A 56403-nucleotide genomic window follows, 5' to 3' on the forward strand; every position below is an offset into this window, starting at 1 on the left:
TCCCGGGTGCTGCTGCTCGGCGTCACCTACAAGCCGGACGTCGCCGACCAGCGGGAGGCGCCGGCGGTGCCGGTGGCCCGGCTGCTGCGGGAGCGGGAGGCCGAGATCGCCTTCCACGACCCGTTCGTGCCCGCCTGGTTCGTGGACGGCGAGGCCGTGCCGCGGGTCACCGACGTCACGGCCGCCGCACGCTCGCACGACCTGACGATCCTGCTCCAGGACCACTCCGCCTACGACCTGCCGGCCCTCGGCGACGAGGCCCGCCTGCTCTTCGACACCCGGGGGCGGATCTTCCGGCCCGGTGTCGAGGTGCTCTAGGCGATCTCTGCGGCAACTCCCCTTCCGCCGCCCGGAGTCGGCAGGCTCCGGGCGGCGGAGTCGAAAGGCGCTCAGATGCGGATACTCGTCGTCACCGTTGTCCACCACCCCGAGGACGCACGCATCCTGCACCGGCAGATCGGTGCGCTGCGGGACCGCGGGCACCGGGTCGTGTACGCGGCGCCGTTCTCGGCCCGTGCGGTACGCCCCCGCCCCGACCTCGAAGGGATCGACCTGCCCCGGGCGACCGGCCGCAGCCGGCGTACGGCGGTGGGCGCGGCCCGCGCCCTGCTGGCCCGGCGCGGCCACGAGGCGGACCTGATCCTCCTCCACGACCCGGAACTGCTCCTGGCCCTGCCCGGCACCCTGCGCCGCTGGCGGCGGTCCGGGACGGGGCCGGTGGTCGTGTGGGACGTCCACGAGGACACCGCGGCGGCGCTCACCATGAAACGCTGGGTGCCGCGGGCGCTCAGACCGCCGCTGCGCCTCGGCGTACGGGCGGCCGAGCGGCTGGCCGAACGCCATCTGCGGCTGCTGCTGGCCGAGGACGCCTACCAGGAGCGCTTTAGCCGCACCCACCCGGTGGTGCCGAACTTCACGACCGCGCCCGTCCAGGCGCCCGAACCGCCGGGCACCGGACACGTCGTCTACGTCGGCCATCTGTCGCGGGCCCGCGGTGCCCTGGACCTGATCGAGACCGCCCGGCACCTGGGGCCCGGCATACGCATCGAGGTGGCCGGAGCGGCCGACCCCGACGTCCGGGAGGCACTCACCACGGCCGACCGGGACGGCGTCCTGCGCTGGCACGGCTTCCTGCCCAACGACCGCGCGCTCGCCCTGTTCCCCGGCGCCCTGGCCGGGCTCTCCCTCCTCCACGACCAGCCCAACTACCGGCACTCACGGCCCACCAAGATCGTCGAGTACATGGCCCACGGCGTCCCGGTCGTCACCACGCCCACCCCGCTGGCGGCCGACATGGTGGAGCGGCACGGCTGCGGTCTCGTCGTCCCGTACGAGGATCCACGCGCGGCGGCGGAGGCGGTACGACGGCTGAGCGCCGACGCGATCCTGCGTCACACCGCCGCCCAGCGCGGCCGCGAAGCAGCCCTCGCCCACTTCAACTGGCCTGACAGAGCAGCCGAGTTCACGCACTGCCTGGAGGCCTGGGTGCGAGAGGAGACCGGTGTCAGGCGCGCTCGTGACGTGGCTCGTACAAGGCGACCTCGCCTCCGCCCGGCAACCGGAGGCCCGTCACCCGGCCCCACGCCGCGACCTGGACGGGTCGGCTGAACACCACGCCTTTTGCGGTGAGTTCGGCGACCGTCGCATCCAGGTCGTCGCACATCAGCATCAGTTCGTGCGACGGCTCGCCGTCGGCCGGATGACAGGCCACCTCGGCCGGCGGCAGCCGGAAGATGAGCCAGCCGTGTCCGGCGTCGATGTGCGGCCAGCCCAGCACGTCCCGGAGGAAAGCACGGTCCGCCTCTGCGTCACGCGTGTAGATCACCACATGTGCCCCATTGATCACGCGCGGAGGCTAGCCCCGGGAGAGCGCGGCGGCAAGCACCGGGCGCTACGCGTTGGACCAGCCGCGCTCGCAGAGCACGAGCCGGTATCCGTCCGGGTCCTCGACGGTGACGCCCCACCGGTTCCAGTACGGGTTGGGCGACGGCACCCGCCTGCCGCCGTGCTCCTCCAGCCGGGCGACCAGTTCCTCCGGCACCGGACCGTCGAGATAGACGACCAGCAGGTCCTCCTCGGTGGGCCGGGGCTCGACGGGCCGGGCGGGCTCGTGGACCAGTTCCAGATGCCAGCCGGCGTCCGGCCGGCCCACCATCAACAGGTCGTGCTCCCCGGGTTCCGCCCCGCCCTCGGCCCGCCACACCACACCGAGCCCGAGCCCCTGCACCCAGAACCGCTCGGCCGCCGCCAGGTCCCGGGAGGGCCGGGCGATCCGGATGTGACTACGACCGTCGACGGACATCACGACCTCTTCCTGAGCTGCCGTTTCCTGCTCAGCAGCCTAGGCATCCGGCGATCGCGCGGCCATCGGCCGATCGCCCTGGACCGCAGGCCCTAGGCCGGGTCCGCACGGCGGCGGTGCAGCGCCCCGGCGTCCCGGTGCGCCGCGTTGCCACCTCGCCGCGCTGCCGCGTTCAATGGCGAAATTCGCCCGGAAGAGAGCCGGTTGCGGGGGCGCTTGCTGTCCACGCGCCCGGGCCGGGAACCGTCGTCGTGCGGAGTCACGTCCACGGACAGAAACCGGTTGACGGGAAGAAGTGGACGTTCTTCGGCGACGGCACCGTACGCAGCCTCGGCAAGTGCATGACCGTCGCCGGGGGCTCGCGGGAGGACGGCGCGGCGATCCGCCTCGTCGGCTGCGACGGTTCCGGGGCACAGCGGTTCCGGCTCACCGCGGCGAACTACCTGGTCAACGTCCAGGCCGACAAGTGTGTCGACGTCACCGACGTGGCGACCGACAACGGCGCCCAGCTGCAACTGTGGGGCTGCTCCGGCGCGGGCAACCAGAAGCGGAGCATCTACTGACACCACTCCGCGCACCCGACCGGGGCCCGTACGCCTCGGGCCTACGCGCGCGGAATGCCGTACGCCCGCTCGACGCGGAGCCGCAGCACCAGCCGCCGGTCGCGGACCATCGCGGCGCGGTAGTCGTCCCAGTCGGGGTGCTCACCCTGGACGTCACGGTAGAGGCGGACGAGTTCCTCGACGGTCTCGTCGTACGGGTCCTGGGCAACCGGTGACAGTTCGGCGGTGCCCTCGGCGACCGTGTAGGCCCAGCGGTCGGGGCTGGTGACGTGGTAGGAGGCGCGGGGGTCGCGGCGCAGGTTGCGGGTCTTCGCGCGGTCGTCGGTGATCGAGACGCGCACGGTCCGCTCGTCGGGGTAGTAGGCGTGGTTGACATTGGACAGCTGGGGGCGGCCGTCGCTCTTGAGGGTGACCAGCACCCCGGCGTGGCCTTCGGCGAGCAGCTTCAGAAGAGTGTCCTGGGTCATACAGGGGAGAACCCCGCCGCGGCCGTCCGGCATTCCCTTCCGGGCAAGGCGGTAGACACTGTCTACCGCCGGCTGGTAGACAGCGTCCATGGCAGAATCCGACACAGGTCTGCGGGACCGGCTGGTCGACGTCGGCGTGGCGTTGGTGGCCGCCGAGGGCGCCCAGGCGCTGACCCTGCGGGAGATCGCCCGCCGCGCGGGGGTCTCGCACGGGGCGCCGCGCCGCTACTTCCCCACCCATCTCGAACTGCTCTCGGCCATCGCACGCCGGGGCTTCACCGAGCTGGCCGTGCGCTCGGAGGCGGCGCTGGGCGACGGCGAGGCGGCACCGGGCGCGAAAGTCGCCGCACTGGCACGGGTGTACCTGGAGTTCGCGCGGGACAACACGGGCATGTACGAGTTGATGTTCCGTCACGACCTGCTGGAGAGCGGTCGCTTGCTGCTGCGGGAGACCAGCCTGCCGTTGTTCGGGCTGCTCGCCGACCTGGTCGGCCGGGCCCGGCCCGGCGTGGACGCGCGGCTGGTCGCGGGCGCCCTGTGGGCGAACCTGCACGGCATCGCCCAGCTGTGGAACTGGGGCAGTCTCCAACTCGCCACCGGCTCCGATGACTTCGGGCCACTGTTGCGGGCCGCGCTGGACGCGCATCTCGGGCCGGAGGCCGGACGGTGAACCGGCGGCTGACGCTGGCGAGCAGTGTGGCGGGCGCCGTGGTCGTCGCGCTGGACGGGACCGTCCTCACGGTCGCGCAGCCCACCCTGCAGAGGGAGTTGGGTGCCTCCTTCGCCGAGGTGCAGTGGACCAGTACCGCCTATCTCATCGCGGTGGCGAGCCTGCTGGTGTTCGCCGGGCGGCTCGGCGACCGGTACGGGCAGCGGCGGATGTTCGGGCTCGGAATGCTCGGCTTCGGTGCCGCCTCCGCGGGCATCGGCCTCGCGCCGGGCGTCGGCTGGGTGATCGGACTGCGGGTGGTGCAGGGGGTGTTCGGGGCGCTGCTGCAACCGGCCACGCTCGGCATGCTCCGGACCGCGTATCCGCCGGACGGGCTCGCCAGGCCGCTGGCCCTGCGGACCGCGGCCGTCGGACTGGCGGCCGCCGCGGGGCCGTTGCTCGGCGGGGCGTTGGTGACGGGGCTGGGCTGGCGGGCGGTCTTCTTCCTCCATGTGCTGCCGACGGCGCTCTTCGGGATGCTCGCGCTGGCCGGTCGGGAGGAGGAACGGGAGCCGGTGGTCCGGACGCCGCTGGACGTGCCGGGGGCGGTGCTGCTCGCGGTGACGCTGGCCGGGCTGGTGCACGGGCTGGTCACCGGTGCGCCGGTGAGCCTCGGGGTGGCCGTGGTCGCCGGGGTGGCGTTCGTACGGCACGAGCGGCGGACGCCGAGCCCGCTGCTGCCGCCCGGGTTGATCACGGTCCCGGCGGTCGGGGCGGCCCTGGGCATCCTGGTCGCCGCGTCGGCGGCCCTGTTCGGCACGCTCTTCGTCGGCGTGTACGTCCTCCAGCGCACCCTCGGCCTCGACCCGTTCGCCAGCGCGCTGCGCAGTCTGCCGCTGGCGGTGCTGATGGTGGCGTCCGCCGCCGGGTGCCCCGTACTCCTGCGCCGCCTCGGCCCGCGCCGTACCGTCGCCTCGGCGATGGCGCTCCTCGCGCTCGGCGTCCTGCTGCTGACCCGGCCCTCGGCCGGCCCCGCCCTGTACGGCGGATTCGCGCTGCTGGGCGCCGGGTTCGGGACGGTGATGGTGGCGGCGACCCATGTCGTCGTACGGCAGGCGGACGCCGGGTCGGCCGGAGTGGCGGGCGGGTCGCAGCAGACCGCGCTGAACGTCGGTCCCGCGCTCGGGGTGGCCGTGGCGGGCGCGCTGCTGGGCTCCGGGACCGTGGTACCGCTGCTCGTGCTGGCCGCTTTGGCCGTGTTCGGCGTGGCGCTCGCACGTTCGCTGCCCGGCGCCTCTTCTATAGCGTCCGTCACACCACACACGGATGAGCGGGACCGTTCCCCTATTCCTGCGCGACGATGAGGTCCGAGGTCGGACCGCACCGCGGACGACACGACCGGAGGAGAGCGATGGCACACCTGCGACAGGAAGTCGACCCCAGTGAGGTCGGGCTGGACGTGAAGGCGCTGGACCGCCTCGACCAGCACTTCGCCCACTACGTCGACGAAGGGCGCCTGCCCGGCTACCTGGTGGCCGTGGCGCGCGGCGGCCGGGTCGCCCACCTCACCTCCCACGGCCACCGCGACCGCGCGGCGGGGCTGCCGGTCGAGCCGGACACCATCTGGCGCGTCTACTCCATGACCAAGCCGGTCACCGCGGTGGCGATACTGCTGCTGGCCGAGGACGGCCTGCTGTCGCTGGACGACCCGGTCGACCGCTTCCTCCCGGAGTTCGCCAGTCCCCGGGTGTATGTGTCGGGTTCGGGCGCCGACACCGTGACCAGGCCGGCCGACGGCCCGATCCTGATCCGTCATCTGCTCACCCACACCGCCGGGTTGACCTTCGCCTTCTACCACACGCACCCCGTGGACGCCCTCTACCGGGAGGCGGGCCTGGAGTTCTCGGTGCCGTCCGGCGCGGACCTCGCCGAGACGATGGCGGTGTACGCGCGCATGCCCCTCCAGTTCGAGCCGGGCACCCGGTGGAACTACTCCGTCGGCTTCAACGTGCTCAGCCGGGTCATCGAGGTGGTCTCCGGGCAGAGGCTCGACGAGTTCTTCGCGGACCGGATCTTCCGCCCGCTCGGCATGCCGGACGCGGGCCTGCACATCGTCCCCGAACAGGCCGACCGGCTTTCGGAGTTGTACGGCGAGACGGAGGGCGGCGCCATCGAGGCGATCCCCGGGCTGCCGTTGCGCGGCCGCCCCCGCTTCCTGTCCGGCAGCGGCGGCCTCGCCGCGACGGCGTACGACTACCACCGTTTCATGGAGATGCTGCGCCGGGGCGGCGAGCTGGACGGCGTCCGGCTCCTCTCCCCCGCCTCGGTCGGCCTGCTGTCCAGCAACCATCTGCCCGGCGGTACCGACCTGCGTGCCTTCGGCGCCCCCGCCCACCAGGAGCCCGGCAACGACGGCCTCGGCTTCGGCCTGGGCGTCTCCGTGGTGATCGACCCGGCCCGTACCCTCGCGCCGAGCAGTGCCGGCGCCTACGGCTGGACCGGGGCCGCCACCACCGCGTTCTGGGTCGATCCCGCCCACGACCTGACCGTGCAGTTCCACACCCAGGTGCGGCCCAAGACCCTGAAGGTCTTCCCGGACCTGCGCCGGCTGGTCCACGAGACGATCCAGGACTGAGCCGCCGGCCTCAGACCAGATTGCCCTCCGGGCGTGGGGCGTCGGCCGCGAACCGGCCGGCGCTCAGGGGACGGACGTCCAGGAAGGGGGCGCGGTCCAGGTACAGATCGCGGATCACCTCGCCGACGGCCGGGCCCTGGAGGAAGCCGTGTCCGGAGAACCCGGTGGCGTACAGGAACCGGGAGACCGAAGCGGCCTCGCCGATCAGGGCGTTGTGGTCGGGAGTGTTCTCGTACAGACCGGCCCAGCCGCCGGTGCGGCGCAGATCGAGCAGGGCGGGGGCGCGTCGCTGCATCGCCTCGTACAGGCGGGGGATCCAGCGGTCGTGGGTGTCGGTGGCGAAGCCCGGCCGCTCGTCGGGGTCGGACATGCCGAGCAGCAGGCCCGGGCCCTCGGCGTGGAAGTAGAGGCTGGTGGTGAAGTCGATGGTCATGGGGAGCGTCGGCGGCAGTCCCGGGACCGGTTCGGTGACCGCGATCTGGCGGCGTAGCGGCTGCACCGGTAAGTCGACGCCGGCCATCGCACCGACCGCCCTCGACCAGGGCCCGGCCGCGCAGACCACCGTCTCGGTGGCGATCCGGCCGAGGGTGGTGTGCACGGCGGTGACATAGGGGCCGTCCCGCTCGATGCCGGTGACCTCGGTGCGGCGCAGCACGCGGGCGCCGTGGGCGCGGGCGGCGGCCGCGTAGCCGTGCACGACGGACTCCGGAGTGCAGTGGCCGTCGTCCGGGGAGTACGCGGCGGCCAGCAGTCCTTCGGTGGCGATCAACGGGGAGAGCCGGGCCGCCTCTTGGGGGGTGAGCATCCGGCTGGGCACGCCGAGGTGGTTCTGCAGCCGGATCCCCGCCTCGAAGGAGGCGACCTCCTCGGGGGTGGAGAGCAGGAAGAGGTAGCCGACGCGGCGCAGCCCGATGTCGTACCCGATCTCCTGCCCGAAGCGGGCGAAGGCCTCTAAGCTGCGCGCGCCCAGCTGGATGTTGAGCTCGTCGGAGAACTGGGCGCGCACTCCGCCCGCGGCCTTCGAGGTGGATCCGGCGGCGAGCTCGTCGCGTTCGACGAGGACGACGTCGCGGACGCCCGCGCTCGCGAGGTGGTAGGCGATGCTGGTACCCATCACCCCGCCGCCGATGATCACGACCTGGGCCCGAAGATTCACGCGTGTACCTCCTGTCGGTCTCCCCCGATCCTTCCCCGGGGAGCCGCCCGGTACCTCACGACCAGTGCGCCACCGCGTCCAGGTGGGGCAGCACATGGTCCAGGCGCTCGCGCTTGGTCCGCAGGTAGGTGATGTTGTTCTCGCACGGCTCGATCAGCAGCGGGACCGTTTCGGCAACCTCTATGCCGTGCTGTACCAGGGACTCGCGCTTGCGCGGGTTGTTGGACATCAGGCGTACCGAACTCACCCCGAGGTCGCGCAGGATGCCGGCGGCGACCCCGTAGTCGCGGGCGTCGACGGGCAGTCCGAGCGCGAGGTTCGCCTCGACCGTGTCCAGTCCCTCCGCCTGCAGGGCCATCGCGCGCAGCTTGGCGAGCAGTCCGATGCCGCGGCCCTCGTGGCCGCGCAGGTAGACGACGATGCCGCTGCCTTCGGCGACGACCGCGCGCAGCGCCGCGGCCAGCTGGTCGCCGCACTCGCAGTGCTGGGAGCCGAACGCGTCCCCGGTCAGGCACTCCGAGTGCAGCCGGGTCAGCACCCCGTCGCTGTCGATGTCCCCGTAGACGAGGGCCACTTGCTCGTCGCCGCGGTCGTGGTCCAGGTAGCCGATCGCCTGGAATTTCCCGTACACGGTGGGCAGCGGTGCATTCACGACGCGTTCCACGCCCGAACGCCGTGCGGACTTCGTGCCGAGTACGCCGATGTTTTCTGTCATGATCTGATTCCTAAGCAGAGACGAAAGGCCGTGAAAAGATGAGTGGTTCGGGCGCGCGTACGGCGGCATACGGTCTGTTGCCGACGGACACTACGGAAGAGGTACGGACCAGGGGGGCGGGCGTTTCAACACAGGTCGCCGTCCTTCCCGTCGGGAGCTTCGAACAGCACGGCCCCTACCTTCCGCTCGCGACGGACACCCTTGTCGCCTGCGCCGTCGCCCGGGAGATCGCCGCCGCGTTCCCGGTGCAGCTCCTGCCGCCGGTGACGATGTCCTGCTCGCACGAGCACGCGGCCTGGCCGGGGACCGTCAGCATCTCGTCGGTGACCCTGCACGCGGTGGTGAACGACATCGCCGACTCGCTGCGCCGCTCGGGCGTCGAGGCGCTGGTCGTGGTCAACGGCCACGGCGGCAACTACGTGCTCGGCAACGTCGTGCAGGAGGCGTCCGCGCGCGGCGAGCGGCTGGCGCTGTACCCGGCCGCGGAGGACTGGGAGACGGCGCTGGAGCGGGCCGGGGTGGAGACCTCCGCACTCACGGACATGCATGCCGGAGAAATCGAGACCTCCATTCTGCTGCACGCTCATCCCGAATTGGTCCGCCCTGGTCACGAGTCCGCCGATTTCACCGCTGACGACCGTCGTCATCTCCTCACCCTGGGAATGTCCGCCTATACCGAGTCGGGCGTCATCGGTCGCCCTTCCCTGGGTTCGGCGGAAAAGGGGAAGGAACTCCTCGCCGCCCTCGCCGATTCCTTCGGCGCGGTTTTCGAACTGCTCACCGCCGAGCGGGAGTAGCGCAGTCCGGCATACCAGCGCACGACCAGGACCACCAGACCGGGCAGGGCCGCCACGAAGCTGAGGACGCCGTAGACGACGGCGGTGGCGAGCCCGGTGTCCGCGCCGAGGCCCGCCGCGGCGAACGCCCAGGCGGTGACGCCCTCGCGAGGGCCCCAGCCGCCGACGTTCAGCGGCAGGCCCATCGCGACCAGGGCCAGGACCGCGATCGGCGTCAGCGCCGCCACCGACGCGGCGGAGCCGGCGACCCGGGCGGAGACCACGAACATGCCGACGTGCCCGGCGAGGATGACCCCCGAGGACAGGGCGACACCCGGCCCGTTCTCCCGCGACAGCAGCGCACGGCGGGCCTCGGCGAGGGTCGAGCGCAGGGCCCCGCCGCGCTTGCCCGGGGCCTTGTTCATCCGCACGGCGACCAGGACCGCGCAGGGGCCCGCCACACCGGCGGCCACCAGCGGGGCGAAGCTGCGCACGTCGGCGCGGACCGGCGAGGGCAGGATCAGCAGCGCGCTCACCCCGAACACCGTCAACGCGATCTGCCCCGCTGTCCGTTCGAGGACGACCGCGCGGACCCCGCGGCCGACGTCGCCCTCGCTCTGCCCGTGCCGCACCGCCCGGTGCACATCGCCGAGCACCCCGCCGGGCAGCGCCGCGTTGAGGAACAGCGCCCGGTAGTAGTCGCCGACGGCGGGCCCGAGGGGCAGCCGCAGGTTGAGACCCCGGGCCACCAACTGCCAGCGCCAGGCGCTCAGTACGGTCGTGATCGCGCCGATCACCAGGCCGAGCACCAGGGTCGGGGTGTCGATGCGGCGCAGTCCGTCGAGGAAGACGCCGGTGCCGAGCCGCCACAGCAGCACACCGATGATGGCGGCTCCGGCGACCGTGCCCAGGTGGGTGCGGACGGCGCGGAAGCCGAGACGCCGGGGCACGCTCACCGGGGCGACCGCCGGGGTCTCCCGGACCAGGGTGGGGGTGGTCACGAGGAGCCTCCGGTGGGCCGGGCGAGCGCCAGCAGGTCGCTGTGGTGCAGGAGGACCCGCAGTTCGCCGGCCTCGTTGGCGGCGAGCCGCTCCGCCAGGTAGGCCTCGGCACGCTCGGCCAGTTCGGGACGCTCCTCGACGGCGGCGCCGACCCAGCCCCGCAGCCACTGCTCGGTGAGCGCCTTCTCGTCGGGGCCGAGCCGCCAGGGGCTGGGGTGCACCTTCACGGTGGCGCCCCGGTCGGAGAACGCCTCGCAGGCGGCGGTGATCGCGTCCGGGCCGAGCATCCCGCCGCGCCGCTGGTGGGCGTTGAACGCCTCGGTGATCTCCTTGTCCAGCGGGTGGGCCGGGGTGAGGTCGACGCGGCCGGCGACGGACAGGGTGAGCAGCGCGGGGCAGCCGGCCCCGGCGCAGGCCTCGGCGAGGGTGTCGACCTCCTCCTGAGTGAGCACGTCGAGGAGGGCGGAGGCGGTCACCAGCGAGGCGCCTATGAGCGCGTCGGGGGTGAGCCGGGCGACGTCACCGCGCCGGGTCTCCACCGTGACCCGGCTGCCGTCGGCGGCGGCGCGGGGCGAGGCGACGGCGGCGAAGTGCAGCAGGTAGGGGTCGCGGTCGTGCAGGATCCAGTGCTGGGCGCCGTCCAGCCGGGGGGCCAGCCAGCGGCCCATGGAGCCGGTACCGCAGCCGAGGTCGTGCACGACCAGACCGCCCGCCTTGCCTGGCAGGTTGGCGAGCCGGATCCGCAGCGGGTCCAGCAGATCGTTCGCGCGGGCGGTCGCGTCCGCGCTCTCGCGCAGCTCCAGCCACTCGGGGGCGTAGCGGGGCGGCTCCTCGGGTCCGGACTCGCGCAGCCGCACGGTGGCCCGCTCGCCCGCACGTACGACGGGACCGGCCCCGGGGATCACCTCGGAAGGCATGTGTTCGCGTTCTCGTCCCACTCCTGCATCCGTAACATCCCTCGGCCCCGGCTGCGCGGGGACCGCGCCGACCGGAGTAGCGGTCGTAGTGGTCGTCGCCTCGCTGGTCATGCCGCCCTCCTGGGTTCGTCGGGGAGCCGCAGCAGGACTCCGGCCAGACTGCGGGCGGTGGCCGCCCAGCCGTCGAGCGCCGCCCGCCGGCCGCGCGCGGCGGCCTTGAGGCGACGGCGTACGTCCGCCTCGCCGAACCAGCCCCGCAGTTCGACGGCGAGCGCGGCGGGGTTCTCCGGCGGGACGAGGATGCCGGGCACCCCGCCGTCGGGGGCGCGGCCGAGCGCCTCGGGCAGTCCGCCGACGTCGGTGGCGAGCACCGGGATGCCCCGGGCGAGGGCCTCGGTGACCGCCATGCCGTAGGTCTCGGCGTACGAGGTGAGGACCATCAGGTCGGCGGCCGCGTAGCTGGCGTCGAGTTCGGCGCCGGAGCGGGGACCCGCGAGGTGCAGCCGGTCGGTCAGCCCGTGCTTCGCGATGAGCGACCGCAGATGGGCGACGTACTCGGGGTCCTGGCCGAGCCCGCCGACGCAGGTGCAGGTCCACGGCAGGTCCCGGACCGCGGCGAGGGCCTCGACCAGCCGGTGCTGGCCCTTGCGCGGGGTGACGGCGGCGACGCACACCAGGTGCGAGACCCCGTCGGTGCCGCTGGCCAGCGGGGCGATGTCGGCGCCGGGGGCGGCGACATGGACCCGGTCGGGGGCGAGGCCGTGGTGCGAGACCAGCCGTCGTACCGCCCAGTCGCTGGTCGCGATCACGGCGGGCACGGCGCGCAGCACCGCGCGCTCGCGGGCGTCCAGGTCGGCGGCCACCGCCGCGTCGAGCCCGGTCTCGTCGCCGAGCGGGAGGTGCACGAGGACCGCGAGCCGCAGCCGTTCGGCCTCCGGTACGACGATCTCGGGGACCCCGCAGGCGACCAGGCCGTCCAGCAGGACGACCGCGCCGTCGGGCAGTTCCCGCAGGGTCCGGGCGAGGGTGTCGCGGGCGGCCTGCTCGGGGCGCGGCCAGGAGCCGGCCACGATGTGCCGGGTGACCTGCCAGCCGAAGCCGGGCAGGTCCAGGCAGACCCGCCGGTCGTAGGCGTTGCCGCCGCTCGGCTGGGCCGGGTCGTCGACACCGCCCGGCATGACGAAGTGCACGTTGCGCAGGGACATGGGGAGGATCCCGATGTTCGCCGGGGCTTCGGTGTCGGCGGTGGCCGCGCGCTGCGCGGGCACGAAGGTGAGGGCGGCCGGTTTCCGGTCGATGGCCATGTCGGTCACAGGGCACGCTCGTAACTCGCCCAGGCGACATGCGACTCGTGGAGGGTGACGGTCAGTCCGGCGAGGCCCCTGGCGCCCTCGCCCAGGGCGCCCTTCTCGATCCGCTCGGCGAGCCGGTCCGCGATGACCTTGGCGAGGAACTCCGTGGACGTGTTGATCCCGGCGAAGTCGGGCTCGTTGTCCAGGTTTCGGTAGTTCAGCTCGCTGACCACGGCGCCGAGTTCCTGGGTGGCGAGGCCGATGTCGACGACGATGTTGTCGTCGTCCAGCTGCTCACGGCGGAAGGTGGCGTCCACGAGGAACGTGGCGCCGTGCAGTCGCTGCGCGGGCCCGAACACCTCGCCGCGGAAACTGTGGGCGATCATGATGTGATCGCGGACGGTGATGCTGAACAACGGACGACCCTCCAGGTGCGGCGCGTCTGGTCCCTCGGCTGATCCCTGCCGGGGGATGCCCTTAATACGGCTCTTGGCTTCCCCGTGTTCAGTCCACTCTCACTCTTTTCTCAGGTCAGGACCTCTTGGCGGCCCGCATTGGACGTCGCGTCAGCCGATGTGCCCGTAGCGGACCCGGTGACAGAGGGCGGGGATCTCCCCGGAGGCGAGTTTCGGGAGCACCTCAGGCAGCTCTTCGAACGCGCTCTCCCCGGTGATGAGGGCGTCCATCGCGGGATCGGCGAGCAGGTCCAGGGCCAGGGCGAGCCGGTCGGCGTAGCTGCGGCCGGCCCGCGCGGCCGGGGAGACGGTGCCGACCTGGCTGCTGCGCACGGTGAGGCGGCGGGAGTGGAAGGCCTCGCCGAGCGGGAGGGCGATGCGCCGGTCGCCGTACCAGCTCAGTTCGAGGACGGTGCCCTCGGGCGCGAGGAGTTCCAGGGCGCGGGTGAGGCCCTGTTCGGTGGCGCTGGCGTGGACGACCAGGTCGCAGTCGCCGAGGGCGTCCTCGGGGGCCGCGAAGCCGATACCGAGGGCCTCGGCGGTCTTTGCGCGGGCCGGGTCGGCGTCGACCAGCTGGAGCCGTACGCCGGGGAAGCGGGCGAGGAGGGCGGCGACCGAGCAGCCGACCATGCCGCCGCCGATCACCGCGATCCGGTCGCCGACCAGGGGCGCGGCGTCCCAGAGGGCGTTCACGGCGGTCTCCACGGTGCCCGCGAGTACCGCGCGCGCCGGGGGTACGCGCTCCGGTACCACCGTCACCGCGTTCACCGGAACGACGTAACGCGTCTGATGCGGATAGAGACAGAAGACCGTACGCCCGATCAGCGCATCGGGGCCGTCCTCCACGACGCCGACGTTGAGGTAGCCGTACTTCACCGGTCCGGGGAACTCGCCCTCCTGGAACGGCGCCCGCATCACGGCGTGTTGGCTCTCCGGTACCCCGCCGCGGAACACCAGTGTCTCGGTGCCCCTGCTGACTCCCGAGTAGAGCGAGCGCACCAGGACCTCGCCCTCGCCGGGTCCCGTGAGGGTGACGTCACGCAGCTCTCCGTGGCCCGGGGAGCGGAGCCAGAACGCGCGGGCCGAGGAGTTCATCGGCATCCTCCTGAACGATCGGGAAGTGGTTCACGTACGGAGATGTGCACAGCGAGAAGTGCACAGGCCGCGCACAGTACGCGGCGTTGATCGACTCTGTCACTCGGCCGGAGGACGTGCGGTGGCCCTGAACAACACTTACGAAGCCAGGCTGGTCCAGCAGGAGACCGCTGTGGGAGCGGGCGTACAGATCCTGTTGCTGGCCCTGCTGGGCTCGGCGATCGGCATGGGGCCGGCCGGCTGGCTGACGGGTCTCGCGTTCGCGATAGCCACCTGGGCGGTGCTCTCCCGGGCCCTGCACCGCACCCGCCCCCGCTCCTTCGGCCCCGCCAACCGGGTCACCCTCGGCCGCGCGATCCTGGTCGGCGGTGTGACGGCCCTGGTCGCCGACTCCTTCGAGAGCTCCCCGCCGGTCACCCTGCTGGTCGGCCTGACGGCCGTGGCCCTGATCCTCGACGGTGTCGACGGCAAGGTGGCCCGCCGCACGGGTACGTCGACCGCGCTGGGCGCCCGCTTCGACATGGAGGTCGACGCGTTCCTGATCCTGGTGCTGAGCGTGTACGTGTCGATGCAGCTCGGCCCGTGGGTGCTGCTGATCGGCGGGATGCGCTACGCGTTCGTCGCGGCCGCGAAGGCCGCACCCTGGCTGAACGCCCAGCTGCCGCACTCCATGGCCCGCAAGACGGTCGCCGCGATGCAGGGCGTCTGCCTGTTGCTGGCGGGCTCGGACCTGCTGCCGTACCTGGCCAACCTGGGCGTGGTGCTGCTGGCGCTGGGCTCGCTGCTGTGGTCGTTCGGGCGGGACGTGGTGTGGCTGTGGTGCAACTCGCGGGTGGCTGCACCGGAGGCAGCGCAGGCGGAGCATGTGCAGCTTCCCGTCGAGGAGCTGGAGATGCTGGAGCTGGCGGTGCGCTGAGCCGAGGACGCCGAGGACAGCCGAAGGGGGCCCGGACCGAGGAATCGGTCCGGGCCCCCTTCGGTTTGCCCGCGGGCGCCTGTCTACGACCGGGCGCCTCGCGTCCGTACGAAGGCGAACGCGGCCGCGGCCAGGCCCAGGGCGCCGACGACCAGGCCCGCGATGCCGAGGCCCCGGGCGGTGGAGTCGCTGGTGCCGGCGGAGGCGGTCGCCGCCTTCTCACTGCTCTTCGCCGCCGGCGCGGCCGACGCGGCGGACGCGTCGCCCGCCGTCAGCTTGAGCGTCGGCGCCGGGTCCTCCGGCTCGTCGCCGCCGCTCTGGGGCTCCTCGATCCAGCGGACGACCTTGCCGTCGGAGTAGGTCTGCAGGGTCTTGAAGGTCAGCTGGTCGGTGTCCTCCGGGAGTTGCCCGAAGGCGATGTTGAAGTCCTCGTACTGGCCGGCGCCGATCTTGCCGCCGGTCCAGGTGACCTCGGAGACGGCCTCGGTGATCGTGCCGTCGTCGGTCTTCACGGGCGTCTTGAGCTTGGTGGTGGTCACCTTGGCGGTCCAGCCGTCCTGCGGGGTGACGAGGACGCCCAGGACCGGGTGGTCGGTGGGCAGGTAGACCTGGACCTTGGTGGTCGAGGCGGTGTCCTCCTCGTTGGGCACGCGGAAGGTGAGCACACCGTCGGTGGCGCCCTTGGCGTAGCTCTCGGGGTGGACGGTGACATGCGCGGCGGCGACACCGGCGGCGACGAGGACGGACACGGCGGTGAGCGCGGTGACGGTGCCGGCACGGCGCAGGGTGAGGCGAGTCACAGACATGAGTGAGCGGATCTCCGTACGAAAGAAGTGAGTGAGAGGCTGTTACGGGTGTTGGACCCTGTACGGGATCGAGCTCGGGGGGCCACGCCGGCTCACCGCATGGCGCAGGGCGAGCAGCCGGGGGCGGACGGGGCGGGCCGGCGCGGTGAGGCGGCTGCCGGCCGTCGCGGGCAGCGGGGCGTCGCGCCACCAGGCCGCCAGTCCGGGGACGAGGGCGGCCGCGCGACGCAGCAGCGACCACAGCGCGGCCTCACCGCACCGCAGCCACCAGGAGGCGACCAGGGCGGCGAGGACGTGGGCGACGGTGGCGTGCGCGGTCATGGTGTGCGACTGCTGAGCCATACCGGCCATGCCCTGACCGTGCATCCGCATGTGGGTCATGCTCATGGAGTACGCCGGAGTGGGCGAGACCGCACGCGCCGCGTCGAAGCCGAAGTGCAGACCGGCCTGGGTGAGCAGCATCCCGGCGCCGATCTCCGGCAGCCCCCGCTCACGCCCCGCGAGGGCGCGCCCCAGGGCGAACACGGCGACGAACCCCGCCGCATCGGCCCACAGCGGCGGCATGTCCCCCATGGCGAGGCCGTGGCCGGCGGCAGCCAGCAGCACACACACCGCGGCGAACACCGCGGCGCGCAGGCTCCGTACCGCCGGTGACGCACTCATGGTGAGCGATCCTCCCACGGTGGGGGGATACGCGGAGCACGGACGCCCCGTTCACTCATGGCTGGGGTTTTCCCGTGCGACGGTTGCGGTTCGCTGTGAGACGAGGACGGGTGGAGCCCGTCTCCGCTTGCCCGCACGAATCCAAACGACTCACGAATCCAAACGACTCACATCGCCACGGAGCTCCCGAACCAGAATCCATCACCCGAACGCGTGAACGTCCTGGCGGTCACGCGGACCGGCCTGGAAACGGGCTCACAGCCCGGGTGACCGGCCCCCGCCTGCGCGACGCGCCGACCTCACGGGTGCCGCGAGGATCAGGCCCCGGCCACGAACGCCACGAACTCCGTCCAGCCGTCCCGGCACACGGCGAAGTGCGGTCGGGACACGTCCTTGGAGTCCCGTACGCAGACGGCCTGCTCGGTGACAGCGACCTCGATACAGCTGTCCCCCTGGCTACCGCTGTGGCTGGACTTGAACCAGGCGAGTTCCGTCGTGCTCATAGTTCTCCTCGCAGTCGCTCCAACAGGCCCTGCGATTCTTTGGGGTTGAGGGCCTGCGAGCGCAGTGTGTCATAGCGCTGCTGGAGAAGGCTCACCTCTTTCACATCACCGATCAGCCGCCCGTTCTGCTGCCCTTCGGAGTAGGCGAAGCGCCGCCCCTCCGGCGTCTCCAAGAGCTGCACCGGTCCGTCCAGACACGCGTGCAACCCCGCCTCCAACGGCACGATCTGCAGCGTCACGTTGCGCAGAGCGGCCCGCTCCAGCACATGGTCGTACATCTCGCGCATCCGCTCCGAGCCCCCGAACCGCCGCAGGAACACGTGTTCCTCGACGATGAAGCTGAACGGCACCGTCGGCCGCTCGTACAGGATGCGCTGCCGCTTCATCCGTACGTCGAGCAGGTTCTCCAGCCCCTCGTCGGTGACCACCGGAATGGTGCCGTCGAACACGGCCCGCGCGTATCCGTCCGACTGCAGCAGGCCCGGCACCAGCCTGCACTCGTACGTGCACAGGCTGACCGCGATCCGCTCCAGCCGGGCCCACCGCCGGAACCAGACGGCCAACCCCTTGTCGCCCCGGGTCAGGAACTGAGCCGCCTTCCGTAACGCCCCGGTGTTGCCCAGCACTTCCTCGGCCCGCTCCACCAACGCCCGGTCCGGCATCCGCCTCCCCAGCTCCACGGAGGCGACCGTGTGTTTGGAGTACCGCACCAGATCGGCGAACTCGGCCCTGCTGTACCCGGCGTGCTCCCGCAGGGCATGGACGACGGCCCCGAAGGTCCGCAGGCTGTCGGAGGGATCGGGCTCGCGCTCCGCCTCGCAGCCCGTCAGGTCGTCGCCGTCACTCTCGTCCACACCGTTCGTCATCCGCGGCCACCTCCAGGTACGTGCGCACTCCACTCCCCGCGCTCAACTGACCCAGAGTGACGGCAGGATCCACGTACCGTCCACATATCGCCCTCGTACGCTGACGCAGCGTACGCACCGCGCACCTGGAACGGTGCGTGTCGTCGCTCGTACGTACGACGGTCGAAGGTGCGGTGGGCGCGGCACTCCCCTGGTCCGCGCCCACCGCGGTCCGTGTCAGGCCGCCCGGCGGGCCTGCCCCCGGTGGTCGCGGATGATGTCCGCGTACCGGCGGCCGCTGCCCTTGATGGTGCGGACCTGGGTGCGGTAGTCGACGTGGACCAGGCCGAAGCGCTTCTCGTAGCCGTACGCCCACTCGAAGTTGTCCAGCAGCGACCAGGCGAAGTAGCCGGCCAGCGGGGCGCCCTTGCGGGCCGCCGAGGCGCAGGCGGCGAGATGCCCGGCCAGGTACTCCTGGCGCTCGGGGTCGTCGATCGTGCCGTCGGGGCGGACCACGTCGGGGTAGGCGGAGCCGTTCTCGGTGACGTAGAGCTTGCGGGCTCCGTACTCGTTCGTGAGGCGCAGCAGCAGTGTCTCGATGCCGCTCGCGTCGATCTCCCAGTCCATGCCGGTACGCGGGACGCCGGAGCGGTAGACGGAACGGGCGTAGGGCGCGGGGCCGTTCGGGTCGTCCTCGATGTACGCCGGGAAGTAGTAGTTCAGACCCAGCCAGTCCAGCGGGGTGGCGATGGTCTCCAGGTCGCCCGGGTGCTCTGGGAGTTCGACGCCGTACGTCTCGACCATGTCGGCCGGGAAGCCGCGACCGTGCACCGGGTCCAGCCACCAGCGGTTGACGTGCCCGTCATGGCGGTGGGCGGCGGCCGCGTCCTCGGGACGGTCCGTCGCGGCGAAGACGGTGGAGAGGTTGTTGACGATGCCGACCTGGGCGCCGGGCGCGGCGGCGCGGATCGCCTGGGCGGCGAGACCGTGGCCGAGGAGCAGGTGGTAGGAGGCGCGGACGGCGGCCGTGAGGTCGGTCCAGCCGGGCGCCATCTTGCCCTCCAGGTGGCCGATCCAGGCCGAGCAGGAGGGCTCGTTGAGGGTGGTCCAGTGGTGGACGCGGTCGCCGAGGCGCTCGGCGACGACGGAGGCGTACGAGGCGAAGTGCTCGGCGGTCGCCCGCTCGGGCCAGCCGCCCCGGTCCTGGAGGGCCTGGGGCAGGTCCCAGTGGTAGAGGGTGACCGACGGGGTGATGCCGGCCGCCAGCAGGCCGTCGATCAACTCGTCGTAGAAGTCGAGGCCCTTGGCGTTGACCGGGCCGTCGCCGCCGGGCAGCACCCGCGGCCAGGCGATCGACAACCGGTAGGCGCTGGCGCCGAGTTGGCGCATCAGGTCGATGTCCTCGCGCCAGCGGTGGTAGTGGTCGCAGGCGACGTCGCCGTTGTCGTCGTTCGCGATCTTCCCCCGGGTGTGCGAGAAGGTGTCCCAGATGGAGGGTGAGCGGCCGTCCTCGGCGACGGCTCCCTCGATCTGGTACGCCGCAGTTGCCGTGCCCCACAGGAAGTCGTGCGGGAGTGCGGCGAGGTCGATGGTCACGTAGGTCCCTTCGGAACGGGCTTCGCAAAAGCCTTCGGACGCGGGCGGGTTCACTTGACGGCGCCCGCCGTCAGTCCGGTGACGAGATAGCGCTGGAGGAGCAGGAACCCGGCCACCACGGGGACGCTCACCACCAGCGAGGCAGCCATGATCTGGTTCCAGTACACGTCGTTGAGCGTGGAGTAGCCCTGGAGGCCGACGGCGAGGGTGCGGGTGGTGTCGTTGGTCATGACGGAGGCGAAGAGGACCTCGCCCCAGGCGGTCATGAAGGCGTAGACGGCGACCGCGACGATGCCGGGGATCGCGGCCGGGACCACGATCCTGAACAGTGCGCCGAGCGGTCCGCAGCCGTCCACCAGCGCCGCCTCGTCCAGGTCCCGCGGCACGGAGTCCAGATACCCGATCAGCATCCAGATCGAGAACGGCAGCGAGAACGTCAGGTAGGTGAGGATCAGGCCGCCGCGGGAGCCGAACAGGGCGATACCGGTGGCGTTGCCGATGTTGACGTAGAGGAGGAAGAGCGGGAGCAGGAAGAGGATGCCCGGGAACATCTGCGTGGACAGCACGGTGACCGTGAAGACCCGCTTGCCGCGGAAGTCGTAGCGGCTGACCGCGTAGGCGGCGAAGACCGCGACGACCACCGAGCAGACGGTCGCCGAGACTGACACGATCAGCGAGTTCACGAAGTACTTCGCGAGCGGGACCGTCGACCAGATGTCGATGTACGGGCGGACGGTCAGCCCGCTCGGCAGCCAGCGGAACTTGCCGGTGACGTCCGCGAGGGGCTTGAGCGAGCTGGAGACCATCACGTACACGGGGATCAGCACGAACCCGGTGAGCAGCGTGAGGAAGATCCGCCGGGACCAGAGGAAGGACCGCGGCGGGGCCATCGGCGAACTGGACGGGCTAGACATCCGCAGTCCTCCGTCCGCGCGAGGTGAACACCAGGTACACGCCGGTCACCACCAGCAGGAAGAGCAGCAGGAGCACGGACATGGCCGAGCCGGTGCCGAAGTTCCAGGTGACGAACGAGGCCTGGTAGATGTGGACCGAGATGAGGTCGGCGGCCTCCGGGGCGGACTTGCCGAACAGCACGTACGGCGTGTTGAAGTCGTTGAACGTCCAGAGGAACAGGACCAGGATCAGCACCTGGTTGACCGGGCGCAGCGACGGCAGGGTGATCCGGCGGATCTGCTGCCACAGGCCGGCGCCGTCCAGGGCGGCCGCCTCGTACAACTCCCTCGGGATGTTCTGGAGTCCGGCCATCACGATGAGGAAGGCGAAGGGCCAGCCCTTCCACACGGACACGATGAGCAGCGCCCAGAAGCTGTTGTCGCCGATCAGCCAGAAGGACGGTTTGTCGGTGAGGTGCAACTGGTCGTGCAGGACGTGGTTCACCAGGCCGTTGTCGTGCTGGAACATGAACACCCAGGTGATGACGGCCGCGTAGACCGGCAGCGCGTACGGCACCAGGAACAGGGCGCGCAGCAGGCCGCGGCCGCGGAAGTTGTCCTGCATGAACACCGCGGCCGCGGTGCCGATCAGCCAGCACAGGCCGACGGACAGCAGGGTGAAGCCGACGGTGACGAAGAAGGAGTGCAACAGGGCTTTGCCGACCGGGGCGTCGAAGTCGACCGACACCTTGTAGTTGTCGAAACCGGACCACGGGGCGGTGCCCCAGTCGCGGATGTAGAACTGGGTGAGCTCCTTGAAGCTCATCACGACGCCGATGACCATCGGCACGAGATGGACGAGGAGTTCGAGCAGCAGGGCGGGCAGGAGCAGCAGGTAGGGCAGTCCGACACGGCGGATCCGCCCGGGGCGGCGGCCCGAGCCGCCCGCCGCCCCGGGGGAGTTCACCCGCGCCGGTTCTTGCACAGCGGTGGTGGTGGTCGTCATCTCGTTCAGGCCGCCGGCATCTGCTGCTGGGCCTTCTCCAGCTCGGCCTTCACGGAGTCGGTGGTGATGGCGTGTCCGGCGGCCACATCGGCGAACAGGTTCTTCACGGCCGTACCGACGGTCGTCTCGAACTGGGACTCGGAGGCCACCTGGGGCAGGGCCGCGGCGCTGGTGGCGAGGGTGTTCTTCAGGACGGAGTTGGCGGGGGTGTTGAAGGCCGCGTCCCCCTGGGCGGTCTTGACCGGCGGGATGGAGCTGTAGGCGGTGTTGAGGATCTTCTGCTCGTCGTCGCTGGTCATGAACTTCACGAACTTGGTGGCGCCGTCGAGGTTCTTGGTGTTCTTGAAGACCGCCAGGTTGATGCCGGCGACCATCGAGTTGACCTGGGTGCCGGTGCCGGGGGTGCCGGACTGCACGGGCACCGGGGCGATGCCGTAGTCGCTGTCGCTCATGCCCTGCGACTTGAGGTTGGCGGACGCCGACTGCCACAGCAGCATGGCCTGCTTGCCCTTGGCGAAGTCGCTCACCGACTGGTTCTGCGCGTACTCGGCGTCGCCGGTCGGGATGACCTTGTCCTTGGCCATCAGGTCGACGTACTGCTTGACCCCGGCGACGACCTTGTCGTTGGTGAAGTCCGGCTTGCCGTCGGCGGTGAAGAAGTCGCCGCCGTTCTGCTTGGCGAAGACGAAAGTGTGGTGGATGTTCTCCGAGACGTTGCCGCCCTCGGCGCCGAGCACCGACTTGCCCTTCGCCGATATCTTCTTGCCGTCGGCGATCAACTCGGCCCAGGTGGCCGGGGGCTGCGAGATACCGGCGTCGGCGAAGATCTTCTTGTTGTAGTAGAGCGCGTACGCCATCGAGTACAGCGGTACGGCCGTCGGGTCCTTGCCCTCGGCGCCCGTGGAGCCGAGCGCGGAGTCGACGAACCGGTCCTTGCCGCCGATCTTGGCGAAGTTCTTGGCGTCCCAGGGCAGCAGCGCGCCCGTCGCCTGCAGCGAGGCGCTCCAGGTGTTGCCGATGTTCAGCACGTCGGGGCCCTGGCCCGAAGTGGTCGCGGTCAGGATCCGGTTGAGCAGGTCCGACCAGGGCACGACCTCCAGCTTGACCTTGATACCGGTCTGCTTCTGGAACTTCTCGAGTTCCGGCTGGAGCACCTTCTTGTCGACCTCGATGCTGGCGCCCTGGTTGGAGGCCCAGTAGGTGAGCGTCTTCGGGGAGTCGTTGGACCCGCCGCCGGTGGACGAACCGCCACCGCAGGCCGTGGCCGCGAGGGCGAGAGACATGGTGACGGCGCCTACGGCCGCGGCTCGGATGCTGCGCATGGCTCCAGCTGTGCCTTTCCGGGAGTCGAGAACCCCGAGAGGGCTTCGCGAAGGCCGCCGGCCCCGCGCTGGCGAAGACCGGACCGCCGTTCGGCTCCCGAAGCCCCTCATGGCTTAATTTAGGACGTGAGTTAATCCTCCGAACAGTGGCTCGTCAAGGGATCCGGCACGGGTATCCGTGCAGGCGGGCGCAGGAGCGACCGGTTCCGGGACGACGGTACGGCCGCGCCCGGCGGCGTGACCTGGGCCGGAGCCGGGTGACCTGGCCAAAGCGGGGCGGAGCGCCGTTCCACAACGGTTGCGTTTCGACGGTCCGTCGGCAGCCGGGGCGGGCGGGTCGCCGCGTACGGCGAGGGGGCGAGCCGCTCCGCACGGCGGCGTCACCGGCGGTGGTGAGCGGGCTGCTCCCCACGACGGCGGCGGGCCGTACTGACCACACCAGACGGACCATCACCCACGCCCACGAGCAGCCTGCCCGCCACAGCGGTCGGCTAGACGCGACCCACGGCGCCGGGCAGGTCGGCCCCGTAGGTCACGGGGGCCGGGGAGTTGTCCCCGGCCCCCGGTCCCCGTCCCCGGCACCACCGCCGTCCCGCTCCGCTCCGGTGTCAGCTCGCGGTCGCCGCCTGCGGTGCCGGGGCGTAGCCGGACGGGCGGGTGGTGAAGGTGCCGCGGCCCTGGGTGCGGCCGCGCAGCCGGGTCGCGTAGCCGAAGAGTTCGGCCAGCGGCACGGTGGCGGTCAGGACCGCGGCCCCGCCCCGGCTGGCGGAGCCGGTGACCCGGCCGCGCCGGGCGGCCAGGTCGCCGAGCACGCCGCCCACCGCGTCCTCGGGCACGGTGACCGTGACCTCGGCGACCGGCTCCAGGAGGACCGTCGCGCAGGCGCGCAGGGCTTCGCGGAGTCCGAGCTTCCCGGCCGTGCGGAACGCCGTGTCCGAGGAGTCCTTCACATGCGTCGACCCGTCCGTGAGGGTGACCCGCAGCCCGGTGACCGGGTGCCCGCCGAGGGGGCCCTCGGTGAGGGCGTCCCGGCAGCCGGCCTCGACCGCGCGGACGTACTCCTGCGGCACACGGCCGCCGACGACGGCCGACCGGAACTCGAAGCCGGCCTCGTGCCCCAGGGGTTCGACGTCCAGGACGACATGCGCGAACTGCCCCGCGCCGCCGGTCTGGTGGACATGCCGGTGGACGAACCCCGTGACCCCGCGGACCACGGTCTCCCGCAGGGCGACGCGCGGCCGGCCCACCGTGAGCTCGGGACCGCCGTCCCGGCGGACCTTCTCCACCGCGACCTCCAGATGCAGTTCACCCATCCCGGACAGCACCGTCTGCCCGGTCTCGGCGTCGGTGCGCACCACCAGCGAGGGGTCCTCCTCGACGAGCCGGGCCAGCGCCTGGGCGAGCCGGTCGGTGTCGGTACGGCGACGGGCCTCGACGGCGACGGACACCACCGGGTCCGGGGCGACGGGCGGTTCCAGGAGCAACGGGGCGCCCGGAGCGCACAGCGTGGCGCCGGGACGCGCCGACTTCAGTCCCACCACCGCGACGATGTCACCGGCCACCGCCCGGTCGAGAGGTTCGTGCCGGTCGGCCATGACGCGGAGGATGCGGGCGACGCGCTCGGTGCGCCGGGTGGCCGGGTCCCACACGGTGTCTCCCTTCTCGATCGTGCCCGAGTAGACGCGGACATGGGTGAGGCGTCCGGTGGCGGTCGCGGTCACTTTGAACGCGAGGGCCGCGAACGGCCCTTCGGGGTCGGCGGTCCGCCGCTCCTCGGCGCCCTGGTGGGTGCCGCGTACGGCGGGCACGTCGAGCGGCGAGGGCAGATAGGCCACCACCGCGTCGAGGAGCGGCTCGACGCCCCGGTTGCGGTACGCGGAGCCGCACAGGACGACGACGCCGTCGCCGGTCAGGGTGAGCTCGCGCAGAGCGGTGACCAGTGTGCCGGTGGACAGCCTGCCGGGTGGCGCACAGAACTCCTCCAGCGCGGCCGGGTGCAGCCCGGCCACCGTCTCCTCCAGCGCGTGCCGCCGGCGTTCCGCCTCCTCCCTGAGGGAAGCGGGCACCGGCCCCGCCACCGCCGTACCACCGCCGTCCGGCCAGACCAGGGCACGCATGCGCACGAGGTCCACGACGCCGGTGAAGCCGTCCTCCGTGCCGATGGGCAACTGGACGACGAGCGGGGCCGGGTGCAGCCGGGTGCGGATCGACTCGACGGCTCTGTCGAGGTCGGCGCCCGCGCGGTCCAGCTTGTTCACGAAGGCGATCCTGGGCACGCCGTGCCGGTCGGCCTGCCGCCACACCGACTCGCTCTGCGGCTCCACGCCGGCGACCGCGTCGAACACGGCGATCGCGCCGTCGAGGACGCGCAGGGAGCGTTCGACCTCGTCGGCGAAGTCGACGTGGCCGGGGGTGTCGATGAGGTTGACGCGGTGGCCGTCCCAGGCGCAGCTGACGGCCGCGGCGAAGATGGTGATGCCGCGGTCGCGTTCCTGGGAGTCGAAATCCGTGACGGTGGTGCCGTCGTGGACCTCGCCGCGTTTGTGGATGGTGCCGGTGGCGAAGAGGATGCGTTCGGTGACGGTGGTCTTTCCGGCGTCGACGTGGGCGAGGATGCCCAGGTTACGAACGACGGCAAGGGGGTTGACGGAGTTCGGGTGGAGTTCGGTGCGCATGGCCCGATGCCTTTCGATTGCGGTTCCCGGACGGTTCCGGAATGGGCAGCGCAATTCCCCGTGCGGCGAAGTTCGCCGGACGCGACTGACGGCACGTCAAAAGGCTGGCATATGCCGGGAGTTGTTGAGGCCGTCGCGTGTCACGGAGTCCGGTACCGGCCGCGCAGCGGGCACCGGAGGGCCGAGGACACGAGGATCACCTCGTAGCGGGAGCACGGGGAGACGACAGCGGCACGGTCACGCACAGCCCTCTCCCCTCATTCGTCCGAACTCGTCACGACAAAGCACCGGAACCGCGTTCCACGGCTACGGTGCGTGATACCTGGCGAGTGTAGACAGCAGGCCGGGGGCCCGGCACCCGGTTTTCCGACCAGGTGACACACCCTTCCCTGAGATGCCGGTTCGTTCCCTTTTCTCCGCCCCTCGGGGAATACGACGGCACGTTGTCCCGACATTTTCCGGACATTCATCCGGCCGGCCCCGATAACTCCACGGGCCCTGAACGCGCTTTCCGGATCGACGGCCGGAGAGGGGGCAGTTCACCGGTCGAGACCGCCGCAACTCCAGCGATTGGCCGAAAAACACGCTTTACGGCTCCCAGCCGGACATCGGGGCGCCCATCTCCTTCACCGGGACCCCCGCCCCGGGAATGGACGTCCGGTACGCCCCGGATGCACATCTTCCCGGGTGAAGCATGGAGTGCGTCTTCTCATCACAGCGCAGCCGGAGTTACTGTGGAACATACGTGGACATTCCGTGAAGTGCTGCTCATGGCTGAGAAATTAGGATCCCGCCTCGGGTTCCGGCGGGGCGCGCAATGGCCGGGATGCGGTACTTCCCGGTGGCCGATGGACGCTCTGCCACTTCACCAGCAGGCCTAATCTGATGCGCGGGCAGGCCGAATGGGACCGGCAGGCGGACGGATTGGACTCGATTGGACACGCAAAGGACGCGGAGAGCGCCGTTCGCCGCGCTGCGCCGGGGTGCCGCGATGCCGGTCGCCGCGCAGGTGCTCATCGCGGGGACGATCTTCTCCCGTCTCGGTGACACCCTCGCCTCTCTGGGGCTGGTGCTGCACGCGGCGGACGGGAACATCCGCTTCGGGGTGACCGAGGTACTGCTCGCCGAGCTCATCCCGACGGTGCTAGCGGCGCCGTTGATCGGTTCCGTGGTGGACCGGTTCAGCGCTCGCGCGGTGTGCCTGTGGGCGCTGCTGGTCCAGTCACTGTCCCTGGGCGCGGCCACCGCGGCCGACGGATTCCATGCGAAGGTGGCGCTGATCGCGCTGTCGGCCCTGGCCGGAGTGGCCTCGGTGGCCGCCGGGTTCAAGATGCTGCCCGTCGTCGCCGGGGAGCAGCACACCGGACGGGCCAACAGTCTGCTGACGGCGGGCCTGTCCGTCGCGGGACTGGTCGGGCCGCCCCTGGCCGGTTTCCTGAACTCCCTGTGGGGCACCGCCGCACTGCTGGCCGCCGACGCCGTCTCCTTCCTGGTGCTCGCCGGCTGCACGATGCTGGCGGTGCCGCGCAGTGTGGACGTGGCGATCGGCCGTCGCCCCGCCACGAAGCTCGCGGACGGTTACCGTGCGCTGCGCGACGCCCCGGTCGTGGGCACGCTGATGCCGGCGCTGGCGGCGGCGATGCTGGCCACCAGCATCGAGGGCGTCGCGGGCGTCTACTACCTGCGAGGCGTGGCCGACGGCAACGACACCGTCTTCGGCCTCTTCCTGGCGACCTGGGCCCTGGGATCCATTCCGGGCGCGCTGCTCGCGGGCCGTGCGGGGTGGAGCGACCGGCACACCGCGCTGATCCTCGGCGGTGTCTCGGGCATCGGCCTCGGTCTGCTCCTCGCCGGCCTCGTCCCGGTCGCCGCGGTGATGTTCCCGCTGTTCCTCATGGGAGGCTTCGGCAACGGCGCCTGCAACGTCGGCCTGCGCAACGCGGTGCACGCGCACGTACCGGCCGAGGTGCACGGCAGCGCCTGGGCCTGTTTCCAGGCACTGTCCCGCAGTTGTATCGGCCTCGGCTATCTGCTGGGCACCCCGAACAGTCTGATCTCCAGCCGGGGGCAGGTGATCATCTCGGGTGCCATCCCCCTGGTGGCGATCGTGTGGGCGGCCGTGGCCACCCTCCGCCGGGGCGAGTCCACCGTGACGGAACCTTCCGCCTGAGGCACCGACCGACTGGTCGGAAAGTAGCGGACGCCCGTGCGGCCCGGCTCAAGTCGTGGCCGTCGGCCGCGGTGAACGACCCTCGCCCCAGGAAGCCGCACGGCGAGGGCGCTCCGGTCGTCGACAACCCGGACCGCCGCCCATGCGCGGGGAGTTGGCCACGACGACCCGTTCGGATCCAGTTGGTCTAGTCCTCTTGACGGAGAAGGCTCACGGCGCTTTGGTATGTACCAACCGCACCGGCCCCCCCTGATGGGCATCCCGAAAGGGCCAATGTCATGCACCTGGCGAGATTCGCGGCTTCCGCGTGTGCCCTCGCGCTCACGGCCACCGGCGTCGCCGTCGCGCTGGCCCCCGACGGCAGCGCCGCGGCGGGCAGCGTCTACTCCGTGGCTCCCTACGTCGACATGTCGAACAGTCAGGAAGGACTGCTCGACACCGCCGTCACCGGACACGGGCTCAAGGCCTACACCGCGGCCTTCGTGCTCGGCGAGGGCTGCACCCAGATCTGGGGCGACACGCTCCCCATCGGCAACGACTCCTACACCGACCCCGAGATCGCCAAGGCGAAGTCCGAGGGCGCGTCCGTCATCGTCTCCTCCGGCGGAGCCAGCGGCGAGCCGCTCGCCTGGACGTGCTCCACCCAGAGCAGCATCGACGCCGGATACCAGGCCATCATCAACGACTACGGCGTCACCCGGCTCGACTTCGACGTCGAGGGCGCCGCGATCGCGGACACCGCGGCCGCGGCCCGTCAGATGCAGGCGATGAAGGACCTCAAGGCGTCCAACCCGAACCTGCAGTTCTCCATGACCCTGCCGGTGCTGACGAGCGGGCTGACCGGCGACGGTGTCAACATCCTCAAGGCCGCGAAGAACGCGGGCATCAAGATCGACGTGGTCAACATCATGACCATGGACTACTACGCCGGCACCGGCACCGAGATGGGCCAGGCCGCCCTCTCCGCGGCCCGGGCCACGCTCGCGCAGATGCAGTCCGTCGACTCCGGCTACACCTACGCCAACCTCGGGATCACCCCGATGATCGGCAAGAACGACGACGGCTCCACCTTCACGCTCGCGGACGCCCAGACGGTGGAGAGCTTCGCCGCGCAGAACGGCGTCGGGCGGCTGGCATTCTGGTCGGCCAACCGGGACCAGCCGTGCAGCGGCAGCGCCAACTCGCTGTCCACCTGCAGTGAGATCAGCCAGAACAGTCTCGCGTTCACCGACGCCTTCGTGCCCTACGAGGGCAGTTCGGGCGGCGGCGGAGGCACCACCACCGACTTCTCCCTCGCCCTGTCCCCGGGCAGCGCCTCGGCGGCCCAGGGCGGTTCGGCGACAGCGACCGTCTCCACCGCCGTCACCGCCGGCAGCGCGGAATCCGTCAGCCTCTCCGCCTCCGGCGCGCCCTCCGGTGTGAGCGTCTCCTTCAGCCCCACCTCCGTGACGTCCGGCGGCAGTTCGACACTGACCGCGACCGTCGGCACGTCCGTGGCCGCGGGCAGCTATCCGATCACCGTCACCGGCACCGCATCGAGCGGCAGCCACAGCGCGACCTACACGCTCACCGTCACCACCAGCGGCAGCGGAGGCGGCGGGGGTTCGCTGACCAACGCAGGCTTCGAGACCGGCAGTCCGAGCCCTTGGACCTGCACGGGCGGCAGCTCGGTGGTGTCCAGCCCGGTCCACAGCGGCAGCCACAGCCTTCAGGTCACCCCGAGCTCCAGCAGCACCGGAGAATGCGACCAGACCGTCACCCTGTCCCCCAATCACACCTACACACTGAGCGGTTGGGTGCAGGGACCGTACGCGTACATCGGAGTCTCGGGCGGCGCCAGTGCGAGCACCTGGTCGAACAACACGAGCTGGAACCAGCTGACGGTGAGCTTCACCACCGGCAGCAGCGGAACGGTCACCGTCTTCGTCCACGGCTGGTACGGCCAGTCCGACGTCCACGCCGACGACTTCAGCCTGAGCTGAGGTACCGCATCGGCACGGAGCAGGGCCGGTTCCCGGGCGTGCACCCGGGAACCGGCCCTGCTCATCCGTCCGTTACTGACCGAAGCCGTAGGCGAACAGGTGGTCGGTACCCGACGAACCGGTCACCGGCAGCGTGACCGAGGCCACCTGCTTGGACGGGTCCAGCGGGACCTTCGTGGCGAAGACGTAGGTCTTCACGCCGTCACGGCCCCCGCTGCCCGTGTTCCGGTAGGCCGTGGTGACGGCCGTCGTGTCACCCGCCATCGGCTGCCTGGAGCCGCCGTTGAGCGTCCAGTCCGAGAAGCCGACCGTCGCCTTCGAGGTGGTGCCGTCGGTGTAGGTGACGGTCACCGTGCCCGAGACCCCGCTGCCGTCGGTCGGCGCGTTGGCCGCCGCGCCCAGCAGACCCAGCGACGCGCCCGAGGTGCCGGCCGGCATCGGGATGGTCTGGCCGGCCATCTCCAGGTTGTCCGGCTGACCGGACGTCACCGTCGGCCAGGGGTAGGAGATGCCGTCGACCGTGAGGGTGGAGCCGCTGGTGACGCCGGCCGCCGACAGCGCGCTCTGCGAGTACGCCCAGCCGCCGTCGTCGAAGCCGCCCGAGAAGCCGGTGCCGTCGGGGTAGATGCCCTCGTTGGTGTCGTACGGCCACAGTGCGCCGGCCTTGGCGACGGCCACGCGGAGGGTCGCCCCGGGCAGTGCCGCACCGGTGCTGTGGTCGGTCAGGGCGAAGGTGACCGGGAAGCTCCCCTCGTCCGTGCCGGCCGTGACGTGGACCTTCGCCTCGGCGCTGCCCGAGGCGGGGACGGTCAGCGAGCCGGACGTCGTGTCCAGTGTGACGCCGGAGGGCGCCGTCGCCTTCCAGTCGACCGTGACGGCCGCACTGCCGAGGTTGGTCAGGTCGAGGGTGGCGTCACCGGCCGCGCCGGGCTGGAGGACCAGACCGTCGCCGGAGGGACCGGTCGCGGCCAGCACCCGGCCGCCGCCCGTGGTGTCCGACGGCGGCACCGCCGACGGGCCGGAGGCCCAGGAGGTGTTCGGCTGGGTGCCGAGCGTGTAGTCGAGCGTGCCCGCTCCCTTGAACTGCTGGTACGTCAGCCAGGAGGTGTTCCACGCCTTGCCCTTGACGTTCAGCGACTGCACGTACGGCGCGTCGGGCGCGGCCTGCGGCGCGTTGATCCGCACCGCCTTGCCGCCGTCGAGGCTCACCTGGGCCACCGGGAACGCCGGGCTGCCGAGCACCAGGGTGTCCGTGCCCGGGGTCTCCGGGTACATGCCGAGCTCGGACCAGACGTACCAGGAGCTCATGGCACCGAGGTCGTCGTTGCCGAACGAGCCGACCGGGGCGTTGAAGTACAGGTCCTGCTGGGCCGCGCGGACGGCCGCCTGGGTCTTCCAGGGCTGGCCGGTGTAGTCGTACTCCCAGGGGATCTCCACGCTGGGTTCGTTGCTCAGGTCGGCGTCGGTGCTGCCGGGACGGGTGATGTCGTCGAGCAGGCTGTCCAGGTAGGACGAGTACGCCTTGGCACCGCCGCGTGCCTGGATGAGCTGCTTCAGGTTGAACGGGACCATGGGGGTGTACTGGGCGGAGGTGCCCTCCACGAACCCGTTGGAGGTGCCGGGGGCGAAACCGCCCACGAACTGGCCGTCCTTGTTCTTGCCGTGCATGTAACCGGTCTGCGGGTCGAAGACGTTCATCCAGTCCTGGGCGCGGGTGGCGAACTTCTCGTAGACGGCCGTCTTCCCCAGGGACTTGGCGAAGGCTGCGACGGCGTAGTCGGCGGAGTCGTACTCCAGCTGGGTGGAGACCGGGCCGTAGAAGTTGCAGCAGCCGTAGTCGTTCTCGTCCAGCGGGAGATAGCCCTTGGCGTCCCGCACGGACTCGCCCGGGCGGTCGTTGTTCGGGACGGTCGCCTCGTGCTGGAGGGCCGCGAGGGCCTTGCCCGTGTCGAAGCCTCGCGCGCCGAAGGCGTAGGCGTCGGTGATGATGCCGGCGGCCGGGTCACCGACCATCACATAGCTCTCGCCGTTGTTCGAGGCCCACTTGGGAAGCAGGCCCGTCTGGTCGTAGCCGTTGAGCATCGAGGTGACGACGTCGCTCGCGACCTTGGGCTCGGCCATCGCCATCAGCTGGGTCTGGGAGCGGTAGGTGTCCCAGCCGGAGTAGTTGGCGTACTGGGCCTGCTGGCCCTTGGCCAGTTTGTGGACCTGGTTGTCCATGCCCATGTACTGGCCGTTGTCGTCCGAGAAGACGTTCGGGTGCAGCAGCGCGTGGTAGAGCGCGGTGTAGAACTGCGTCTGCTGGTCCGCGGAGCCGCCGCCCACCTGGATTTTCTTCAGTACGGCGTTCCAGGCGTCGTGGTTCGCCTGCTCGACGGCGCCGATGTTCCAGTTCCTGATCTCGGCGTTGAGGTTGCCCGCCGCGTTGGCGTCACTCGTGTACGAGATACCGACCTTGGCCGTCACCTTGGGGTCGGCGGAGGTGTCGAAGGTCAGGTACATGCCGTTCGCACCGGTGGTGGGAGGCTGGGCGGCCGTGGCGCTCGGTGCGGACGAGGACGTGCCGGAGGCCTTGGCTCCACTCCCGTGGATCGTCGGGGACGGCTTCGCCGGGACGGTGAAGTGCTGTTCCTTCAGCGGCGCCGACCCGGACTTCTGCGGAGCCGGCCGGACCTTTCCCGCCTTCAGTGACGTCGCGTCGGGGTTGATGGTGCTGCCGACCCAGGTGCCGCTCGCCGTGAACGGCCGGTCGAACTTGATGTCGAAGTGCAGTGTGTACCTGTTGCTCGCGCCGCAGAAGTGACCGCTGTCGATCGCGCCGCTGATCTCCTTGCTGTTCACCACCTGGACGCGGGTGCCGTCCACCTGGGTGGCGCCCCCGCTGAGCTTGAACAGCAGGTTCGCCTGCTGACCGGCGGGGAAGGTGAAGGTGCCCAGCCCGGCGCGGGTGGTGTCGGTCAGTTCGGTCCTGACCCCGTTCGCGTCGGTGACCTTGTACGCGCCGATACCGGCCTGCTCGTCGGCGTGGCTGAAGCCGACGGACGTGGTGCCGAGGTCGCCCGACAGGGCGCCGGTCACGGGCAGGACGGGCAGGTCGCCCGCGACGGGGCAGCCGGGTCCGGACACGTGGGTGAGGCTGAAGCCGGAGACCTTCTTGTCGTTGTACTCGTAGCCGCCGCCGTCGGGACGGTCGGGCGTCGTGTCGGGCCCCCACTGCACCATGCCGGCCGGCATGTCGGGGCCGGGGAAGGTGTCCACCGCACCGGAGGTGCCGATGAGGGGGTTGACGACGGACGCGGGGTCCTTCACCAGGGGCGGCGTCGCGGTGCTCGCGGCCTGGGCGCTTCCGATCGCCGGAAGCGGAAGGACTGCCATGCCCAGGACGCAGATCACGGCGAGGCGTCGGCGGAATCTCGCGCGGTCGGGTGGTGCGGCTGAACGTCGGGGTCTCACCATCGGTTGCCTCCGCAGCAGTTCGTGCTTCGCACATCAGGTGTCGGCGCGCCGAAAAACACCGGAATGCCGGCGACAGGCAACGGTTCCGGTCGCTTCCACGGCCTGACAACGTTGCCATGCACGAGTGTTGAGTGAAACGTGTGTGCTTGCGACATGTCAACGAGGCCCACAGGACTTTTTGATTGCGAAGTTCACGGACGGATGCCGACCCCGGCCGGACACAGTGCTCAACCGCGGGATTCCTTGCGGAAGTTACGGCGCCTCGGCAACATGTCCTGCCACACTGTCACCGCAGGCGTCCCAACCGCCCTCCTGCGGCCCCCGAGTGACGACGCCGAGCGCGTCGGCGAGCTGTTCACGGTGCCGGCGCAGCGCTTCGGGGGTGATGCCCTGCCCGGCCACCGCCTGGGCGAAATCATCGGTCGCCACCTTGAGTACGGCGCTCATGGCGGCAGCCTGCACACGGACGTCGAGCGCGTCGACGGGTCTGCCCGTGCGTTCGGCGAGCACTTCGGTGAACGTCTCCTCCGCGCGCTCCCGGAGCATCAGATAGGCGGCTCGCAGCCCGGGTTCGTCCTGCGTCATCCGGATCACGGCGAGCACTGCCTCGGTGTCCCCGCCGGACGGCGAGGCGAGTGCGGGCCGGTATGAGGCGCGCAGGTGCTCTGTCAGGCCGACTTCGGGCGGCCAGGCGTACAGGACCGCCCGGAAGGCACCGATCGACTCGGTGAGCAGCGGCTCCACGCAGCTCTCCTTGGTGGAGAAGCAGCGCCACAGCGTGCGTTCCGAGACTCCGGCCGCCCGCGCGATCTGCGCACCGGAGGTGGCGGCCACGCCCTGCTCGGCGAACAGCCGGACCGCATGGCGGGAGATGTCGAGGCGCTGCCGTTGCCGTTGCCGGTCACTCACCGGGGGCCGCCCACGGCGGGGGGCTATCGGACCGCTTTCCACCGTCACGTCCTCCATCGGGCGATCCAAGCATGCCTGCGCCGGGCGACTGGCCGAAATCATTATTGGCAGTCACTGACAATAAAGTGCTACGGTCGAACTGCCGGAAGATCGCGTTCCGAGGTCCAGGAGGAGGACCATGAACGTTGCCGCCGAGCCTTCACAACTACCTTTCGCACGACCGAACGTGCTCGATCTCGCGCCTCTGTACGAGGTGCTGCGCCGCGAGGCGCCGATCACGCCGGTCACCACACCGGCCGGGGACCCGGCCTGGCTGGTCACCCGTTTCGAGGAGGTGCGCGACCTCCTCAGCGACAAACGGTTCGGCCGCTCCCATCCCGAGCCGGAACGGGCGTCCCGCATCACGACCGCCGCGGTGCAGGAGGGCCCCTCGGGCAACTACGCCACGGAGGAGGCCGACCACACACGAATGCGCCGACTACTGACCCCGGCCTTCTCGGCCAGGCGCATGATGATGCTCTCCGATCACGTGCGGCATCTGGTGGACGGCTGTATCGACCAGATGCTCGCCGAACGGGCCGCCGCGCCCGACGGGGTGGTCGACCTGTATACCGGACTGGCCTTCCCGGTGCCGGTCGCCGTCATCTGCCGACTGCTCGGAGCACCCGAGAGCGACCGCGAACACTTCGCCTCGCTGTCGGAGCGCATGGCGAATCACGCCATCGGCGACGCGGCAGCCCACCGGGCGCGGGACGAGTTCAACGACTACATGATCGGTCTCGCCGAGGCCAAACGCTCCCGGCCGGGCGAGGACGTCATCTCCGACCTCGCACGCGCCCAGGAAGCCGACGAGGACTTCGACTACGCCGAGATGATCCGGCTCTGCGTCGGGCTGCTGTTCGCCGGGCACGAGACCACCGTCAACCGCATCGGCCTGGGCACGCTCTTCCTGCTCACCCGCCCCGACCAGTGGCGGGCAATGACCGCCGACCCCGCAGGCCGGGTCAACGCCACCGTCGAAGAGATCATGCGCCTGGGCGCGCCCGGTGACCTCGGTCTGCTGCGCTACGCCCACACCGACGTCGTCGTCGACGGAGTCACCGTCCGGCGCGGCGACGCCGTGATCCTTTCGATCAACTCGGCCAACCGCGACGCGTCCGTCTACACCCACGCCGAGACCTTCGACCCCGACCGTCCGGAGCGGAACCATCTCGGATTCGGCCACGGCGCGCACTTCTGCATCGGAGCCAGCCTGGCCCGCACGGAACTGCGCATCGTGTTCGCCACCCTGGCCGGCCGGCTGCCCGGTCTGCGACTCGCGAAGGAGGTCGGCGAACTCAAGCTGCGCACCACCCTCACCGGTGGCGTCAGCGAGCTTCCCGTGACCTGGTGAAGGCTGCTGGGGCTCACGCCACTTCTACGAGTGGAACGGGCTTCTCTGGGGTTTTGATGGCTGTCTGTATTGCCCTCCCCGCTGACCGGCTGGCTCGTCGACCGGTACGGCCGTACACCGATAGCCGCAGCCTCCGGCCTCACCCTCCCCGCTGACCGGCTGGCTCGTCGACCGGTACGGCCGTACACCGATAGCCGCAGCCTCCGGCCTCACCCTCCTCGCCGCCGGAATCAAATCACCGCTGCCGCGGCTGGGGTGGAACCTGGGCCTCGTCTCCGGCACCGCGATGATCATCGATGCCGTGCTGCTGGCCACCCGCGCCGAGAACCAGGGCATGGCCGACGTCTCCATCGCCATCGCCGGCGCCACCGGGGGCTTCAGCTCCGGCCTTGTCGTCTCCGCCTCCGGCTACCCCGTCCTCGCCCTCACCGGCGGCATCCTCGCTCTCGCCGTCCTCCCCGCGATCGCCACCAGTGCGAGCAGCCGGTGACCCGGCCGGCCCCGTCGGGGGGAAGCCGGCCGCCCTCACCGTCGACGGCACCGGGCACCGTCGTCCACGTCTTCGCCAGAACCTCATCTGCCCGATGCTGAACTCGACAGAGACCGCCAACCCGTCCTCGGCGGCCTCCAGCCAATGGAGGCGGTGCGGTGGATCAGCTGCGGTGCCACGCCGGTGCGGTCACTTCCAGTCGCTGTTCGATGGCGCCGTCGCTGTTGGCTCCGTTTCTTGGGCGGCCGCTTGCTTGTGCTCGATGAGGGCCGTGGTACCGGCTACCACCGCAGAAAGAGCCACGGCGGCGGACAGCATGGCCGAGGTACGGCTGACGTCGCGCCGCAGGCCCGCAGCCAGGAAAGCGGCGGCATCGACCGAGTCCATGACGATGTTCACCGCAAGAAACTGCTGCTGTTGGGGCCGGGTGAAACTGTCCATCCGTTGCAGTCCAAGCCCGAGAGCTGCGTTGCGGATCGCGAACATCCGCGAATAAGGGATCGCGGGGGTACCGCTGGCCGTGAGCTGGAAAGCCCGCGTGGCCAGCCGCGGGGTGAACAAGTGGGTGGCCGCGACGATGAAGCGCCCGGTCGTCAGTGCTCTGCGGGAAGGAACCAGGTGGAGGGGGAATTTGGGCATGGGGAATCCTTTCAATCCGGAACGGGCCGGTCAGTTGTTCAGGAGGTGGCGGGTCAGGAATTCGACCTGGTCCGCAACGACGGCGTCGAACGCCGGCAGGCCGCTCATCCTGGGACGCTTCAGCGCGAGTCGGGGCGGGCGAGGCCCGAAGCGGCGTCGAGGCTGTCGATGGCGGTTCGGGCCTCGGACACCGGGGCGGCGATCGCGGCGGCGGCCAACAGAGTCACCGCATTGGCCCTAGGCCGAATCGGCTGCTTGCCTTCGGCTTCGCGGGAGACGGGAGCCCACTCGGCCCACTCGGTGAGGTGTTGCCGGGGGAAGGATTTCTCTGGGGTCAGAGCCCGGCGACGACGCGTCGTAGTGTGCCCGGCGCGATGCGCAGCATGGCGGGCATGACTTTCGTCTGGCCGGGGAATGCCATGTTCCGCCGTCCCCGAAGAGCCTTCATCGTGACCGCCGCTACCTGTGCGGGAGTCAGTTTCTTCCCCGTGGCTTCGGCGTTCATGGGTGTGTCCGTGGACGGTGGGAGGACCTCGAGGACATGGGTGCCCTGCGGGGCGAGTTGACGGCGCAAGCCGTCCGCAAAGCCGTGCAGGCCGGCCTTCACCGCGCCGTGGGTAGGCGCGCGAGTGGGCGAGACCAGAGCGAACCCCGAGGTGATGAATACGATCGCGTCTGGCTCTGGCCACCGCTCGAGCACTTCACCCGTCAAGTGGATGGGGGCGGTGAGGTTCAGCGCCACCTCGGCATCGAGAGTCGCATTGGGGTTCTTGCCGGCTGCATAGTCTCGTTCCTCGAACGTACCGGCGTTGTTGACCAACACGTCCAGACGCCCAAAGCGATCAGCGACTGCTTGCAGCAACGCTGCCCGGTCAGCTGCGTCCGTCACATCGGCTCGCACGGCCAGCGCCTGCGGGTGTGCCTGCGCGAATCGGTCAAGTGCAGCCTGCGAACGTCCGCACACGACGACAGACGCCCCGAGCTCCACGAAGGATTGCGCGAGGCTCAAGCCGATGCCTGAGGTTCCGCCAGTGATGAGTACGGTCTGTGACACGGTTCCACCTCTCTGTATAGCGTACTGATCGGTACGAAACACCGTAGCACATCCGTACCGATCGGTACCGAAGGAGTAGGATGAAGAAATGACCTCGCCAAAACCGGTCCCTCCTGGCAGGCCTCGCGCGTTCGACATCGACGAGGCACTCGATCGTGCAGTCCTGGTGTTCTGGTCAAAGGGTTTCGAGGGCGCCAGCCTTGACGACCTCACCGAAGGGATGGGTATCAGCCGCCCCAGCCTGTACAGGGCGTTCGGCAGCAAAGAAGACCTCTTCTACAAGGCGCTGGAGCGGTACACCGAGGGCTTGACCGCCTACTTCGCTCGAGCTCTGGCAGAGCCCACGAGCGCAGCAGTGGCTACTGCTGTGCTCCACGGGACGGTCGAGGCGGCAACCATGCCGGGATTGCCCACGGGCTGTCTTGGCGTGCACGGCGCGTTGGCTACCGGGGATGAGAGCCGCCCAGTCCGAGACGCGCTCATCGCATGGCGCGAGGAGGGGATAGCCCACTTGACGCGCCGGTTTCAACAGGCGGTGGACGCCGGTGACCTTCCGCCTTCCACAGATCCTCATCTCCTTGCGCTCTACCTGAGAACAGTCGCCAATGGGATTGCCGTCCAGGCTGCGAGTGGTAGTTCCCGCCCTGAGCTGCTGCAGGTCGCGAACCTCGCGTTGGGCAGCTGGCCAAAGCTGTAGTCAGCCAGTCAGCCCGGGATCTGCGCACGTACTTCGGTTTTCCGTGGTTCGCGCGAGGCCGGTGTGACTGGCGCGACGGACGGAGGAGCTGCGGGTGCGGCGGTAGCGGGCGGTTCCGAGGGTGCGCGGGATGCCGACGCTTCGACGGGGGCTGGCGAGACAGCGCGTGCCGGGGCCGAGGCACGCAGTCAACTACCGATGATCAACTGTTCATCAAGCCGTGCGTGCCGACGGCATCCCGGCTCTCGCCCTTGTCGCGTCGGTGCCCCAGCTGGCCAGCAGTCGTAGTGCCTCCGCGGAGGGGGAACCGGGTTCGGCGTGGTAGGTCGCCAGTGTCTGTTCGTGGTCGTCGGCCAGGTGGAACGACTCGAGGCGGAGGTCGAGTTCGCCGACGAGCGGGTGGTGCAGGCGCTGGATGCCGTGGCACTTGTCCTTGACGTCGTGGGCGGCCCACAGTCGCCTGAACTCCTCGCTCTTCACGGAGAGTTCGCCCACGAGCGCGGACAGCCGGGGGTCGCCTGGATGGGAGCCGGCGTCCATGCGCAGCTGAGAGACGACGTCGTTCGCTTTTTGCTCCCAGTCCACGAACAGGTCGCGGTACTCGGGCCTGAGGAACACCAGTCGTGCCCAGTTCCGCTCGTGCGCGGGCAGCTCGGCCCAGTCGCCGAAGACCGCCGCGGCCATCCGGTTCCAGGCGAGTATGTCCGAGCGCCGTCCCACGAGGATCGCCGGGCCGCCTTCCATGGTGTCCAGCAGCGTCCGCAGGGGGCCCCGCACCTGCTGGGTGCGGCCGGCCGGCTTCTTCTTGTGCTGTTTCGGCTTCGCCAGGTGTGTGAGGTGGGCGTGCTCGGCGTCGCTCAGCCTGAGCGCGCGGGCGATGGCGTCGAGGACCTCCGCCGACACGTGCCGCCCGTTGCCCTGCTCCAGGCGGGTGTAGTACCCCACCGACACCCCGGCCAGTTGCGCCAGCTCCTCGCGGCGCAGCCCCGGCACCCGCCGGTGCCGCCCGAAGTCCGGCAGGCCCACGTCCTCCGGCTTCAGCCGGGCCCGCCGGGTGCGCAAGAACTCACTGAGCTCGGCACGCGGGTCCAGAGCGCCGTCGGCGGGCTCGTGCACCGGTTCGGGGTATTCGTCCATGCCTCGAGTATCCCCGGTCGGACGCACACCAGCCTGCACCAGTCAGTGGTAGGCACAGCGGATGTACACAAAGCCGTGACCTGGGTGAATACCGGATCGTCCAGCACGCTGGCCACTGTGCCCGGCTGGAAGGCAGCCGGGGCGTGGCTTGCATCAAGAACGGAGCACACCCCATGACCGCAACACAGGGGACCGAGTCGAGGACCCACCAGACGGAAACGGTTGCGGAGGTGGTCGGCCGTCTTCGTACGACGTTCAACACCGGCGTCACCCGCCCACTGGACTGGCGCGTCGACCAGCTGCGGCGGCTGCGGGCCCTGCTGGTGGAGAACGAGCAGGAGCTGATCGAAGCGCTCTGGGCGGATCTGAGGAAGAACGCCGCCGAGGCGAAGATGCAGGAGATCGACTTCACCGTCGCCGACATTGACGAGACGCTGGCGAATCTCGAGAGCTGGCTTCAGCCCCGCCCGGTGGAGGTTCCCGCCCACTTCGGTCCCACGACAACGGCCTACACCACGTACGACCCGCTCGGGGTGGTCCTGGTGATCGCTCCGTGGAATTTCCCGCTGCACCTTCTCATCGACCCCATCATCGGCGCCCTGGCCGCCGGGAACACCGTGGTGGCCAAGCCGAGCGAGATCTCGGTGCACACCTCGGCGGTCGCTTCACGCCTCCTGCGCGAGTACTTCGACCCTGACGTGCTCTCGGTGGTCGAGGGGGGCGCCGAGGAGACCACGGCCCTCCTGGCGCAGCGTTTCGACCACATCTTCTACACCGGCAATGGCACGGTCGGCCGGATCGTCATGGCCGCGGCAGCCAAACACCTCACCCCGGTCACGCTCGAACTCGGGGGCAAGTCGCCGGTCTTCGTGGCGCCCGACGCCGACGTGGACGAGACCGCGAAGCGGCTGGTCGGCGCCAAGTTCGGCAACGCGGGGCAGCAGTGCATAGCCCCCGACTACGTGCTGGCCGATCCTGCCACCGCCGCCGCCCTGGTCCCCGCCCTTCGCGCGGCGGTCGAAGCCCAGTTCGGCACCAGCCCGCAGGCCTCAGCCGGCTTCGGCCGGATCATCAACGAGCGGCACTTCGACCGGCTCACGCGTCTGCTGGACTCCGGCCGGGCGGCGGTGGGAGGCCGGCACGACCGCGACGACCTGTTCATCGCACCGACCGTGCTCACCGATGTCGACCCCGCATCGCCGGTCATGCAGGAGGAGATCTTCGGTCCGATCCTCGCCGTCGTCGAAGTCGAAGACCTTGATGCCGCCATCGCCTTCATCAACGAACGCGACAAGCCCCTCGCGCTCTACGCCTTCACCGAGTCCGAGGCCACCAAGTCGCGCCTGTTGAACGAGACGTCCTCCGGCGGCGTCGCCTGGGGCCAGCCGGTGATGCAACTGCTCATGACCGGCCTGCCGTTCGGTGGCGTCGGCGAAAGCGGCATGGGCCGCTACCACGGCCGGTACTCCCTGGAGACGTTCAGCCACCTCAAGGGTGTCGCGGACGTCCCGCTCAGCTAGCCTCGCGCTTTCGTGCACCAGGCTGTCCGACGGCGATCGGCCGGTGCAAGTGCCTCAGGCCGGTGAGAATCAGGAGCGCTGAGAGCGCTGTTCCCGCCACCGCCCAAAGCGGGTTCCAGGTGAAGCCGGGTATCGGTCCTCTTCGCGGGGGCGCGTCGAGGGAGTCGGTCGCGGCGCGGGGTGCCGACGCCGATCCGTACCGGCGCCGGCGGCGGCACCCATGACTTCGTCGCCTGGCTGACTGCTGATCGTGCGCAAGGAGCGAATACCCCTGCTCCGGCATGCGGTTCTCACCGCGTTCGCCGCCGACACCACCCACACCCCGATCGCGGTCCTGGAACCGCGTCACCGTCAGCGGGCCCGCGCCTGCCCGAGGACCGCATCCGCGCCTTCGCCGGGACAGCGTGGACCCCTGCGTCGCAGACCTTCATCCCGTTTCCCTCCCTGTTGCAGAAAGAAAGAAAACCATGCCTGTCAACACTTCAGAAGTTTCGCCCGTCCCGTCACTTTTCTCCCCCGTCTCTCTCGGGAAGATCGAGCTCGCCAACCGCATCGTCATGGCACCGCTGACCCGGGTCCGGGCCGGTTCCTCCGGCATCCCCGGGGACCTGATGGTCGAGTACTACCGGCAGCGGGCGAGCGTCGGGCTGATCATCACCGAGGGCACCTACCCCGACCACGCGTCGCAGGGGTATGTCGGTGAGCCGGGCATCGCCACCGACGAGCAGGCGGCCGGCTGGCAGCGGGTGTTCGAGGCGGTGCACGCCGAGGGCGGCCGCATCGTCCTGCAGATCATGCACGCCGGCCGCGGCACCCACCCCGACATCAACGGCGGCCGACGCATACTCGCCCCCAGCGCGATCGCCATCGACAACAAGACGTTCACCGAGAAGGGCGAGCAGCCCTACCCCGTACCGGAAGCGATGACCACCGCAGAGATCCGTGCAGCCCTGGAGGACTTCGTCACCGCGGCCCGCCGAACCATCGAGGCGGGAGCGGACGGCGTGGAAATCCACGGCGCCAACGGCTACCTGCTCCACCAGTTCCTCTCCCCGGCGGCCAACCAGCGCACCGATGGATACGGCGGCTCGCCGCACAACCGCGCCCGCTTCGTCGTCGAGGTCGTCACCGCGGTCGCCCAGGCCGTCGGCGCCGAGCGGGTCGGGCTGCGGATCTCGCCGGAGATCGTCCTCGGGGACGTCTTCGAGACCGACCGGGACGACGTCCTGGCCACCTACGGCACCCTGCTCGACCAACTGCGCCCGCTGGGCCTGGCCTACCTCTCCGTTCTGCACACCGAGCCGGGCGGCGACCTGGTGCAGGAGCTGCGCCGGCGCTTCGACGGCAAGCTGATCGTCAACAACGGCCCCTTCGGGGGGCAGACCACCCGCGAGCAGGCGCTCCAGCAGATCGAGGCCGGCCACGCCGACGCCGTGGTCGTGGGCCGGGCCCTCATCGCCAACCCCGACCTGGTCGAGCGCTGGCAGGGCGGCCACCCGGAGAACGAGCCGCGGCCGGAACTGTTCTACGGGCCGGGCGCCGAGGGCTACACCGACTACCCCTTCCTCGAAGCGGCGTGAGGCCCACGGTCACGCCTGTCCATGCGGCAGCCCCACTCACCCATGGACAGGCGCCCGACCGGCGACACTGTGCCCGCTCCATTGAGCCCGCGTCGGAGCCGGGGGGTGTACCGAAGAGCGCCATCGCTCAAGATCAATCTCAGCGCCAACCACGGTTCCGTTGATCAGGGCCGGTGACCGCCTCATGATGGCGTCGCTGCGCGTCGCTGATCGCGAGTCTGTGGTGCTGCTGCCCGGTCCGGAGCAGTTGCCGGTGCGCCTTGCCGGGCACCACCCTCGTCGTCCGGGCCGCGCATCCGTCCCGGCGTCGGTCGCTCAGGCGGCGAGGGCGGTGCGGCCTGCGGCGTAGACGCGGGCGACCTCGACGACGCGCTTGCCGAGTTCGGCGGCGGTGGCGATATCGGCCTTGTGTATGCCCTCGGCTCCCTGGTCCTGGTTGCTCTGGGCGGCGGCGCCGAGGAAGAAGCCGAGGCGGTTGAGGTCGTTCTCGGACGCCGTGGAGGTGTTCCAGCCGGGCATCAGGCCGAGGCCGACCCAGTGCATGTGGTGCTGCGCGGCGAGCACGGTGAAGTACTGCAGGGTGTTGAGCTTGTCGCCGCTCTTGCCCGCGGAGTTGGTGAAACCTGCGGCGATCTTGTCCTTCCACACCTGGTTGAACCAGCGCTTGGAGCTGGCCTCGGCGAAGGCGTGGAAGACGGCGGAGGCGGTGCCCATGTAGGTGGGCGAGCCGAAGATGATCGCGTCCGAGGCGTCGAGCAGGTTCCACTGCTCCTCGGAGATCTCCTCGACGTTGATCAGGTGGGCGGTGGCGCCGGCGGTGGTCACCCCATCGCGGACGGCCTCGGCGAGGACGGAGGTGTGGCCGAAGCCGGAGTGGTAGGCGATGGAAACGACAGGGGTGGTCACGTTACTTGCTCCTTCGGATGTGCATGTCCGGCCGCGCGGGATCCGGGCCGCGGGACCCTTGAGTACTCTTTGCTCAGCTGGCGTTGAACGCCTCGGCGACGGTCAGGGTGTCCTCGTACTGGTGCATGCGAACGATCCGGCCGTCCTCGACCGCCAGGTGCATGGCCGTCGGTGTGCTGAACTCCTTGCCATTGGCCGCGACGGTGTGTGTGAAGACCGCCAGCAGCGCCACGTCACCACCGTCGACGATGATGCGCTCCAGTACGGCCTTGCTCTTGTCGTGCGCGAAGTGCGACCACATCGTGGTGAAGTACGGTGCGACCTCCTCCCGGCGGGTACGGCGCCCGGTCCAGGGCAGCGCGTCACTGCCGGGGACGTGCCAGTCGATCTCCTCGGCGAACAGTTCCTGGATGCCGTCGGGGTCATGCTTTGCGAGGCGCTCCACGAACTTCTTGGCCACGGTCCGCGAGGTCTGAGTATCTGTTGTCATCGGTCCTTGTCCTTTGTCTCTTCGTTTGCATCAGGTGTCGGTCGGGCCTCAGCCCTGGAACAGGAAGTGCTTGCAGCTCAGCGGCCCGCCGAGCTGAATGAGCGCCCCGTCTTCACGCGGCGCGCCAAGGTCGACCGGTGCGAACCCGAATTCGGCTCTTCATGACTCACTCCCTGCTGTGTCGTTGTGCCGAATCCGTTGCTCTGGCGACGGTCGCAAGTACGCGGCTCAGACGCCCTGGGGTATCGGATGCGTCCGCGATTTGGCGCCTAGAGCTGTGTGGCTCCGCCGTCGACGAACAGTTCCGCGCCGGTGGTGAAACTGCTTTGGTCGCTGGCCAGGTAGAGGGCGGTGGCGGCGACCTCGTCGGGACGGCCGACGCGGCCGAACGGGGTCGGTGGGGCGGGCTCGGCCGCGGTGGGCTGATCGCTGTGCGGGGAAGCGGCGTGGAGCTCGTCAAGGCCCGGGGTCTCGACAGGGCCTGGGGTAAGGGTGTTGACGCGGATCCCGCGGCCGGCCAGCTCGGCGGCCCAGGTGCGGGCGAGGCTGCGGATCGCGGCCTTGGTCGCGGCGTAGACGCCCAGGCCCGGGCGCGCCCGCAGGGCCGAGCTGGAGGAGAGCAGCAGCACCGAGGCGCCGGCCGTCAGCAGCGGCAGCGCCTTTTGGACGGTGAAGACCGTGCCCTTGATATTGATCGAGGTAGTACGGTCGTACTCCTCCTCGGTGATCGCGCCGAGCGGGCTGTAGTCCGCGACCCCGGCGTTGGCCACCACAATGTCCAGGCAGCCGCTGCGGTTCGCGATCTCGGCGAAGAGCCGGTCGAGGTCGCCGAGGTCCGAGGCATCGCCCTGGATGGCGATGCCTCGGGCGCCGACCTGCGCGACGGCTGCGTCCAGCGCGTCCTTGCGGCGGCCGGTCAGGTAGACGGTCGCGCCCTCGGCGGCGAAACGGCGGGCGATCGCCAGGCCTATGCCGCTGGAGGCGCCGGTGACAAGGGCGGTCTTGCCGTCCAGCTGTCCCATGAGATTCTCCAATTTCTTGACGTAACTATTGCTGTTGCATTGATGGGCGCGGAACGCCCCGATCAGGGGAAGTCGACGGCGTCGCCTGGTAGACATCGAGCAGGGTGATCGCCGCCAGGTCCCGCGCGAGCATCCAGCCCGCCCCCGCCGGTCGTTGGAGTTGGGCCGGGGGTTGTGGAGCACCCCGGCCCGGCCGTCTTCGCGAGAGGGCGGCGCCGAACGGTCCCGTGGCGTGGTCAGGCGACAGAGATCTCGTTCAGGTCGATGGTGATCAGCTTCGGCTCCGGCAGGACCCGCCCGTCCGCCGCAAGGGGCAGCACGTAGCGGTGGGTCGGGAAGACCAGCCCCGACACGGTCTCGTGCTTCTCCGACAGATGCGCCGCCGGCGGGCTGCCGAGCACCTCGGCAGCGTAGTCATGGCGTCGCAGCAGGCCTGCGGCGTCGTAGTGGAAGATCTGCTCTGTGGCGTGGGTCGCGAGGGTGTCGGGGAACGTCGCCCGCAGCCGTCGCAGATCCCGGCCGGCCTCGGTCCAGGGCTCCAGTTCCTCCACCACCACGCCGGGGAGCGTCAGCAGGTAGGGGGCGGTGAGGTAGTTCCACATGGCGTAGCCCGCGAAGTACAGCACGTGGAGATCGTCCCAGGGGGTGTCCTGGTCCTGGGAGGTGAAGGCATCCCGTGGAGAGGTGCGCTCAGCGACGACCTCTCCGTCCCTCCGCTCGATCGTGACGCGCTCGGGGGTGAAGACGCCCCGCAGGTCCGGGCCGGTGAAGCCTTCGAACACCAAGCGCTGCTGCTGCACATCGGCCGCCATGTCCGCCGTGGCGAGGATGCCCGGCCGGCCGCGGAGGTCCCACAGGACGCCGCCGATGGCCCCGCGGGCGCGGATCGTGCGCGCCTGTCGCCACTGGTCCAGGCCGCCATGGGCCTCGACAACAAGATCCAGCAAGGTGGTCAAAGCGAATCCTCATTCTGATCGATGTTCATGATGCCTCCGCGTGCCGGTGGCCCACAGTGGACCGGCACGGCGTCCGCCGGCCCGGCACGGCGAGGGTCGAGCCCCTCGCCGTCATGGCCCGCGCGGGGCGTGCCGCCTGCCTCGCCGGTCCGGTGCCTCAGGCCCGGCCGGCCTGCGGGTCGGTGAACATGTGGTTGCCCGCCACCGTGTCCTTCGCGGGCACTTCGTCCTGCAGGACGTCCCAGTGCTCCACCACCAGGCCCTCCTCGAAGCGGAAGATGTCGACCGCCAGGAGGGGCGTCTCGGTGCTGCCGGAGTACCTGCCGTGGATCATGACCAGGTCTCCTTCGGCGATGATCGCTCCCGGCTCGTACCGGCCGGCGTCGGGCAGCTCCGCGATGAACGTGCGCAGCCCGGCCCTGTCCGGCGGGATGAACGGGTTGTGCTGGAGGTAGTCGGGGTGCAGGTACCGGTCCAGCGCGGTGAAGTCCTTCGAGTTGAACGCGGTCGTCAGGAATTCGAGGACGGCGGCCTTGTTCCGCTCCGTCTCCGTCTTCGTTCGGCTCTGAGCCATCAGTCCTCCACAGGGTTGCCGACCGACACGGCTTTGTTGACCGACTGGACCACAACGGAAACATGAAGTGGTCCAGTCAGTCAACAAAGCGAGGAGCGTCAGGCGATCCCTCCGTGCCGGCATGAGGGCTGGGTTGCCGACCTTTGTGGTCCACCTGGACCACAATGAGGTATCGTGAGGTAATGGGGCGAAAACGAGGCTTCGACGAGACCACCGTGCTTGATGTCGTCCGCGACCGGTTCTGGACCACCGGATTCGACGGCACGTCCACCTATGACCTCATGGATGCGACCGGCCTGGGCAAGGGCAGCATCTACAAGGCGTTCGGCAACAAGAACGCCCTGTATGTGCGCGTCTTCTCCGACTACTGCCAGGGCATCGTCGCCCAGGCCCGCGAGGAGCTGCGGGAGGGCCCGGACGCGGTGCTCACCTCGCCGATGGCCCGTCTGGAGCACTACGTCGTCTCACTCGCCGACGCCTTCGCGACCGAGTCGCCCCGCCGGGGATGCTTCCTCACCAAGGCCACCGCGGACCGCGCCGGAGAGGACGACACGGTGGCGGGCACGGCCCGTCGCGCCTTCGAGGATCTCGCCGACGCCCTCGCGTCCGCAATACGCGACGCCCAGGACGCGGGAGAAGTGGCCGAGCACGCCGACGCCACGGCCCTGGGATATCTGCTGCTGAGCGTGGTCAGGGGCATCGACAACATGGCCAAGGCGGGTGTCGACGCCACGACGCTCCGGCAGACGGCCCGGCAGGCGCTGGACCTGATCCCCAGGGCGGACGCACCGTACGTGCGGCGCTGACATTCCCCCCTCTCGTCCGACGACGGACATACCGCGGCGGACATAAGCAAAATGTGCAGTTTGACTGCGGCGAAGATCTCGCCGCCTCTCACCGGGAGTCCCTATGCGTGCCATCCAGATCACCCAGTTCGGAAAGCCGGAGGACGTCGTACGCGTCGTCGATCTCCAGGAGCCGAACGCTCCCGGCGCCGGCGAGGTCAAGGTCGCGGTCGAGTTCTCACCGCTGAACCTGCACGACCTCAAGCTCGTCAGGGGCGAGCTCGGGCGGCCACCGCTCCCGCTGGTCCTCGGCAGCGAGGGTGTCGGCCGGGTTGTCGAGGCGGGCCCCGGCGTCGACACGCTCGCGGCGGGCGACCTGGTGGTTCTGCCGCTGCTCGCCGGTGCCTGGCGCGAGCGGCTGCTGCTGCCCGCCGACGGGCTGTTCCGACTGCCGGAAGGCAGCGTCGAGCAGTTGTCGATGCTGGGCATCAATCCGCCCACGGCCGGTCTGATCCTGAGCGAATACGCCGACCTGAGGCCCGGGGACTGGATCGTGCAGAACGCCGCGAACTCCGGCGTCGGACGTTCCCTGATCGCCCTGGCGAAGGCCCGCGGATTCCGGACGATCAACTTCGTCCGGGACGAGTCCGTGTTCGCCGAACTGACCGCGGCCGGCGCGGACATCGTCCGCCTCGACGGCGCGACGGCGGTCGAAGAGGTTCGCACAGCGATCGGCGATGCCCGGGTCGGGCTCGCCGTCGACTCGGTGGGCGGCGACGCTCCCGCCCGCCTGCTCGACCTGCTGTCCGAGGGCGGTGCGCTCGTCAGCTACGCCTCGGCGACCGGGCAGCCGATGTCCGTCGACGCACTGACCCTGATCGGCAAGCGCGCGACGGTACACGGATTCTTCGCCGGCCATTTCGACTACGCGACAAAGGTGCTCCCCGTCATCCGCGAGGCCGCGCCCCTGGTCGCGAGCGGAGCCCTGTTCGTTCCGCCAGGTGCCGTGTTCGACCTCGATGACATCCATACGGCGATCGAGCAGGTCGTCCGCGGCGGAAAGACCCTGCTCAAGGTGGCCCGGTCATGACGATCTCCGGAGGAACTCGCACCGTCGCGGGTCCCACGCGGACGCGAGCCGAGCCGTAGCAGGGCGTTCGAAGCGGCATCAGGGCCATTCCGCCGGGGACGATGACAACCCGGCGCCTGGCCTGACCTGCCGGAACTCTCCAGACCACCGCGTGCACGCCGGCAACGCGCGCCACGGGTTTCCACCGTGGGATGTAGATCCACTGATCAATAGTGCTCACCCTCGCCAGGCAAACCGCCGCTCATTCGCGCGTTCGGTGAGGGGCAGCCCCCGCCACGAGAGAAGTATCGCGATGCCCGAACTGTCCTACGAAGTCCTCGTCTCTGACGGCGTTCCCCGGAAGATCGATCTTCAGCTGCCGAACGGCGACGGGATCGTGTCCTCGCCGATCTCATCCACCCTGATCACCGGAGAACGCGACGCGGTCCTGGTGGACCCGCCGCTGGCTCACACCCAGATCGCGCAGGTCGCCGAGGGCTTGGCGCGCTCAGGGAAGCGTCTGGCGTACGTCTACGTCACCCACGGCCACCCCGACCACTGGTTCGGCACCGCGACGCTGCTGGAACGGTTCGGCGACGCCGACAGCGTGGTGTACGCCACCGAGGGCACCATCCGGCAGATGCGCAGCCAACTGGAGAGCAAGGACAAGGGGTTCGCGAAGACCTTCCCCGGGGTCCCGGAGAACACCCCGGTCCTCGCCGTGCCCGTGCCGACCGAGGGATTCCGGCTGGAGGGCCAAGTCCTCCGGGCCGTCGAGACCGGTCACACCGACACCGACGACTCCAGCGTCCTGCACGTGCCGTCGATCGGTCTCGTCGTCGCCGGGGACGTGGTCTACAACGGCGTGCACCTGATGATGCTCGAAGGCGGTGACGGCGGCCTTCAGGCGTGGCTGGACGGCATCGACCGGCTCGCCGCACTCGATCCGCGCCACGTGGTCGCCGGCCACAAGAAGGCAGACCTGCCCGACGACCCGAAGATCCTGGACGAGACCCGGCAGTACCTGCGCGACGCGATCCGACTCCTGGCCGGCAAGCCGGAGCCGCTGGAGTTCTTCGAGGAGATGTCGAAGCTCCACGGTGACCGGCTCAACCCGGGACCCCTTTGGTACAGCGCCCTGGGCCTGCTCGCCTGAGCCACGCCGCGTCGCCACCCCGCGAAGACAGGCGCATCACCTCGACGAAATACGGAGGTTGCCGACATGGCCACCCGCATGAAGATCGCGATCCTCGACGACTATCAGAACGTCGCGACGAGCCTGGCCGACTGGGGATCGCTCGTTGCCGAGGTCGTCGTTTTCACCGAGCCGTTCGCCGATGCCGACGAGGTGGTCCGTAGCCTCGCCGGGTTCGACGTGCTCGTGGCCATGCGGGAGCGCACGCGATTCCCGGCCGAGGTCCTGGAGCGGCTGCCCGACCTTCGGCTCCTGGTCAGCACCGGCCCGGCCAATGCCGCCATCGACCTTACGGCCGCCCACAGACTCGGCATCACGGTGTGCGGGACCCGCTATGAGTCCCACCCCACCATCGAGCACACCTGGGCGCTGATCCTCGGTGCCACGAGAAACCTGGTCGTCGAGGCGGAGTCGCTGCGCGCCGGCGGCTGGCAGGTATCGGTCGGCGAGGGGCTGCACGGCAGGACTCTCGGCATTCTGGGCCTCGGTCGCGTCGGCTCCGGAGTGGCACGGATCGGACAGGCCTTCGGAATGGACACCATCGCATGGAGTCGGAACCTGACCCCCGAAACCGCCGCCGAGCACGGCGTGCGGGCGGTGACGAAGGAGCGACTCTTCACCGAAAGCGATGTGCTCTCGATCCACGTACTGCTCAGCAAGCAAACACGCGGGCTGGTCGGCGCGGCGGAACTCCGGTCGATGAAGCCCTCGGCCCTCCTGGTCAACACCTCACGCGGACCGGTCGTCGACGAGGTCGCCCTGATCGACATCCTGCGTGAGGGCGCGATCCGAGCAGCCGCCCTCGACGTGTACGACACCGAGCCGCTACCCGCGGACCACCCGTTGCGGGCGCTGCCGAACGCGCTGCTCACGGGGCACGTCGGATACGTGAACCGCGACTTGTACGAGATTTTCTATCAGGACTCCGTCGAGGACATCGCCGCGTTCCAGGCGGGTTCTCCCGTGCGGCTGATGAAGTAGGAGCCGAAGACGACGACCCGACCGACTCACACACCGCCTCTCTCCCATGTGACGGCTCCGACGCGGTTCGTCACGGCGAACGGGATTCGGTACGCCTACCGGCGCTTCGGCGCCGAGACCGGCACACCGCTGGTGTTCCTGCAGCATTTCCGTGGCGGCATGGATCACTGGGATCCTGCGGTGACGGACGGACTGGCCGCGAACCGTCCGGTCATTCTGTTCGACAATACAGGCGTCGCAAGCTCCATTGGCCAGACCCCGGACACCGTGGAAGCGCAGGCCGATGACGCGGCGGCGCTCTCTGCCAGTACGCGGCCTGGGAAAGGTGCTGTTCTGTCACGCCACCCCTCGGGACGACGAAGAGGTCGTTCTGGTCGACTCACGCCTCGACCGTTGGCGAGAAGTCCTCAGCGGGCTTGACACCGGCATTCGCACGGTGGTCTGCGGGCACACACACATGCCGTTCGTCCGCCTCGCCCACGGCCGACTTGTGATCAACCCCGGCAGCATCGGCATGCCCTACGGACGGGCCGGCGTCCACTGGGCGCTCCTGGGCCCCGGCGTCGAACTACGCTCCACAGCCTTCGATATCGAGGCAGCCATCACCCAGGTCACCCAGGACTCAGCAAGGATTGTTCGCCCAGCCGCGGCATAGCCGCCCGGCGGCCCTCCGAGCAGCCTGCCTGCTCCAGCCGACAGGGCAATACAGACATCAAGCCACGTACAGCCCTCTCAGAGACACTCCAACCAGCGATAGCACCACAGCTGTTGCACTAGCTAGAGTTCGACCACGAGTGGCTGAGCTGCACAAACCCGAGGTGCACACCACTACGACAGCCTCACTTCCCCAGAGAAGTCGGGAGGGGCGACGAAGGCAACGGCACCGAGATCCTGACGTACCAGGCGACCGTGCACCCGGCCGGCTGAGGTACTGGAGCCCGGGTGGGCTACTGCCCCGGGGTCCCGGTGGGCGAGGCGACGGGCCGGGCGGCTGCGAGGGTGGGGCAGCCGCGGCTGGTGCCTTGCGTGCGCCGGCCGCCCGGTCCGGTCACCACCACGGTCACCCCTGTCGCCACCGTGTCCGGGTCGTCGGTCATGCGTGCCGCGGCGGCCGTACAGATCAGTTGCCGGACGGCGATCGGCGGCAGCGACTCCGTGCCCGCGGACAGCTGGACCGACACCTCGGCGCCGTTCGTGCTGATCGCCGGAGCGGGGACCCGGCTGAGCGCTGTCGTCAGGCCGCGCAGCCGGTCCCGCATGTCCGGGCCGGTGAGCAGGGTTTCCACGGCCGCGCGTACGTCGGCCGGGTCGGTGACCTCACGGCCCACGGGGACCAGGCGGTCGTCGGTGATGAAGTAGAGCAGCGCCGTGGACCGTACACCGGTGGCCGGGTCGCCGGACTCGATCACGCCGGTGGCGGGGATTCCGCAGCCGGACAACAGCAGGGCAGCGGCGAGCAGCATCAACCGTCTCATGACCGGCCCTCCTCCGCGGGCTCCGGCAGCGGGAGTTCGACGGTGAGGAGGGCTCCGCCACCGGGGTGGTTGGCCGCGCGGATGGTGCCACCGTGGAGGTGCACGTTCTCCGCGGTGATCGCAAGGCCCAGGCCGCTGCCTTCCGTTCGGGTGCGGGCGGTGTCGGACTTGTAGAAGCGGTCGAAGATATGCGGCAGGACGCTCTCGGGGACACCGGGCCCGCTGTCCAGCACCTCGATCACCGCCCACTGCTGCGCACCGCCCGGTGCGGGCCGCTGGTGTCCGTGCAAGGAGAGCTGTATCGGAGGCGCCCCGTGGCGCAGGGCGTTCCCGATCAGGTTGGCGACGATCACATCGAGGCGACGGGGGTCGACCCGGCCGCGCAGCGCCCCGGGGGGTGGCAGCAGCGTGGCCACGGAATCCTCCCAGGCCCTGGACAGGAGAGTGCGCTGGAGCGACTCTGCGAGGTCGATCTCGTCCAGGTGCAAGGTGGAGGCGCCGGCATCGAAGCGGGAGATCTCCATGAGGTCCTCCACCAGCCGTACCAGATGGGCGGTTTCCCCGCTGATCAGCCGGACGGCGGAGGCGGTGTCCGGGTCGAGCCCGGCGGCGTCCTCGTCGAGGATGTCGGTGACGACCGACATGGCCGCGAGCGGAGTGCGCAATTCGTGGGAGACGTCCGCGGCGAAGCGACGGGCCTTCGCCTCCATGCGGCGCAGTTCGGCGATGGATTCCTCCAGGGCGGCGGCGGTCTCGTTGAAGGTGTGGGACAGGTCGGCCAGTTCGTCCGAGCCCTGGACGGCCAGGCGGGTGTCGAGCCGGCCCTCGGCGATGTGCCGGGTGGCCCGGCGCAGCTCCCGTACCGGCCGCAGCACCCCCCGGGCAGCGAACAGGGCGAGCAGCACGGCCAGAGCCACCGCAGGTACGGTGGCCCGCCCCATGGAAGTGACCAGGGCCTGGACGGAGGCGGTTTCCCCCGTCTGAGGCACCGTCAGGAAGACCGTGAACCCGGACGCCCTGCGGTCGTCGTGCGCCGAGGCGAACATGACCGGCATGCCGACGACCAGGGCGGCGCGGCCGTCGGTCGTCACCCGCTGGAAGACGGTCGGCGTATGGGTGTTCGCCGCGGTCCGCAGGGCGGGCGTCAGCTCGTCGAACGGGTCCTCGGGTACCGATGTGGCACTCAGGCCTCGATAGGTGACCAGCACCCGCCACTTCCCTGAGGGATCACCCTGGGCGACCTGGGTCGCGAACGACTCCAGGCCCTGTCGGTCGGGCGGGAGGACCAGGCCGGGCGCGAGGGAGTCGACCCGGTCGCGCAGCAGGCGGATGACGGTGTCCTGGCTCTGCTGGAGGATGCCGGTGCGGGCCTGACGGAACGTCAGGGCTCCCGTGGACAGGGCGGCGACGACGGCCACCAGCCCGAAGGCCACCACCAGTCTGACACGCAGGCCGCCCACCAGCGGAAGGCGCTGTCGCCGGCGGGGCGGCGGCGTGCGAGGGGACGACGGCGCCGTCACCGCGGGTTGTGGAACCGGTAGCCGAAGCCCCGGACGGTCTCGATGTGGCGCGGGTGGCGCGAGGGCTCGCCCAGCTTGGTCCGCAGCCGTTTGACGCAGGCGTCCACCAGCCGGGCGTCGCCGTGGTAGCTGTGCTCCCAGACGGCCTCCAGGAGCTGCTGGCGGCTGAACACCCGGCCGGGGGAGGCGGACAGGGTCAGCAGCAGCCGCAGTTCGGACGGGGCCAGCGGGACCGCGGCGCCTCGGCAGGTGACGGTGAGCCCCGCGCGGTCGATGCAGAGCTCGCCGTACGTCTCGACCACCGGGACGCCGCCGTCAGGGGACGGCCCCTGCTCGACGCGGCGCAGCACGGCCCGGATCCTCGCCTCCAGGACCCGGGCCTGAACGGGTTTGACCACATAGTCGTCCGCTCCGGTCTCGAGTCCGACCACGATGTCCACGTCGTCGCCCCTGGCGGTCACCATGATGATCGGCACCTGGCTGTCCGCGCGGATCCGGCGGCACACCTCCAGCCCGCTCATCCCGGGCAGCATCAGATCCAGCACCACGACATCCGGCCGGAACGACCGAAGCTGGTCCAGCCCCTCCTCCCCGGTCGCCGCCGCAGCGACGTCCTGCCCCTGACGGCGCAAGGCCAGCCGGGCGCCTTCGCGGACAGCGGGGTCGTCTTCGACGAGGAGGACACGAGCCATGCGCTCAGTATCAGTGGCGGTCACCGGTCGCCCGCGTCACTGTTACACGATGATCACATAGCCGAGGCTGTTGCGGTTCGGTCATATTCCCGGCGGAGTTCGATCACATTGCCAGGCCAGTCTGATCGGCCGTGACCACACAGCCGCCCATGTCCGAGAACAACCCAGCCCTGCGTCCGGCAGCCCACGCCACGTCCCGGCGCCGGTCCCGGTCCCATGCCCGGCGGCGCCGGCGACATACCCACCGCAACGGCGTGCTGGGGCTGAGCGCCGTTGCCGCGTTCCTGGTGTGCACCGGCATCGCGATGCACACCAGCACCCCCTCCGGTGCCGGCGTCCCGCACACAGCAGTCGACACACCGACGCCTGCCGTCACACCGGTGCACACCACCTCACACCCCGCGGCGCCCTCTCCGTCGACGCACCCGCCGTCGCCCTCCGCGTCGTCGTCCGCACCGCCCTCCGTGTCGTCGTCCGCCTCGTCGTCGACGTGGTTCCCCGAGCGCGGCAACGGCGACTTCACCCGGGCCGCCGGCGGCACCAAGGTCTTCGGCACCGGCAAGTTGCTGCGTTACGCGGTCGATGTCGAGGGCGGTCTTGGCCAGGACCCCGGGAAGTTCGCGAGACAGGTCGACACCGTGCTCGACGACACCAAGCGCGGCTGGGCGGCGGGCGGCGCGTGGTCCTTCCAGCGCGTAGCCAGCGGCCCGGTGGACTTCACCGTCCATCTCGCCTCGCCCGGCACCACGGACACCCTGTGCGCCAAGTACGGCCTGGACACCGGAGGTTGGGTCAACTGCAGCGGCGGTGACGACGTGGTCATCAACGTCAAACGCTGGCTGCTGCTCACCCAGTACTACAGAGGCGAACCCGGCCTCTACCACGCACTGGCCGTCAACCATGAAGTCGGCCACCGACTGGGCCACAACCACGTCGGCTGCCCCGGTCCCGGCAAGCCCGCACCGGTGATGATGCAGCAGATCAAGGGCCTGCACGGCTGTGTGATCAACGGCTGGCCCTACGACGGCCACGGTCTGCTCATCACCGGCCCGGCCGCCCCCTGACCCACTGCTCGGAACCCGGCGCCCGCGCGGTTCCCGCACCGGCCGTCCCGGCTGCCCGGCTGCCCGGCTGCCCGGCATGGCCGCGCTCGCACCGTCCCCGCCGGAAGTCACCCACCCAAGGAGCCATGAGTGAGATCGACCCTGTTGTACCGCAGGCTGTCCCACAAGTTGTCCCGCAGGTTGTCCGCCACCGCCCGGGCAGCCGCTGCCCGCCGGTCGCGCGGCCCCCTCGCCACCGGGGCCCTCGCCACCGGGGCCCTGGCCCTGGGAGTCGTGGTGACCGCCACGGCCGCGCTGGGCGCTCCGGCGCTCGCCGCTCAGGAAGCCCCAGCCCTGCCGGGCAAGGCAGCCGCAGAAGCATCCGCCACCCGGACCGTCACGCTGGTGACGGGCGATCAGGTCACGGTCACCACGACGGCGGCCGGGCAGCCGCGCATACTCGCCGTACGCCCGGCCTCGCACGCCGCCGGCAGCGGTGCGTTCCTGTCGTTCCAGGACGCTTCGGGTGACCGCTATGTGATCCCGGCTGTGGCCCAGCCGTACGTCGGCAGGCAACTGGACCTCTCCCTGTTCGACGTGACCGCACCGGCCAAGGCTGCGTCGACGACCGACCGCGTCCCGGTGACCGTGTCCTTCGCCAAGGGCGCGAAGCCGAGCACCCCTGCTGGGCTGACCCTGACGTCCACCAGCGGCTCGACCGCACACGGCGTCTCCGCCCGCGGGTATGCCACGGCATCGTCCGGCAGGAAGCTGGCGCGGCTGCTGAAGCAGCGGATCGCCACCGACGTCCGCGTCGGCCACAGGCCGGGCAGCACTCCGCTGTTCGCGGGAGTGGCCTCCGTCGGCCGGAGCGGCGCGACCACCAATACGCCTGCCGAGAGCCGCGCGACGGCCAAGTACAGGCTCAACATCCTCCAGATCACGGCGGAGGACCGGTCCGGCGCCGGAGTCAACGGTCAGGTCCTGGTGACCGACACCGACAACGCCACCATGATGACCGCGGTCCTCCCGATGGACGACGGCATCGAGAAGGTGGCCGTGCCGTCCGGCCACTACAGCCTGGCCGCGCCGGTGGTCGACTTCGACGCCTCCGGCAACGTCACCGCGCAGTCCCTGGTCACCCTGACCGACCTCGACGTGACCGGCGCGACCACCGCGGACCTGGACGCCCGCACGGCCACCGCCCAGGTCGCCGCCGTCACGCCACGCCCGGCCACCGCCGACTACGTCGCCGCCACCTGGGGTCGTACCGACGCCGCCGACGGCTCGATCGACGCGGCCCCCACCGCCTCGGCGGTCTCCACCGACGCCACCCCCGTCTACGTCAACCCCCAGCCGGCCGCCACGACCGGCAAGGTCGCCTACTTCACCCAGTGGTCGGGCCACGGCACGGACACCA

General features: G+C 70.4%; 52 protein-coding genes and 3 pseudogenes (2 of these 55 only partly in view). 22 read left to right on the forward strand and 33 right to left on the reverse strand.

From position 1 onward, the window contains the following. Together EDD90_RS06665 and EDD90_RS06670 are read left to right on the forward strand one after the other, a co-directional pair. Window positions 1–318 carry the end of a nucleotide sugar dehydrogenase gene (locus EDD90_RS06665; RefSeq protein WP_123972212.1) on the forward strand. The gene continues 1005 nt to the left of window position 1, outside the view, so only the last 318 of its 1323 coding nucleotides appear in the window; its start codon lies off the left edge, out of view; its stop codon occupies window positions 316–318. Between the two features lie 75 nt (window positions 319–393). Then, a complete protein-coding gene (locus EDD90_RS06670) occupies window positions 394–1608 on the forward strand; it encodes a glycosyltransferase (protein ID WP_123972213.1) in 1215 nt (404 codons plus the stop codon). Here the strand turns inward: EDD90_RS06670 and EDD90_RS06675 are convergent. Together EDD90_RS06675 and EDD90_RS06680 are read right to left on the reverse strand one after the other, a co-directional pair. Next, on the reverse strand, window positions 1505–1846 hold the full coding sequence (locus EDD90_RS06675) for a VOC family protein (protein ID WP_123972214.1): 342 nt from the start codon (window positions 1844–1846) through the stop codon (window positions 1505–1507). The genes EDD90_RS06670 and EDD90_RS06675 overlap by 104 nt on opposite strands. Before the next feature lie 45 nt (window positions 1847–1891). Next, window positions 1892–2302 (reverse strand): VOC family protein, encoded by a 411-nt coding sequence (locus EDD90_RS06680; RefSeq protein ID WP_123980968.1) that lies wholly within the window; start codon window positions 2300–2302, stop codon window positions 1892–1894. Window positions 2303–2553: 251 nt separating this feature from the next. Between EDD90_RS06680 and EDD90_RS06685 the strand changes: the two genes are divergently transcribed. Beyond that, window positions 2554–2865, forward strand: coding sequence for an RICIN domain-containing protein (locus tag EDD90_RS06685; RefSeq protein WP_311737200.1), 312 nt, complete (start codon window positions 2554–2556; stop codon window positions 2863–2865). Between the two features lie 41 nt (window positions 2866–2906). On the opposite strand, the gene EDD90_RS06690 is transcribed toward EDD90_RS06685, so the two are convergent. After that, window positions 2907–3332: a PPOX class F420-dependent oxidoreductase gene (locus EDD90_RS06690; RefSeq protein WP_123972216.1), complete on the reverse strand. Its 426-nt coding sequence runs from the start codon at window positions 3330–3332 to the stop codon at window positions 2907–2909. 88 nt (window positions 3333–3420) lie between these two features. Here EDD90_RS06690 and EDD90_RS06695 point away from each other — a divergent pair, with 88 nt between their 5' ends. From EDD90_RS06695 to EDD90_RS06705, 3 genes are read left to right on the forward strand one after another with little or no spacing between them, the layout of a single operon-like run. Continuing rightward, complete coding sequence (locus tag EDD90_RS06695; RefSeq protein WP_123972217.1) at window positions 3421–4002, forward strand: TetR/AcrR family transcriptional regulator; 582 nt, start codon at window positions 3421–3423, stop codon at window positions 4000–4002. After that, complete coding sequence (locus EDD90_RS06700; protein ID WP_123972218.1) at window positions 3999–5345, forward strand: MFS transporter; 1347 nt, start codon at window positions 3999–4001, stop codon at window positions 5343–5345. The genes EDD90_RS06695 and EDD90_RS06700 overlap by 4 nt, the downstream gene beginning before the upstream one ends. A 47-nt stretch (window positions 5346–5392) precedes the next feature. After that, entirely contained in the window at window positions 5393–6616 is a 1224-nt protein-coding gene (locus EDD90_RS06705; protein ID WP_123972219.1) for a serine hydrolase, read from the forward strand. A 10-nt stretch (window positions 6617–6626) separates the two neighbouring features. On the opposite strand, the gene EDD90_RS06710 is transcribed toward EDD90_RS06705, so the two are convergent. Beyond that, window positions 6627–7772 (reverse strand): FAD-binding oxidoreductase, encoded by a 1146-nt coding sequence (locus EDD90_RS06710; protein ID WP_123972220.1) that lies wholly within the window; start codon window positions 7770–7772, stop codon window positions 6627–6629. Window positions 7773–7827: 55 nt separating this feature from the next. Further along, window positions 7828–8487, reverse strand: coding sequence for a GTP cyclohydrolase II (gene ribA, locus EDD90_RS06715; protein ID WP_123972221.1), 660 nt, complete (start codon window positions 8485–8487; stop codon window positions 7828–7830). Between the two features lie 38 nt (window positions 8488–8525). Here ribA and EDD90_RS06720 point away from each other — a divergent pair, with 38 nt between their 5' ends. Continuing rightward, entirely contained in the window at window positions 8526–9284 is a 759-nt protein-coding gene (locus EDD90_RS06720) for a creatininase family protein (RefSeq protein ID WP_123972222.1), read from the forward strand. A 98-nt stretch (window positions 9285–9382) separates the two neighbouring features. Here EDD90_RS06720 and EDD90_RS56850 read toward each other — a convergent pair. The 5 genes and pseudogenes from EDD90_RS56850 to EDD90_RS06745 all read right to left on the reverse strand — a co-directional run. After that, a pseudogene (locus EDD90_RS56850) lies at window positions 9383–10264 on the reverse strand (YbhN family protein); the annotation flags it as partial. Further along, window positions 10261–11181, reverse strand: a complete 921-nt coding sequence (locus tag EDD90_RS06730) for an SAM-dependent methyltransferase (RefSeq protein ID WP_123972224.1) — start codon at window positions 11179–11181, stop codon at window positions 10261–10263. The pseudogene EDD90_RS56850 and the gene EDD90_RS06730, both read right to left, overlap by 4 nt. A gap of 107 nt (window positions 11182–11288) precedes the next feature. After that, window positions 11289–12485 (reverse strand): glycosyltransferase family 4 protein, encoded by a 1197-nt coding sequence (locus EDD90_RS06735; RefSeq protein ID WP_394365539.1) that lies wholly within the window; start codon window positions 12483–12485, stop codon window positions 11289–11291. Between the two features lie 5 nt (window positions 12486–12490). Then, the gene (locus tag EDD90_RS06740) at window positions 12491–12889 is read right to left on the reverse strand and encodes a 6-carboxytetrahydropterin synthase (protein ID WP_093497951.1); all 399 of its coding nucleotides are present in this window, start codon (window positions 12887–12889) and stop codon (window positions 12491–12493) included. A gap of 150 nt (window positions 12890–13039) precedes the next feature. Continuing rightward, the gene (locus EDD90_RS06745; RefSeq protein ID WP_123972226.1) at window positions 13040–14023 is read right to left on the reverse strand and encodes a zinc-binding alcohol dehydrogenase; all 984 of its coding nucleotides are present in this window, start codon (window positions 14021–14023) and stop codon (window positions 13040–13042) included. Window positions 14024–14144: 121 nt separating this feature from the next. On the opposite strand from EDD90_RS06745, the gene EDD90_RS06750 reads away from it, so the two are divergent. Then, the gene (locus EDD90_RS06750; protein ID WP_123972227.1) at window positions 14145–14939 is read left to right on the forward strand and encodes a CDP-alcohol phosphatidyltransferase family protein; all 795 of its coding nucleotides are present in this window, start codon (window positions 14145–14147) and stop codon (window positions 14937–14939) included. A gap of 83 nt (window positions 14940–15022) precedes the next feature. Here the strand turns inward: EDD90_RS06750 and EDD90_RS06755 are convergent, their stop codons facing one another. The 9 genes from EDD90_RS06755 to fusA all read right to left on the reverse strand — a co-directional run bounded on the left by EDD90_RS06755 (window position 15023) and on the right by fusA (window position 25248). Further along, complete coding sequence (locus EDD90_RS06755; RefSeq protein WP_123972228.1) at window positions 15023–15745, reverse strand: YcnI family protein; 723 nt, start codon at window positions 15743–15745, stop codon at window positions 15023–15025. Window positions 15746–15787: 42 nt separating this feature from the next. After that, window positions 15788–16408 carry a hypothetical protein gene (locus tag EDD90_RS06760; RefSeq protein ID WP_123972229.1) on the reverse strand — a complete coding sequence of 207 codons (621 nt, stop codon included), beginning with the start codon at window positions 16406–16408 and terminating at the stop codon, window positions 15788–15790. Window positions 16409–16725: 317 nt separating this feature from the next. After that, window positions 16726–16911 (reverse strand): DUF397 domain-containing protein, encoded by a 186-nt coding sequence (locus EDD90_RS06765; protein WP_123972230.1) that lies wholly within the window; start codon window positions 16909–16911, stop codon window positions 16726–16728. After that, window positions 16908–17777 (reverse strand): helix-turn-helix transcriptional regulator, encoded by an 870-nt coding sequence (locus tag EDD90_RS06770; protein WP_123972231.1) that lies wholly within the window; start codon window positions 17775–17777, stop codon window positions 16908–16910. Before EDD90_RS06770 ends, EDD90_RS06765 begins: the two co-directional genes overlap by 4 nt. Before the next feature lie 216 nt (window positions 17778–17993). Beyond that, the gene (locus EDD90_RS06775) at window positions 17994–19352 is read right to left on the reverse strand and encodes a GH1 family beta-glucosidase (protein WP_123972232.1); all 1359 of its coding nucleotides are present in this window, start codon (window positions 19350–19352) and stop codon (window positions 17994–17996) included. 50 nt (window positions 19353–19402) lie between these two features. After that, a complete protein-coding gene (locus EDD90_RS06780; RefSeq protein WP_123980970.1) occupies window positions 19403–20242 on the reverse strand; it encodes a carbohydrate ABC transporter permease in 840 nt (279 codons plus the stop codon). 16 nt (window positions 20243–20258) lie between these two features. Beyond that, complete coding sequence (locus tag EDD90_RS06785) at window positions 20259–21251, reverse strand: carbohydrate ABC transporter permease (protein WP_123972233.1); 993 nt, start codon at window positions 21249–21251, stop codon at window positions 20259–20261. Window positions 21252–21256: 5 nt separating this feature from the next. Beyond that, a complete protein-coding gene (locus tag EDD90_RS06790) occupies window positions 21257–22573 on the reverse strand; it encodes an ABC transporter substrate-binding protein (protein ID WP_123972234.1) in 1317 nt (438 codons plus the stop codon). A gap of 608 nt (window positions 22574–23181) precedes the next feature. Then, complete coding sequence (fusA, locus tag EDD90_RS06795; RefSeq protein ID WP_123972235.1) at window positions 23182–25248, reverse strand: elongation factor G; 2067 nt, start codon at window positions 25246–25248, stop codon at window positions 23182–23184. A 934-nt stretch (window positions 25249–26182) separates the two neighbouring features. On the opposite strand from fusA, the gene EDD90_RS06800 reads away from it, so the two are divergent. Both EDD90_RS06800 and EDD90_RS06805 read left to right on the forward strand, forming a co-directional pair. Continuing rightward, window positions 26183–27418, forward strand: a complete 1236-nt coding sequence (locus EDD90_RS06800; RefSeq protein WP_123972236.1) for an MFS transporter — start codon at window positions 26183–26185, stop codon at window positions 27416–27418. A 278-nt stretch (window positions 27419–27696) separates the two neighbouring features. Then, the gene (locus tag EDD90_RS06805) at window positions 27697–29400 is read left to right on the forward strand and encodes a carbohydrate binding domain-containing protein (RefSeq protein ID WP_123972237.1); all 1704 of its coding nucleotides are present in this window, start codon (window positions 27697–27699) and stop codon (window positions 29398–29400) included. A gap of 72 nt (window positions 29401–29472) precedes the next feature. On the opposite strand, the gene EDD90_RS06810 is transcribed toward EDD90_RS06805, so the two are convergent. Together EDD90_RS06810 and EDD90_RS06815 are read right to left on the reverse strand one after the other, a co-directional pair. Next, entirely contained in the window at window positions 29473–32775 is a 3303-nt protein-coding gene (locus EDD90_RS06810; RefSeq protein ID WP_260327679.1) for a lectin, read from the reverse strand. 333 nt (window positions 32776–33108) lie between these two features. Continuing rightward, complete coding sequence (locus EDD90_RS06815; RefSeq protein WP_123972239.1) at window positions 33109–33765, reverse strand: TetR/AcrR family transcriptional regulator; 657 nt, start codon at window positions 33763–33765, stop codon at window positions 33109–33111. 178 nt (window positions 33766–33943) lie between these two features. Here EDD90_RS06815 and EDD90_RS06820 point away from each other — a divergent pair, with 178 nt between their 5' ends. Beyond that, a complete protein-coding gene (locus EDD90_RS06820) occupies window positions 33944–35158 on the forward strand; it encodes a cytochrome P450 (protein WP_123972240.1) in 1215 nt (404 codons plus the stop codon). 286 nt (window positions 35159–35444) lie between these two features. Continuing rightward, on the forward strand, window positions 35445–35648 hold the full coding sequence (locus tag EDD90_RS58530) for a hypothetical protein (protein WP_311737201.1): 204 nt from the start codon (window positions 35445–35447) through the stop codon (window positions 35646–35648). A gap of 189 nt (window positions 35649–35837) precedes the next feature. Here the strand turns inward: EDD90_RS58530 and EDD90_RS06830 are convergent, their stop codons facing one another. Both EDD90_RS06830 and EDD90_RS06835 read right to left on the reverse strand, forming a co-directional pair. Further along, window positions 35838–36287, reverse strand: coding sequence for a hypothetical protein (locus tag EDD90_RS06830; RefSeq protein WP_221305069.1), 450 nt, complete (start codon window positions 36285–36287; stop codon window positions 35838–35840). A 334-nt stretch (window positions 36288–36621) separates the two neighbouring features. After that, window positions 36622–37341, reverse strand: coding sequence for an SDR family NAD(P)-dependent oxidoreductase (locus EDD90_RS06835; RefSeq protein ID WP_185148962.1), 720 nt, complete (start codon window positions 37339–37341; stop codon window positions 36622–36624). An 88-nt stretch (window positions 37342–37429) separates the two neighbouring features. On the opposite strand from EDD90_RS06835, the gene EDD90_RS06840 reads away from it, so the two are divergent. Beyond that, entirely contained in the window at window positions 37430–38038 is a 609-nt protein-coding gene (locus tag EDD90_RS06840) for a TetR/AcrR family transcriptional regulator (protein WP_123972242.1), read from the forward strand. Window positions 38039–38251: 213 nt separating this feature from the next. Here the strand turns inward: EDD90_RS06840 and EDD90_RS06845 are convergent, their stop codons facing one another. Next, entirely contained in the window at window positions 38252–39175 is a 924-nt protein-coding gene (locus tag EDD90_RS06845; protein ID WP_123972243.1) for a helix-turn-helix domain-containing protein, read from the reverse strand. A 173-nt stretch (window positions 39176–39348) separates the two neighbouring features. Here EDD90_RS06845 and EDD90_RS06850 point away from each other — a divergent pair, with 173 nt between their 5' ends. Next, window positions 39349–40695 carry an aldehyde dehydrogenase family protein gene (locus EDD90_RS06850; RefSeq protein ID WP_123972244.1) on the forward strand — a complete coding sequence of 449 codons (1347 nt, stop codon included), beginning with the start codon at window positions 39349–39351 and terminating at the stop codon, window positions 40693–40695. Between the two features lie 467 nt (window positions 40696–41162). Then, a complete protein-coding gene (locus EDD90_RS06855) occupies window positions 41163–42275 on the forward strand; it encodes an alkene reductase (protein ID WP_123972245.1) in 1113 nt (370 codons plus the stop codon). 315 nt (window positions 42276–42590) lie between these two features. Here EDD90_RS06855 and EDD90_RS06860 read toward each other — a convergent pair whose 3' ends face one another. The 6 genes and pseudogenes from EDD90_RS06860 to EDD90_RS06890 all read right to left on the reverse strand — a co-directional run bounded on the left by EDD90_RS06860 (window position 42591) and on the right by EDD90_RS06890 (window position 46223). Beyond that, the gene (locus EDD90_RS06860) at window positions 42591–43181 is read right to left on the reverse strand and encodes a flavodoxin family protein (RefSeq protein ID WP_123972246.1); all 591 of its coding nucleotides are present in this window, start codon (window positions 43179–43181) and stop codon (window positions 42591–42593) included. A gap of 73 nt (window positions 43182–43254) precedes the next feature. Beyond that, window positions 43255–43671: a nuclear transport factor 2 family protein gene (locus EDD90_RS06865; RefSeq protein ID WP_123972247.1), complete on the reverse strand. Its 417-nt coding sequence runs from the start codon at window positions 43669–43671 to the stop codon at window positions 43255–43257. Between the two features lie 269 nt (window positions 43672–43940). After that, complete coding sequence (locus tag EDD90_RS06875; protein ID WP_123972248.1) at window positions 43941–44693, reverse strand: SDR family NAD(P)-dependent oxidoreductase; 753 nt, start codon at window positions 44691–44693, stop codon at window positions 43941–43943. An 82-nt stretch (window positions 44694–44775) separates the two neighbouring features. Beyond that, window positions 44776–44850: pseudogene (locus EDD90_RS58880) on the reverse strand (transcriptional regulator); the annotation flags it as partial. 79 nt (window positions 44851–44929) lie between these two features. Further along, window positions 44930–45649 (reverse strand): hypothetical protein, encoded by a 720-nt coding sequence (locus tag EDD90_RS06885; RefSeq protein ID WP_123972249.1) that lies wholly within the window; start codon window positions 45647–45649, stop codon window positions 44930–44932. Window positions 45650–45806: 157 nt separating this feature from the next. Beyond that, complete coding sequence (locus tag EDD90_RS06890; RefSeq protein WP_123972250.1) at window positions 45807–46223, reverse strand: nuclear transport factor 2 family protein; 417 nt, start codon at window positions 46221–46223, stop codon at window positions 45807–45809. 182 nt (window positions 46224–46405) lie between these two features. Between EDD90_RS06890 and EDD90_RS06895 the strand changes: the two genes are divergently transcribed. The 5 genes and pseudogenes from EDD90_RS06895 to EDD90_RS06920 all read left to right on the forward strand — a co-directional run. Then, window positions 46406–47029, forward strand: a complete 624-nt coding sequence (locus tag EDD90_RS06895; protein WP_185148963.1) for a TetR/AcrR family transcriptional regulator — start codon at window positions 46406–46408, stop codon at window positions 47027–47029. Window positions 47030–47132: 103 nt separating this feature from the next. Then, window positions 47133–48098, forward strand: coding sequence for a zinc-dependent alcohol dehydrogenase family protein (locus EDD90_RS06900; RefSeq protein WP_123972252.1), 966 nt, complete (start codon window positions 47133–47135; stop codon window positions 48096–48098). A gap of 292 nt (window positions 48099–48390) precedes the next feature. Beyond that, on the forward strand, window positions 48391–49233 hold the full coding sequence (locus EDD90_RS06905; protein ID WP_123972253.1) for an MBL fold metallo-hydrolase: 843 nt from the start codon (window positions 48391–48393) through the stop codon (window positions 49231–49233). A gap of 66 nt (window positions 49234–49299) precedes the next feature. Continuing rightward, the gene (locus EDD90_RS06910) at window positions 49300–50253 is read left to right on the forward strand and encodes a D-2-hydroxyacid dehydrogenase family protein (RefSeq protein ID WP_123972254.1); all 954 of its coding nucleotides are present in this window, start codon (window positions 49300–49302) and stop codon (window positions 50251–50253) included. A 295-nt stretch (window positions 50254–50548) separates the two neighbouring features. Continuing rightward, window positions 50549–50878, forward strand: a pseudogene (locus EDD90_RS06920) (metallophosphoesterase family protein); the annotation flags it as partial. A gap of 322 nt (window positions 50879–51200) precedes the next feature. Here EDD90_RS06920 and EDD90_RS06925 read toward each other — a convergent pair. Genes EDD90_RS06925 through EDD90_RS06935 form a run of 3 tightly spaced genes read right to left on the reverse strand, consistent with a single transcriptional unit; the run spans window position 51201 to window position 53940 of the window. After that, on the reverse strand, window positions 51201–51728 hold the full coding sequence (locus EDD90_RS06925) for a GerMN domain-containing protein (RefSeq protein ID WP_123972255.1): 528 nt from the start codon (window positions 51726–51728) through the stop codon (window positions 51201–51203). Continuing rightward, a complete protein-coding gene (locus EDD90_RS06930) occupies window positions 51725–53188 on the reverse strand; it encodes a cell wall metabolism sensor histidine kinase WalK (RefSeq protein ID WP_260327681.1) in 1464 nt (487 codons plus the stop codon). The genes EDD90_RS06925 and EDD90_RS06930 overlap by 4 nt, the downstream gene beginning before the upstream one ends. 56 nt (window positions 53189–53244) lie before the next feature. Next, window positions 53245–53940: a response regulator transcription factor gene (locus EDD90_RS06935; RefSeq protein ID WP_123972256.1), complete on the reverse strand. Its 696-nt coding sequence runs from the start codon at window positions 53938–53940 to the stop codon at window positions 53245–53247. 149 nt (window positions 53941–54089) lie between these two features. Between EDD90_RS06935 and EDD90_RS06940 the strand changes: the two genes are divergently transcribed. Both EDD90_RS06940 and EDD90_RS06945 read left to right on the forward strand, forming a co-directional pair. After that, complete coding sequence (locus EDD90_RS06940) at window positions 54090–55004, forward strand: DUF3152 domain-containing protein (RefSeq protein WP_221305070.1); 915 nt, start codon at window positions 54090–54092, stop codon at window positions 55002–55004. 129 nt (window positions 55005–55133) lie between these two features. Next, window positions 55134–56403: the 5' portion of a hypothetical protein gene (locus tag EDD90_RS06945; protein ID WP_123972257.1), read on the forward strand. The gene runs 1121 nt beyond the window's last position; 1270 of the gene's 2391 nt are visible here — the first part of the coding sequence; its start codon is at window positions 55134–55136; its stop codon lies beyond the right edge, outside the window.

The sequence above is a fragment of the Streptomyces sp. Ag109_O5-1 genome, assembly GCF_003814875.1.
Taxonomy (GTDB): domain Bacteria; phylum Actinomycetota; class Actinomycetes; order Streptomycetales; family Streptomycetaceae; genus Streptomyces; species Streptomyces sasae.

Excerpts from the sequence above, each read along its gene's own strand:
- EDD90_RS06805 (WP_123972237.1), top strand. The coding sequence starts at position 27,697 with ATGCACCTGGCGAGATTCGCGGCTTCCGCGTGTGCCCTCGCGCTCACG.
- EDD90_RS06875 (WP_123972248.1), bottom strand. The coding sequence starts at position 44,693 with ATGGGACAGCTGGACGGCAAGACCGCCCTTGTCACCGGCGCCTCCAGC.
- EDD90_RS06780 (WP_123980970.1), bottom strand. The coding sequence starts at position 20,242 with ATGGCCCCGCCGCGGTCCTTCCTCTGGTCCCGGCGGATCTTCCTCACG.
- EDD90_RS06840 (WP_123972242.1), top strand. The coding sequence starts at position 37,430 with ATGACCTCGCCAAAACCGGTCCCTCCTGGCAGGCCTCGCGCGTTCGAC.
- EDD90_RS06680 (WP_123980968.1), bottom strand. The coding sequence starts at position 2,302 with ATGTCCGTCGACGGTCGTAGTCACATCCGGATCGCCCGGCCCTCCCGG.
- EDD90_RS06910 (WP_123972254.1), top strand. The coding sequence starts at position 49,300 with ATGGCCACCCGCATGAAGATCGCGATCCTCGACGACTATCAGAACGTC.
- EDD90_RS06830 (WP_221305069.1), bottom strand. The coding sequence starts at position 36,287 with ATGCCCAAATTCCCCCTCCACCTGGTTCCTTCCCGCAGAGCACTGACG.
- EDD90_RS06670 (WP_123972213.1), top strand. The coding sequence starts at position 394 with ATGCGGATACTCGTCGTCACCGTTGTCCACCACCCCGAGGACGCACGC.
- EDD90_RS06730 (WP_123972224.1), bottom strand. The coding sequence starts at position 11,181 with ATGCCTTCCGAGGTGATCCCCGGGGCCGGTCCCGTCGTACGTGCGGGC.
- EDD90_RS06895 (WP_185148963.1), top strand. The coding sequence starts at position 46,406 with ATGGGGCGAAAACGAGGCTTCGACGAGACCACCGTGCTTGATGTCGTC.
- EDD90_RS06760 (WP_123972229.1), bottom strand. The coding sequence starts at position 16,408 with ATGAGTGCGTCACCGGCGGTACGGAGCCTGCGCGCCGCGGTGTTCGCC.
- EDD90_RS06855 (WP_123972245.1), top strand. The coding sequence starts at position 41,163 with ATGCCTGTCAACACTTCAGAAGTTTCGCCCGTCCCGTCACTTTTCTCC.
- EDD90_RS06720 (WP_123972222.1), top strand. The coding sequence starts at position 8,526 with ATGAGTGGTTCGGGCGCGCGTACGGCGGCATACGGTCTGTTGCCGACG.
- EDD90_RS06755 (WP_123972228.1), bottom strand. The coding sequence starts at position 15,745 with ATGTCTGTGACTCGCCTCACCCTGCGCCGTGCCGGCACCGTCACCGCG.
- EDD90_RS06865 (WP_123972247.1), bottom strand. The coding sequence starts at position 43,671 with ATGACAACAGATACTCAGACCTCGCGGACCGTGGCCAAGAAGTTCGTG.
- EDD90_RS06810 (WP_260327679.1), bottom strand. The coding sequence starts at position 32,775 with ATGGCAGTCCTTCCGCTTCCGGCGATCGGAAGCGCCCAGGCCGCGAGC.
- ribA (WP_123972221.1), bottom strand. The coding sequence starts at position 8,487 with ATGACAGAAAACATCGGCGTACTCGGCACGAAGTCCGCACGGCGTTCG.
- EDD90_RS06735 (WP_394365539.1), bottom strand. The coding sequence starts at position 12,485 with ATGGCCATCGACCGGAAACCGGCCGCCCTCACCTTCGTGCCCGCGCAG.
- EDD90_RS06900 (WP_123972252.1), top strand. The coding sequence starts at position 47,133 with ATGCGTGCCATCCAGATCACCCAGTTCGGAAAGCCGGAGGACGTCGTA.
- EDD90_RS06790 (WP_123972234.1), bottom strand. The coding sequence starts at position 22,573 with ATGCGCAGCATCCGAGCCGCGGCCGTAGGCGCCGTCACCATGTCTCTC.
- EDD90_RS06745 (WP_123972226.1), bottom strand. The coding sequence starts at position 14,023 with ATGAACTCCTCGGCCCGCGCGTTCTGGCTCCGCTCCCCGGGCCACGGA.
- EDD90_RS06845 (WP_123972243.1), bottom strand. The coding sequence starts at position 39,175 with ATGGACGAATACCCCGAACCGGTGCACGAGCCCGCCGACGGCGCTCTG.
- EDD90_RS06765 (WP_123972230.1), bottom strand. The coding sequence starts at position 16,911 with ATGAGCACGACGGAACTCGCCTGGTTCAAGTCCAGCCACAGCGGTAGC.
- fusA (WP_123972235.1), bottom strand. The coding sequence starts at position 25,248 with ATGCGCACCGAACTCCACCCGAACTCCGTCAACCCCCTTGCCGTCGTT.
- EDD90_RS06695 (WP_123972217.1), top strand. The coding sequence starts at position 3,421 with ATGGCAGAATCCGACACAGGTCTGCGGGACCGGCTGGTCGACGTCGGC.
- EDD90_RS06905 (WP_123972253.1), top strand. The coding sequence starts at position 48,391 with ATGCCCGAACTGTCCTACGAAGTCCTCGTCTCTGACGGCGTTCCCCGG.
- EDD90_RS06770 (WP_123972231.1), bottom strand. The coding sequence starts at position 17,777 with ATGACGAACGGTGTGGACGAGAGTGACGGCGACGACCTGACGGGCTGC.
- EDD90_RS06940 (WP_221305070.1), top strand. The coding sequence starts at position 54,090 with ATGTCCGAGAACAACCCAGCCCTGCGTCCGGCAGCCCACGCCACGTCC.
- EDD90_RS06850 (WP_123972244.1), top strand. The coding sequence starts at position 39,349 with ATGACCGCAACACAGGGGACCGAGTCGAGGACCCACCAGACGGAAACG.
- EDD90_RS06690 (WP_123972216.1), bottom strand. The coding sequence starts at position 3,332 with ATGACCCAGGACACTCTTCTGAAGCTGCTCGCCGAAGGCCACGCCGGG.
- EDD90_RS06820 (WP_123972240.1), top strand. The coding sequence starts at position 33,944 with ATGAACGTTGCCGCCGAGCCTTCACAACTACCTTTCGCACGACCGAAC.
- EDD90_RS06925 (WP_123972255.1), bottom strand. The coding sequence starts at position 51,728 with ATGAGACGGTTGATGCTGCTCGCCGCTGCCCTGCTGTTGTCCGGCTGC.
- EDD90_RS06705 (WP_123972219.1), top strand. The coding sequence starts at position 5,393 with ATGGCACACCTGCGACAGGAAGTCGACCCCAGTGAGGTCGGGCTGGAC.
- EDD90_RS58530 (WP_311737201.1), top strand. The coding sequence starts at position 35,445 with ATGATCATCGATGCCGTGCTGCTGGCCACCCGCGCCGAGAACCAGGGC.
- EDD90_RS06935 (WP_123972256.1), bottom strand. The coding sequence starts at position 53,940 with ATGGCTCGTGTCCTCCTCGTCGAAGACGACCCCGCTGTCCGCGAAGGC.
- EDD90_RS06785 (WP_123972233.1), bottom strand. The coding sequence starts at position 21,251 with ATGACGACCACCACCACCGCTGTGCAAGAACCGGCGCGGGTGAACTCC.
- EDD90_RS06890 (WP_123972250.1), bottom strand. The coding sequence starts at position 46,223 with ATGGCTCAGAGCCGAACGAAGACGGAGACGGAGCGGAACAAGGCCGCC.